The 54,402-nt window shown below is 62.7% G+C and carries 62 protein-coding genes and 1 pseudogene (2 of these 63 running past the window's edge); 28 read left to right on the forward strand and 35 right to left on the reverse strand.

Annotation, left to right across the window (positions count from 1 at the left end; all coding sequences use genetic code 11):
- Together ilvD and JQ631_RS20800 are read right to left on the reverse strand one after the other, a co-directional pair.
- A protein-coding gene (ilvD, locus tag JQ631_RS20795; protein ID WP_212328762.1) for a dihydroxy-acid dehydratase crosses the window boundary here: on the reverse strand, positions 1-575 show its 5' portion. The gene continues 1,120 nt to the left of window position 1, outside the view; the window shows 575 of its 1,695 coding nt (coding positions 1-575); it begins with the start codon at positions 573-575; its stop codon lies off the left edge, out of view.
- Positions 576-653: 78 nt separating this feature from the next.
- A complete protein-coding gene (locus JQ631_RS20800; RefSeq protein ID WP_212328764.1) occupies positions 654-1,637 on the reverse strand; it encodes an ABC transporter substrate-binding protein in 984 nt (327 codons plus the stop codon).
- 176 nt (positions 1,638-1,813) lie between these two features.
- Between JQ631_RS20800 and JQ631_RS20805 the strand changes: the two genes are divergently transcribed.
- Positions 1,814-2,722, forward strand: a complete 909-nt coding sequence (locus tag JQ631_RS20805) for an NAD(P)-dependent oxidoreductase (protein WP_212328766.1) — start codon at positions 1,814-1,816, stop codon at positions 2,720-2,722.
- Between the two features lie 6 nt (positions 2,723-2,728).
- Here the strand turns inward: JQ631_RS20805 and JQ631_RS20810 are convergent, their stop codons facing one another.
- The 7 genes and pseudogenes from JQ631_RS20810 to JQ631_RS20840 all read right to left on the reverse strand — a co-directional run bounded on the left by JQ631_RS20810 (position 2,729) and on the right by JQ631_RS20840 (position 8,884).
- Positions 2,729-3,292 carry a flavin reductase family protein gene (locus tag JQ631_RS20810; RefSeq protein ID WP_212328767.1) on the reverse strand — a complete coding sequence of 188 codons (564 nt, stop codon included), beginning with the start codon at positions 3,290-3,292 and terminating at the stop codon, positions 2,729-2,731.
- Between the two features lie 9 nt (positions 3,293-3,301).
- Positions 3,302-4,531, reverse strand: coding sequence for an acyl-CoA dehydrogenase family protein (locus tag JQ631_RS20815; RefSeq protein WP_212328769.1), 1,230 nt, complete (start codon positions 4,529-4,531; stop codon positions 3,302-3,304).
- Positions 4,532-4,595: 64 nt separating this feature from the next.
- Positions 4,596-5,864, reverse strand: a complete 1,269-nt coding sequence (locus JQ631_RS20820; protein ID WP_212331465.1) for a CaiB/BaiF CoA transferase family protein — start codon at positions 5,862-5,864, stop codon at positions 4,596-4,598.
- A gap of 231 nt (positions 5,865-6,095) precedes the next feature.
- Positions 6,096-6,524 (reverse strand): GNAT family N-acetyltransferase, encoded by a 429-nt coding sequence (locus JQ631_RS20825; RefSeq protein ID WP_212328771.1) that lies wholly within the window; start codon positions 6,522-6,524, stop codon positions 6,096-6,098.
- Positions 6,525-6,935: 411 nt separating this feature from the next.
- Positions 6,936-7,544: pseudogene (locus JQ631_RS32585) on the reverse strand (phage terminase large subunit); the annotation flags it as partial.
- Between the two features lie 28 nt (positions 7,545-7,572).
- Positions 7,573-7,869, reverse strand: coding sequence for a hypothetical protein (locus JQ631_RS20835; protein ID WP_212331468.1), 297 nt, complete (start codon positions 7,867-7,869; stop codon positions 7,573-7,575).
- A 637-nt stretch (positions 7,870-8,506) separates the two neighbouring features.
- Complete coding sequence (locus tag JQ631_RS20840) at positions 8,507-8,884, reverse strand: VOC family protein (protein ID WP_212328775.1); 378 nt, start codon at positions 8,882-8,884, stop codon at positions 8,507-8,509.
- A 158-nt stretch (positions 8,885-9,042) separates the two neighbouring features.
- Between JQ631_RS20840 and JQ631_RS20845 the strand changes: the two genes are divergently transcribed.
- Both JQ631_RS20845 and JQ631_RS20850 read left to right on the forward strand, forming a co-directional pair.
- Positions 9,043-9,240, forward strand: a complete 198-nt coding sequence (locus JQ631_RS20845; RefSeq protein ID WP_212328777.1) for a hypothetical protein — start codon at positions 9,043-9,045, stop codon at positions 9,238-9,240.
- Between the two features lie 168 nt (positions 9,241-9,408).
- Positions 9,409-10,941 (forward strand): FAD-dependent monooxygenase, encoded by a 1,533-nt coding sequence (locus JQ631_RS20850; RefSeq protein WP_212328779.1) that lies wholly within the window; start codon positions 9,409-9,411, stop codon positions 10,939-10,941.
- A gap of 210 nt (positions 10,942-11,151) precedes the next feature.
- On the opposite strand, the gene JQ631_RS20855 is transcribed toward JQ631_RS20850, so the two are convergent.
- Positions 11,152-11,334, reverse strand: coding sequence for a hypothetical protein (locus tag JQ631_RS20855; RefSeq protein WP_212331622.1), 183 nt, complete (start codon positions 11,332-11,334; stop codon positions 11,152-11,154).
- Between the two features lie 332 nt (positions 11,335-11,666).
- Here JQ631_RS20855 and JQ631_RS20860 point away from each other — a divergent pair, with 332 nt between their 5' ends.
- Both JQ631_RS20860 and JQ631_RS20865 read left to right on the forward strand, forming a co-directional pair.
- Positions 11,667-11,867 (forward strand): hypothetical protein, encoded by a 201-nt coding sequence (locus JQ631_RS20860; protein ID WP_212328780.1) that lies wholly within the window; start codon positions 11,667-11,669, stop codon positions 11,865-11,867.
- The gene (locus tag JQ631_RS20865) at positions 11,864-12,076 is read left to right on the forward strand and encodes a hypothetical protein (protein ID WP_212328782.1); all 213 of its coding nucleotides are present in this window, start codon (positions 11,864-11,866) and stop codon (positions 12,074-12,076) included. Before JQ631_RS20860 ends, JQ631_RS20865 begins: the two co-directional genes overlap by 4 nt.
- Here JQ631_RS20865 and JQ631_RS20870 read toward each other — a convergent pair.
- The 9 genes from JQ631_RS20870 to JQ631_RS20910 form a co-directional block, all read right to left on the reverse strand.
- Positions 12,073-12,321, reverse strand: a complete 249-nt coding sequence (locus JQ631_RS20870) for a DUF6894 family protein (RefSeq protein WP_212328783.1) — start codon at positions 12,319-12,321, stop codon at positions 12,073-12,075. The two genes, JQ631_RS20865 and JQ631_RS20870, sit on opposite strands and share 4 nt — an antisense overlap.
- A gap of 130 nt (positions 12,322-12,451) precedes the next feature.
- Positions 12,452-12,709 carry a hypothetical protein gene (locus tag JQ631_RS20875; protein WP_212328784.1) on the reverse strand — a complete coding sequence of 86 codons (258 nt, stop codon included), beginning with the start codon at positions 12,707-12,709 and terminating at the stop codon, positions 12,452-12,454.
- A gap of 110 nt (positions 12,710-12,819) precedes the next feature.
- Complete coding sequence (locus tag JQ631_RS20880; RefSeq protein WP_212328785.1) at positions 12,820-13,068, reverse strand: hypothetical protein; 249 nt, start codon at positions 13,066-13,068, stop codon at positions 12,820-12,822.
- A gap of 237 nt (positions 13,069-13,305) precedes the next feature.
- Positions 13,306-13,566 carry a hypothetical protein gene (locus JQ631_RS20885; protein ID WP_212328786.1) on the reverse strand — a complete coding sequence of 87 codons (261 nt, stop codon included), beginning with the start codon at positions 13,564-13,566 and terminating at the stop codon, positions 13,306-13,308.
- A 161-nt stretch (positions 13,567-13,727) separates the two neighbouring features.
- Positions 13,728-14,957 (reverse strand): Gfo/Idh/MocA family protein, encoded by a 1,230-nt coding sequence (locus JQ631_RS20890; protein ID WP_212328787.1) that lies wholly within the window; start codon positions 14,955-14,957, stop codon positions 13,728-13,730.
- Between the two features lie 35 nt (positions 14,958-14,992).
- Positions 14,993-16,603 carry an ABC transporter ATP-binding protein gene (locus JQ631_RS20895; RefSeq protein WP_212331471.1) on the reverse strand — a complete coding sequence of 537 codons (1,611 nt, stop codon included), beginning with the start codon at positions 16,601-16,603 and terminating at the stop codon, positions 14,993-14,995.
- Between the two features lie 47 nt (positions 16,604-16,650).
- The gene (gene ggt, locus JQ631_RS20900; RefSeq protein WP_212328788.1) at positions 16,651-18,246 is read right to left on the reverse strand and encodes a gamma-glutamyltransferase; all 1,596 of its coding nucleotides are present in this window, start codon (positions 18,244-18,246) and stop codon (positions 16,651-16,653) included.
- Positions 18,243-19,019, reverse strand: a complete 777-nt coding sequence (gene nagB, locus JQ631_RS20905; protein WP_212328789.1) for a glucosamine-6-phosphate deaminase — start codon at positions 19,017-19,019, stop codon at positions 18,243-18,245. Before nagB ends, ggt begins: the two co-directional genes overlap by 4 nt.
- Positions 19,016-20,182 carry an ROK family transcriptional regulator gene (locus JQ631_RS20910; protein ID WP_349645010.1) on the reverse strand — a complete coding sequence of 389 codons (1,167 nt, stop codon included), beginning with the start codon at positions 20,180-20,182 and terminating at the stop codon, positions 19,016-19,018. The genes nagB and JQ631_RS20910 overlap by 4 nt, the downstream gene beginning before the upstream one ends.
- A 268-nt stretch (positions 20,183-20,450) precedes the next feature.
- On the opposite strand from JQ631_RS20910, the gene JQ631_RS20915 reads away from it, so the two are divergent.
- From JQ631_RS20915 to JQ631_RS20925, 3 genes are read left to right on the forward strand one after another with little or no spacing between them, the layout of a single operon-like run.
- Positions 20,451-21,962 (forward strand): ABC transporter substrate-binding protein, encoded by a 1,512-nt coding sequence (locus JQ631_RS20915; protein ID WP_212328791.1) that lies wholly within the window; start codon positions 20,451-20,453, stop codon positions 21,960-21,962.
- 47 nt (positions 21,963-22,009) lie between these two features.
- On the forward strand, positions 22,010-22,951 hold the full coding sequence (locus tag JQ631_RS20920) for an ABC transporter permease (protein ID WP_212328792.1): 942 nt from the start codon (positions 22,010-22,012) through the stop codon (positions 22,949-22,951).
- A complete protein-coding gene (locus JQ631_RS20925) occupies positions 22,948-23,820 on the forward strand; it encodes an ABC transporter permease (protein ID WP_212328793.1) in 873 nt (290 codons plus the stop codon). Before JQ631_RS20920 ends, JQ631_RS20925 begins: the two co-directional genes overlap by 4 nt.
- A gap of 668 nt (positions 23,821-24,488) precedes the next feature.
- On the opposite strand, the gene JQ631_RS20930 is transcribed toward JQ631_RS20925, so the two are convergent.
- Positions 24,489-24,665, reverse strand: a complete 177-nt coding sequence (locus tag JQ631_RS20930; RefSeq protein WP_212328795.1) for a hypothetical protein — start codon at positions 24,663-24,665, stop codon at positions 24,489-24,491.
- A gap of 71 nt (positions 24,666-24,736) precedes the next feature.
- The gene (locus JQ631_RS20935) at positions 24,737-24,952 is read right to left on the reverse strand and encodes a hypothetical protein (protein ID WP_249160854.1); all 216 of its coding nucleotides are present in this window, start codon (positions 24,950-24,952) and stop codon (positions 24,737-24,739) included.
- Positions 24,953-25,121: 169 nt separating this feature from the next.
- Here JQ631_RS20935 and JQ631_RS20940 point away from each other — a divergent pair, with 169 nt between their 5' ends.
- Positions 25,122-25,307, forward strand: coding sequence for a hypothetical protein (locus tag JQ631_RS20940; RefSeq protein WP_212328797.1), 186 nt, complete (start codon positions 25,122-25,124; stop codon positions 25,305-25,307).
- 42 nt (positions 25,308-25,349) lie between these two features.
- Here the strand turns inward: JQ631_RS20940 and JQ631_RS20945 are convergent, their stop codons facing one another.
- On the reverse strand, positions 25,350-25,523 hold the full coding sequence (locus tag JQ631_RS20945; RefSeq protein WP_194481433.1) for a DUF3606 domain-containing protein: 174 nt from the start codon (positions 25,521-25,523) through the stop codon (positions 25,350-25,352).
- Between the two features lie 343 nt (positions 25,524-25,866).
- Between JQ631_RS20945 and JQ631_RS20950 the strand changes: the two genes are divergently transcribed.
- From JQ631_RS20950 to JQ631_RS20960, 3 genes are all read left to right on the forward strand, one after another.
- Positions 25,867-26,598: a Crp/Fnr family transcriptional regulator gene (locus tag JQ631_RS20950; RefSeq protein ID WP_212328799.1), complete on the forward strand. Its 732-nt coding sequence runs from the start codon at positions 25,867-25,869 to the stop codon at positions 26,596-26,598.
- A gap of 140 nt (positions 26,599-26,738) precedes the next feature.
- Complete coding sequence (locus JQ631_RS20955) at positions 26,739-28,031, forward strand: NRAMP family divalent metal transporter (RefSeq protein WP_249160856.1); 1,293 nt, start codon at positions 26,739-26,741, stop codon at positions 28,029-28,031.
- Between the two features lie 500 nt (positions 28,032-28,531).
- Positions 28,532-29,746, forward strand: coding sequence for a mandelate racemase/muconate lactonizing enzyme family protein (locus JQ631_RS20960; protein ID WP_212328801.1), 1,215 nt, complete (start codon positions 28,532-28,534; stop codon positions 29,744-29,746).
- Between the two features lie 17 nt (positions 29,747-29,763).
- Here JQ631_RS20960 and JQ631_RS20965 read toward each other — a convergent pair whose 3' ends face one another.
- The 4 genes from JQ631_RS20965 to rocF all read right to left on the reverse strand — a co-directional run bounded on the left by JQ631_RS20965 (position 29,764) and on the right by rocF (position 33,096).
- Entirely contained in the window at positions 29,764-30,048 is a 285-nt protein-coding gene (locus JQ631_RS20965; protein WP_433995521.1) for a hypothetical protein, read from the reverse strand.
- 114 nt (positions 30,049-30,162) lie between these two features.
- Entirely contained in the window at positions 30,163-30,702 is a 540-nt protein-coding gene (locus tag JQ631_RS20970; protein ID WP_212328805.1) for a c-type cytochrome, read from the reverse strand.
- Complete coding sequence (gene soxC, locus JQ631_RS20975; RefSeq protein WP_212328807.1) at positions 30,689-31,957, reverse strand: sulfite dehydrogenase; 1,269 nt, start codon at positions 31,955-31,957, stop codon at positions 30,689-30,691. The genes JQ631_RS20970 and soxC overlap by 14 nt, the downstream gene beginning before the upstream one ends.
- Positions 31,958-32,118: 161 nt before the next feature.
- Positions 32,119-33,096: an arginase gene (gene rocF / locus JQ631_RS20980; RefSeq protein WP_212328808.1), complete on the reverse strand. Its 978-nt coding sequence runs from the start codon at positions 33,094-33,096 to the stop codon at positions 32,119-32,121.
- Positions 33,097-33,340: 244 nt separating this feature from the next.
- Here rocF and JQ631_RS20985 point away from each other — a divergent pair, with 244 nt between their 5' ends.
- Together JQ631_RS20985 and JQ631_RS20990 are read left to right on the forward strand one after the other, a co-directional pair.
- Positions 33,341-33,601, forward strand: coding sequence for a hypothetical protein (locus tag JQ631_RS20985; protein ID WP_212328809.1), 261 nt, complete (start codon positions 33,341-33,343; stop codon positions 33,599-33,601).
- Positions 33,602-33,937: 336 nt separating this feature from the next.
- Entirely contained in the window at positions 33,938-34,768 is an 831-nt protein-coding gene (locus JQ631_RS20990) for an alpha/beta fold hydrolase (RefSeq protein WP_212328810.1), read from the forward strand.
- A gap of 334 nt (positions 34,769-35,102) precedes the next feature.
- On the opposite strand, the gene JQ631_RS20995 is transcribed toward JQ631_RS20990, so the two are convergent.
- The 3 genes from JQ631_RS20995 to JQ631_RS21005 form a co-directional block, all read right to left on the reverse strand.
- A complete protein-coding gene (locus JQ631_RS20995) occupies positions 35,103-35,444 on the reverse strand; it encodes a phasin (RefSeq protein ID WP_212328811.1) in 342 nt (113 codons plus the stop codon).
- 144 nt (positions 35,445-35,588) lie between these two features.
- Positions 35,589-35,774, reverse strand: coding sequence for a hypothetical protein (locus JQ631_RS21000; protein ID WP_212328812.1), 186 nt, complete (start codon positions 35,772-35,774; stop codon positions 35,589-35,591).
- 382 nt (positions 35,775-36,156) lie between these two features.
- On the reverse strand, positions 36,157-36,528 hold the full coding sequence (locus tag JQ631_RS21005) for a hypothetical protein (protein ID WP_249160857.1): 372 nt from the start codon (positions 36,526-36,528) through the stop codon (positions 36,157-36,159).
- A 288-nt stretch (positions 36,529-36,816) separates the two neighbouring features.
- On the opposite strand from JQ631_RS21005, the gene JQ631_RS21010 reads away from it, so the two are divergent.
- Positions 36,817-37,173, forward strand: a complete 357-nt coding sequence (locus JQ631_RS21010; protein WP_212328815.1) for a hypothetical protein — start codon at positions 36,817-36,819, stop codon at positions 37,171-37,173.
- A gap of 46 nt (positions 37,174-37,219) precedes the next feature.
- Here JQ631_RS21010 and JQ631_RS21015 read toward each other — a convergent pair whose 3' ends face one another.
- Entirely contained in the window at positions 37,220-37,783 is a 564-nt protein-coding gene (locus tag JQ631_RS21015) for a hypothetical protein (protein ID WP_212328817.1), read from the reverse strand.
- 49 nt (positions 37,784-37,832) lie between these two features.
- On the reverse strand, positions 37,833-38,366 hold the full coding sequence (locus tag JQ631_RS21020) for a GcrA family cell cycle regulator (RefSeq protein WP_212328819.1): 534 nt from the start codon (positions 38,364-38,366) through the stop codon (positions 37,833-37,835).
- 162 nt (positions 38,367-38,528) lie between these two features.
- Between JQ631_RS21020 and JQ631_RS21025 the strand changes: the two genes are divergently transcribed.
- Together JQ631_RS21025 and JQ631_RS21030 are read left to right on the forward strand one after the other, a co-directional pair.
- Positions 38,529-39,137, forward strand: coding sequence for a S24 family peptidase (locus JQ631_RS21025; protein ID WP_212301392.1), 609 nt, complete (start codon positions 38,529-38,531; stop codon positions 39,135-39,137).
- Positions 39,138-39,238: 101 nt separating this feature from the next.
- Positions 39,239-39,514, forward strand: a complete 276-nt coding sequence (locus JQ631_RS21030; RefSeq protein WP_212328821.1) for a hypothetical protein — start codon at positions 39,239-39,241, stop codon at positions 39,512-39,514.
- A 39-nt stretch (positions 39,515-39,553) separates the two neighbouring features.
- Here JQ631_RS21030 and JQ631_RS21035 read toward each other — a convergent pair whose 3' ends face one another.
- Positions 39,554-40,528 (reverse strand): quinone oxidoreductase family protein, encoded by a 975-nt coding sequence (locus JQ631_RS21035; protein WP_212328823.1) that lies wholly within the window; start codon positions 40,526-40,528, stop codon positions 39,554-39,556.
- A gap of 227 nt (positions 40,529-40,755) precedes the next feature.
- On the opposite strand from JQ631_RS21035, the gene JQ631_RS21040 reads away from it, so the two are divergent.
- From JQ631_RS21040 to JQ631_RS21050, 3 genes are all read left to right on the forward strand, one after another.
- Positions 40,756-40,956 (forward strand): hypothetical protein, encoded by a 201-nt coding sequence (locus JQ631_RS21040; RefSeq protein ID WP_212328824.1) that lies wholly within the window; start codon positions 40,756-40,758, stop codon positions 40,954-40,956.
- Positions 40,957-41,103: 147 nt separating this feature from the next.
- Entirely contained in the window at positions 41,104-42,051 is a 948-nt protein-coding gene (locus tag JQ631_RS21045; protein ID WP_212328825.1) for an AAA family ATPase, read from the forward strand.
- A gap of 5 nt (positions 42,052-42,056) precedes the next feature.
- Positions 42,057-43,442 (forward strand): vWA domain-containing protein, encoded by a 1,386-nt coding sequence (locus JQ631_RS21050; RefSeq protein WP_212328826.1) that lies wholly within the window; start codon positions 42,057-42,059, stop codon positions 43,440-43,442.
- 21 nt (positions 43,443-43,463) lie between these two features.
- On the opposite strand, the gene JQ631_RS21055 is transcribed toward JQ631_RS21050, so the two are convergent.
- Entirely contained in the window at positions 43,464-43,646 is a 183-nt protein-coding gene (locus tag JQ631_RS21055; RefSeq protein WP_212328828.1) for a hypothetical protein, read from the reverse strand.
- A 340-nt stretch (positions 43,647-43,986) separates the two neighbouring features.
- Here JQ631_RS21055 and JQ631_RS21060 point away from each other — a divergent pair, with 340 nt between their 5' ends.
- Positions 43,987-44,208: a hypothetical protein gene (locus tag JQ631_RS21060; RefSeq protein WP_212328830.1), complete on the forward strand. Its 222-nt coding sequence runs from the start codon at positions 43,987-43,989 to the stop codon at positions 44,206-44,208.
- Between the two features lie 33 nt (positions 44,209-44,241).
- On the opposite strand, the gene JQ631_RS21065 is transcribed toward JQ631_RS21060, so the two are convergent.
- Complete coding sequence (locus JQ631_RS21065) at positions 44,242-45,615, reverse strand: hypothetical protein (protein ID WP_212328832.1); 1,374 nt, start codon at positions 45,613-45,615, stop codon at positions 44,242-44,244.
- Positions 45,616-45,709: 94 nt separating this feature from the next.
- Positions 45,710-46,984 carry an allantoate amidohydrolase gene (locus JQ631_RS21070; RefSeq protein WP_212331478.1) on the reverse strand — a complete coding sequence of 425 codons (1,275 nt, stop codon included), beginning with the start codon at positions 46,982-46,984 and terminating at the stop codon, positions 45,710-45,712.
- Between the two features lie 365 nt (positions 46,985-47,349).
- Here JQ631_RS21070 and JQ631_RS21075 point away from each other — a divergent pair, with 365 nt between their 5' ends.
- The 7 genes from JQ631_RS21075 to JQ631_RS21105 form a co-directional block, all read left to right on the forward strand.
- Complete coding sequence (locus tag JQ631_RS21075) at positions 47,350-48,462, forward strand: BMP family ABC transporter substrate-binding protein (RefSeq protein ID WP_212328834.1); 1,113 nt, start codon at positions 47,350-47,352, stop codon at positions 48,460-48,462.
- Positions 48,459-49,571, forward strand: coding sequence for an ABC transporter permease (locus JQ631_RS21080; protein ID WP_212328836.1), 1,113 nt, complete (start codon positions 48,459-48,461; stop codon positions 49,569-49,571). Before JQ631_RS21075 ends, JQ631_RS21080 begins: the two co-directional genes overlap by 4 nt.
- 1 nt (position 49,572) lies before the next feature.
- Positions 49,573-50,499: an ABC transporter permease gene (locus JQ631_RS21085; protein ID WP_212328838.1), complete on the forward strand. Its 927-nt coding sequence runs from the start codon at positions 49,573-49,575 to the stop codon at positions 50,497-50,499.
- An 11-nt stretch (positions 50,500-50,510) separates the two neighbouring features.
- Positions 50,511-51,194: a biuret amidohydrolase gene (gene biuH, locus JQ631_RS21090; RefSeq protein WP_212328840.1), complete on the forward strand. Its 684-nt coding sequence runs from the start codon at positions 50,511-50,513 to the stop codon at positions 51,192-51,194.
- Positions 51,191-52,723: an ABC transporter ATP-binding protein gene (locus tag JQ631_RS21095; protein ID WP_212328842.1), complete on the forward strand. Its 1,533-nt coding sequence runs from the start codon at positions 51,191-51,193 to the stop codon at positions 52,721-52,723. The genes biuH and JQ631_RS21095 overlap by 4 nt, the downstream gene beginning before the upstream one ends.
- Before the next feature lie 13 nt (positions 52,724-52,736).
- The gene (locus JQ631_RS21100; protein ID WP_212328844.1) at positions 52,737-53,222 is read left to right on the forward strand and encodes a nucleoside deaminase; all 486 of its coding nucleotides are present in this window, start codon (positions 52,737-52,739) and stop codon (positions 53,220-53,222) included.
- Positions 53,223-53,353: 131 nt separating this feature from the next.
- Positions 53,354-54,402: the 5' portion of an ABC transporter ATP-binding protein gene (locus JQ631_RS21105; protein WP_212328846.1), read on the forward strand. The gene runs 523 nt beyond the window's last position; the window shows 1,049 of its 1,572 coding nt (coding positions 1-1,049); its start codon is at positions 53,354-53,356; its stop codon lies beyond the right edge, outside the window.

Here is a 54,402-nt window from a genome sequence, read left to right on the forward strand (position 1 = left end):
CCGATGGTCGGCAGGCAGGCGCGCTCGATCCGTTCGAGTGTCGCAGCGTCGATCTCTCCGGTCATGAAGCTGCCGACTGCCTCGTAGGAGTCGAGGACGGTCAGCGTCCGTCCATCCACGCGGCCCGGCAGCGAGCTTCCGCCATAGATGAAGATCGAAGGCACGTTGCAACGAACCATACCCATCATCACGCCCGGAAGCGTCTTGTCGCACCCGCCGTATCCGATCAACGCATCGTAGGCGAGGCCATGGACGACAGCCTCGATGGAGTCGGCGATCAACTCCCGCGAAAACAGGGAGAACTTCATCCCCTCGTGATTCATGCTGATGCCGTCGGACACCGAGATGGTCGAAAATTCGCGCGGCGTCCCGCCGGCATCCTCAATCCCGGTCTTGGCCGCAGCCACCTGGAAATCGTGGGTCATATTGCAGGGCGTCTGCTCGCCCTTCATGCTGACAATGCCCACCATCGGCTTGGCAATAGCCGCGTCGTCCAGCCCCATGGCACGCATGAAGGCACGATGCGGAGCCCGGTCGAGGCCGTCAGTGGTTATCCGTGATCGCAACTTCTTCATACTTGCATCATCTTCATGCAATGTCCCGCACATGGCGGGACACTGCGACGTCGTTGATTCTGCGAACCGCTCTATCGCCTATTGTAACGGCGCGACGATGGTCGGGTGCTTGAACTGCGCGACATCCAGTTTCGGCAGCATTCCCGTGTCCGCGTAAATGTCCAGCATCTTCTGGATTGCAGGGAAGTTCGGTGCCGCACCGGGATCGCGACCGAAATCGTTGTCCTTGAGCAGGTAAGTATCAAGTACCGGAACGGGAGCCTTCAGCACCTCCGACACGACCTTCAAGGTCTCTTCCCGGTTCGCGAGCGCCTTCTTCATGCCCGACGTGATGTCGCGGACATAGGCCTTGACCAGATCAGGATTCTTGTCGACGAAATCGGCACGGCAGGCTTCCAGAATGTGCACGATGTTCGGCATGGCCTGCGACAGCGAGAACAGTTTTCTGATTCCGCCCTTCGCCTCCGCGCGTGCCGCAAACGGCTGGTTCATATTGACTGCATCGACCCGGCCCTGGCGCAACGCATCCTCAGAGACTGCAAAGCCGACCTCAACCAGCTTGATGTCCTTGGCGGGATCGATGCCGTTCTGCTTCAAAAGCAGGTTGAACGGGCCTTGCGTCCCGCCGCCGATCACGGAAATCCCGACCGTCTTGCCCTTGAGATCTGCAATCGTCTTGATTGGCGAGTCATCCTTGACTGCCCAGTAGACCGAGAAGCCGCCGGGTTTCTCGAAGACGTGTTGCGCCACGATGTAGGCCTTGAGATTGCCGCCGACCACACCGTTGGCGAGCGAGAGCGGTGCCTGCGTCGCGCAATCCAGAGCACCGGCCGCCAGTGCCTGCGTCATTGGCGCGGTGCCCTGAAACTGGGTCCATTCGATGTTGTAGGTCTTGCCGATATCGGGGAATTCGGCCGGTCTGCGCATCATCCAGTATTTGGATTCTTCGGCCGGGATGGTCCAGCCCACGCGGATCGTCTGCTGCGCCCGTGAGGGGCTCGCGCCTGCGACCAGGGCCGTCACGGCCCCTATTGCCAGCATCCAAGTCGAAACTGCCCGCATCGTGCCCACTCCGTTGCTCCGGCGCCGACCGACGCCACCCAACCCGACCTGCCCGAATGTTTCATGGTTCAAACAATCAGGCAAGCCATGCAAGCCGGCCGGTTTCGTTGCGGGATACGTTCTGTATGGTGCGCAGCGGTCGCACCGCGTTGCGCCGCGATAGAAGGAGGCAACCTATGGCTGATGCGAGCAAGGCAAACCCGCAAGGCGTCGAGAGGCTCGGTTATCTCGGTCTCGGACTGATGGGCACGCCGATGACCCGGCGCCTGCTCAAGGCCGGCCACCACGTCAGTGTCTGGAACCGCTCCGAGGGCAAGGTCGCTCCGCTCGTCGAGGCCGGCGCCAAGCGCGCGGGCACGCCTCGTGACCTGCTGACGAGTTCCGACATCGTCTTCATGTGCGTGACGGATGCCGGTGCCGTCGAAGAAGTGATCTTCGGGGCGCAGGGTCTTGCAGCCGCTCCAGGCGCGGGCAAGCTCGTTGTCGATTTCTCGTCGATTCATCCCGACGCTGCACGCGAATTGGCGGCGCGATTGAACGCTGCAAATGGCGCAAGCTGGATCGATGCCCCGGTGTCTGGCGGGACCAAGGGCGCCGAAGAAGGTACGCTCGCCATCATGGCCGGCGGAGAGACGGCCGACATTGAGCGCGCTCGGCCCTATGTGCTGAGCATGGCCCGCAGGTTCACCCACATGGGCCCGACCGGCGCTGGCCAGACCACGAAGCTCTGCAACCAGGTGATCGTCGGATGCGCAATGGCCGTGCTTGCGGAAGCCACGCGCCTTGCTGCGAATGCGGGAATTGACGCGAGCCGGCTGCCTGAAGCGCTTGCCGGCGGCTTTGCGGACTCGATCCCGCTCCAGCTCTTCGTGCCCCGCATGGTCCAAGGAATCCACTCGCCGCCGCTCGGCCACATCGCGACGATGCTGAAGGATCTCGACACGGTCGCCGATGTCGCCCAAGCGACGTCAACGCCGGTGCCGATGGCAACCCTCGCCGGACAGATCTTCAGGCTGGCCAAGGCTGCACGGGGCGCAGACGCGGACGCCCTCGAAATCTACAAGCTTTCGGCCACAAACCGCTGAACCGGCCTAACGAGATTTCTTGCTCTCGTCGTCGACCACAAACCGGCCATACGTCCCCAGCGCAAACAGCAGCGGCTCTCTGGCGTTGTAGGCATAGGCCTCGACTGCGCCGAGAAAGATCACGTGATCGCCGCCATAGTACCGATTGACCGAGCGGCACTGAAAATTCGCCACACTCTCGGCAAGCACCGGCGCGTTGCCGAGGCCCGGCGTCCAATCCACGCCGGCAAACTTGTCTTCGGACGATTTCGCGAATTTGTTTGCAAGCGCCTGCTGCGAGGTTCCCAACACGTGCACCGTGAAATGGGTGGCGTTCTGAAACACGGTCAGGCTCGATGAGTAGGCTCCGAGGCTCCAGAGAACCAGAGGAGGATTCAGGGAGACCGACGCAAACGAGTTGCAGGTGATACCATACGGCTTTCCATCAGCGCCTGCGGCTGTAATGATCGTGACGCCCGTTCCGTAGGTGCCCAGCGCCTTGCGAAAGTCACGCGGGTCAATCTGCGAGCTGTCGCTCGCGAGTTCATTGGCTGGATCAGGAGCAGGCGGCTGCTTTGGCAGATCATTCATCGGCCGGCCTCACAAGGTGAGATTCTCGGACGGCAGGCCGAGAGCCACGCGTCCATAGTTGGTTCCGGCCGCATCGAAATTGAATGCGAGGTGCGAATTGATCGCGTGCGCATCGCGGAACTGCCGCTGCAACACGCCCGTCGTGAACAGGCCGCGTGCACCACTCGCCGCGAACAGCATCGAGACGGCATCCGTGCATAGATTGACGGCGAATGCCCCATCACGTCGGTATTTGGTCTTGGTGATCATATCGGGTGTGTGGCTGCGCCGAGCGTCCTCCATCGCCTCGGTGCAGGCGGAGCGCATGATGAGGCGCGCAGCATCGATCTTGGCGGAAGCTTCCGCGATCTTGATTTGCGTGCTCTGGAAGTCGCTCAACTTGGCACGGTTGTATGTCGAGATGCGGTGACGTGCGACTTCTGCATAGTCGTCCAGGCATGCCTGTGCATTCCCGAGCGCGACACCGGAAAGAACATAGGGAAACAGCGAAAACACCGGCAGCGCGTACAGCGGGTTGGGGTTTACTTTGCTGCCGGGCGTCGCGCCGCCCGCAAGATCCCCCACCGCGACCGTCATATGATCGGGCACGAACGCATCCCTGACTTCGACATCCGACGACCCGGTGCCGCGCAGCCCCGCGACGTTCCAGGTGTCGAGGATATTGTAGTCAGTCTTCGGCAACAGAAAGATACGGTATTCGATGCCGTCGGCTTCATCGTCGGACGAGACGACGCTTGCGAGCATGTTCCACGCGCACGAGCCGACGCCCGATGAGAACGGCCAGCTTCCGCGCAGCCGGTATCCGCCCTCAATCTTACTGGCGCGACCGGCGGGGAAGATGAAGGACGATGCGATCAGCACGTCCGGGTCCTTGCCCCAAACGAGATCCTGTGCGCGCTGCTCGAACATGCCGAGCATCCAGTGATGGCTCGCCAGATTGGTAAGATTCCAGGCCACCGATGCGTCGGCTCGTCCCAGCAGCTCGGCGCAGTCGATCAGGGCGACGTATTCGAGTTCGGCGCCGCCGACGCGCTTCGGCTGGAGCATCCGGAATAGGCCGGCATCGTGCAGGTCCCGCTCGGTCTCCGGCGGCAGGCGCCGCAGCTCCTCAGTGCGGGCAGCGCGCTCCCGCAATTGGGGCACGAGGGACCGGGCCTTGGCGATCATCGTCTCATAGGCTCGTTCGCCGGAGACTGTCGCTTCCGGCCGACCCATGCTCGGCTCCTGACCAGGCACCATTCGTGTTCCTCACTCTCACATATTTATGCGGCGGGAACCTTGCCAAATCAAGCTGGTGCCGCGCTCAATCCGATGCTGCGGTCTTGCGCAGCCCGAACACCCCTTTTTGGGCCAAGGCCGCAATCCGCTTCTCGTCGTAACCGAGCGTCTCGCGCAAGACGCCTTCGGTGTGCTCGCCCAGCAGCGGCGCCGCCACGGGGTCAATTGCCGCCGTCAGGCTCATGCTGATCGCCGGCTCGATGTTCGGCACCCACTGCGCCGTGCGATGCGGGATCCGGCTCAGGCGCGCGCGTTCCCGTGCTTCGGGTGCATTGAAACCTTCTTCGACCGTGCGGAGATAGCCGACCGGAATATTGGCGAGCTTCATCTTCGCCATCCAGTTCTCGAGCGTGTCGCCGGCGAAGACCTCCGCAATGGCCGCACGGAGGAGCTCCTTGTTCTCGGAGCGCGCCTTGCGCGTCGCGAATTGTGCGTCGTTAATGAGATCCGGACGATTCAGCACCTCGATAACCAACCGTCGATATAGCCGGTCATTGGCGCAGGCCATGTAAAGCGGACCATCCGATGCCTCATAGACGCCGACGGTCGGCGACCCGCTCGGCGAATTGCCGAACCGTCCGGGGTTCTCGCCGTTGATCAGATAGGCCATCCCGTAAAAGCCGGTCATTCCCATGGCAACGTCGAAGAGCGCGACCTCGACATGCTGGCCGCGGCCGAGTCGGTCCCGCGCCAACAGCGCCAGCAGAATGGCATTGCAGGCCGACATCCCCGTTGCCATGTCGACGATTGGTGGTCCGGTCCGAACCGCAGGACCATCCGCAAATCCGTTCAGCGACATGAATCCGCTCTCGGCTTGCGTGATGGGATCAAAGCCCGGACGTGAGGCGAACGGCCCGGTTCGCCCGTAGGCCGAAATCGAGCAATAGATCAGCCGCGGGTTGAGTGGCGCGACGGACTCATAGTCGAGGCCGAACTTCTTCATGACCCCACTGGAGAAATTCTCAACGACGACGTCCGCCTTGCGGATCAGATCCAGCGCGACCTCACGCGCCTCAGGCACGGCGAGATCGAGCGCGATACCGGCTTTGTTGCGGTTAAGGCTGAGATAGGCCGCGCTTTCCCCGCCGATCTCGGCATGCTCATAGGCGCGCGTGTCGTCGCCACCATCAGGGTTTTCGATCTTGACGACGCGCGCACCGAAATCGGCGAGCGTTTGGGTGCAGGCGGGACCTGCGACCACGCGCGTGAAATCGACAACCAGCAGACCATCGAGCGCGGTCGGTCTTTCGGCCGCTCGCGACGGCCGCTCCGGCAATTGAGGCTTGGTGGACATCCCTGGCGCTCCCTTACATCGGCTTGTGCTCGCCGAATTTTCTGCAAGCAAACTTAAAGCCCGGCGGAGCCGGCTTCGCAAGTGCTTCAATAAACGCCCTCCAATACGCAAAAAGGACCCGGCAGCGGTCAAGCTGCCGGGTCCTTGTGCATGCCAGGTCAGCAATGCCGCACCCGCGTCGGCGCGCCATATCTGACGATACCAAAAGCACCTTCCGCACCACGGGAGTACTTAGCGAAGCTGCCTTCGCCAGTAGAGGGTGTGCGACCAGGCCCACGGCACCTCGGGCTCGTAGAGCTGATAGCCCGCCTTGATGAAATTATTCGCAGAGGCGAGATTGTCGGTCGTATCGGATACAATGCCGTCCCACCCGACACGCCGTCCTCGCGCCTCGATCGCTCGCATCAGCCTGAGCTGAAGTCCCCCGCCCCAGTGACGCTCCAAGACGCCGACCCTGGAAAAGTAGCCGCTATTTCGCGCATAGGTGGACGGCACGACGCCCGCAAAAGCGACCGCATCGTCTCCTTGATAAGCAAGCCACCACGTTCCGAAATCGAACTCCGGCATCGGCGCAGCGTCGAAGAATGTCAACCGATGCAATTCAGCCAATGTGTCGGCAACATCCTCATCTGACGCATCGGCCATACGAATGGTGTACATGGCATTGACTCATCGAACGGAGATCGGCCGTCTCCCGGCGTCGCGGCCACGAGATGTTCACTTGCTCAGCACGACCTTCACGCCGAGCCAGACGGCACCCATCAGGCCGGTGGCAATCACCGTGATTACAGCTTTGAACGTATAGCTCTGCGCCTGTTCTACACTCTTGCGCCACTTCCTGAGATGGATGAAGTCGGCGCGAATTTCGTTGCCCACCCACTGCACCACCCAGATCGTGAAGGCATCCGCGGCCGCGCCCGCGCCGCCGATATCGATGAAGGCACGCAGCGGCAACAGTGGATCGGCCGACACTTTGCCGATTCGCCCCTGGACGCGCGCCTCCGACAACAGCGAAGCGAAATACGCCCCCTCGAAGGCACGCGCATAGTCGCCTTCCCAGATGTGGTCGTAGCGCTCCGGATAGAGCTTCTGGTCGAGCCGACGCTCCTCATCCAGCACGTCCGGAAACCACGGATTGTCGCGCCAGTTGGCTTTCACCAGCACCGCGCCTTCCGGCTTTCGCCCACGCAGAAAATCGTCGATCGCATCGCTCTTGCGGCGCGGATTCCAGCTTGCCCATAGCTCGGAATCCCTGGCGCGGATGGTCGGCCGCAGCAGCGCCAGGCTGCGCGCGCTCAGCGACTGCGCCTCGTCGATCCAGGCGATGCGGAATCCCTCCAGGGATTTGATCGAATCCGCCGTGTGATCCTGAAGTCCGCGGAAGATGATCAGCCCGTCGCCGGGCGTCTCGATCTTGTCGCTGAAAAGCTTGAAACCGTGACCGAGCCCGAGGCTCGCGATCTTGCCCTCGATCAGCCGCTTCGACGATTGCGCCAGCGTCCGCTGCGCCTCGCGGATGCAGACCGCGAGCGTGCCGCGCTCGGCCTGGCAGGTCTCAACGAGCAGTTCGCCGAAGAAATGTGATTTCCCCGAGCCGCGCCCGCCGTAACCGCCCTTGTAGCGCGCGGGTTTCAGCAGCGGCGCGAAGATCTTGGCTGTTGGGATTTTCAGGGTCGACATGGCGAGCGCCTCTTCTCCAGCGACGGCGCTAGGACTCCTCGCCGCCGGAATTCTCCGGATGCACGATGATGCGCTCGATCCGATGGATCAATTCCAGCACGCCGTCTTCGCCGTTCTCGATCGGCTGCGTCGCCCGCCCCCAGCCGCGATCGAGGATCGCGTTGGCCGCGGAGACGCGGGCGGCCGGCGTCGCATCGGCGTTGCGCATGATGCCGACGAGCACATTGACCGCCGTCCTGGTATGACTGCGCGCGAGCGATCGGATCTCGGTCAGCGTACGCGCCTTCGATGGCTTCTTCGCGACAGGCCGGTAAACGTTCGCGATCTTTGGCTCGTATAATAGACCGTCACTCAAGCAAACATCTCCCACATCACAATTGCGATCAGGCCCGCGAGCGCGAGCGATATCAGATAGGCCGTCATCGTTCCTCCAGGAGAAAACAAGGCGAACAACAGTGCGGCAGATCGCGGCACGACGCGCGATCGTTTCGGCGCGAACCTTATCCCCTCCGGGGACCGCGGCGGCGCAAACACAGGCTCGCGCCGCAGGCCGGCACGTTCGCGCGTGCACGGCCAATAAACTGGTTCGGACGGCGGCGCGCTGATCGGCGCTCCCTCAACGCGTATCAAGCAAGTGCGAGGCCGCGATGCGCGGGACGCCGTCCGATTGCTGAGATCGAAACGAAAAAGCCCGCAGCGGATGCTCCCGCGCGGGCCTGACAAACTCGTTTCGATGATGCCACTATGCCGGTGTTTTGCCCGACGTGTCAAACCTCGACTGAGATCGAGCCGCGCGTCGTCACAATCGCGACGATACGATTGTCCGGGCGCACCGCGCCGGCATAAAAAATCCCGCAACGGATTATTCCGCGCGGGCTGAACCAAACTCTTTCGATGATGCCATCATGCCAGTGTTTTGCCCGACGTGTCAAACGACCGACTTTGACCCGGTCGCCGACGATTTATCGTCCCCCACCGCGCAGCCGTGTCGGCCACCCCACCCGCACCAACGTCTCATCCGGATCAGAGATCGCAAATTCGTACATCCCCCACGGCTTGTCTTCCGCCGATTGCTGAAACTCGCGCGCGGCAGTGTCGACGTCCTCGAGATAAAGATAGAGCCCGAAGGGGTTACGACCCGGCGTCAGCCATCCCTCGACCGCGTCGGTCAGATGCAGATATCCGCCGTGCCCGTTCGACAGCATGCGATAGGTGTCCGCCTCGCCTCGCGCCGGCCTTTCGCTGTCCGGGCGCGCAAAGCCCAGCCTGGCGTAGAACCGCTCCGACGCATCGAGGTCGTTGCACGGCAGGATCGCGATCAGGGCTCCGGACGGGCTCATGCATGCACTCCGATTGAGCGGCATCAAAAAGCCCGCGGCGAATTTCTCCGCGCGGGCTGAACCAACTTTTTCGATGATGCCATTGTGCCAGTGTTTTGCCCGACGTGTCAAACGAACGATCTGACGGCCTCGCGCGTTGGTCGACGGGAGGACCGGCCATGACATCGAGGATTGCACCCAAAACGTCACGAGATCTGCCGGGGCAGAGGCCCCGCATCGACAGGGAGCGGGAGACGCAAGAGGCTGTCATCGAAGACGCCGGCGAGACTGAAGACAACAACCGCGATCTCGTTCACGGCGACGGCGGAACCATCGACCTGCCCACCAAGCCAGGCGATCTGTCGAAGGATGATTAGGCCGCAAAGGCAGCGCGCATCGCGGGTGTATGCCCGATGCCGCGGAGACCCCGGCCGAAGGGGACAACGCTCGTCCTCCCAGCTCTATATGTGGTGCGCAAGGGGCTTGCTTCAAGCTCCCGCCCCCGGTGTACACCCCCGCGCCTCACAGCAACGAGAGGGGTCACCATGCCGGTCCTGCTTCCGACGTCACGCCCGCGCGCCCGCACCTCGCCGACCCGCGCCGAGAAGCCGGCCGACCATGCCGTGTTGATCGCCGGCGGCGGGCCGACCGGATTGATGCTGGCGGCGGAGCTGGCGCTCGCAAAAGCCGATGTCGCCATCGTCGAGCGCCGCGCCAGCCAGGATCTCACCGGCACGCGCGCCGGAGGCCTGCACGCGCGCAGCATCGAGATCCTCGATCAGCGCGGCGTTGCGGATCGCTTCCTGCGCGAAGGGACAATCACCCAGCTCGCGGGCTTTGCCTGGACGCGGCTCGACATCCGCGACCTGCCCACGCGGCACCCTTACGGGCTTGCGCTGCGGCAGGGCCACATCGAACGCATTTTGGCCGATTGGGTCGCCGAGCTCGGCGTCCCCTTCTATCGCAACAGCGAGGTGAGCGATGTCGTGCAGGGCGACACTTGCGTCGACGTGACGCTCGCGGGCGGCAAGAGGTTGCGCGCAGATTATCTGGTCGGCTGTGACGGCGGGCGCAGCCTGGTGCGCAAGATGGCCGGCATCGATTTTGCCGGCTCCGAGCCGACGCTGAGCAACCTCATGGCAGACGTCGAGATGCGCGAGGCGCCGGAATGGGGCCTGCGTCACGACGCACTCGGCTTTCACGGCCTCAGCAAGACCGAGAGCGGGCGCGTGCTGGTGGTGATGACGGAAGCGACGCTGGGACGGCGCGGCGAAGCGACCCTGCGCGATCTCAGCGCGGCGCTGATCGCCGTGTACGGCACCGATTTCGCCGTCCACAGCCCATCCTGGATCTCCCGCTTCACCGATGCGGCACGGCAGGCGGTGGCGTATCGCCGGGGACGCGTGCTGCTCGCCGGCGACGCCGCGCATATCCATCACTCCGTCGGCGGACAGGGCCTCAACACCGGCCTGCAGGATGCCGTCAATCTCGGCTGGAAGCTGGCGCAGGCGGTCCATCGCCAGTCGCCCGACAGCCTGCTCGACACCTACCATGCCGAACGCCACCCTGTGGCCGCGCGCGTGTTGCGCAACACCAGGGCGCAGATCGCCCTGCTCCGCCGCAATGACGACGGCCGCAAGGCCGCGCGCGAGGTCGTGTCCGAGCTGCTGGCGATGGACGAGCCGCGCAAGCGCTATGGCGCGATGATGAGCGGGCTCGACATCCACTATGATCTCGGCCAAGGGCATCCGCTGCTCGGCCGCCGCATGCCGGATCTCGCCTTGACCGTCGAGGGCCGCCCCATGCAGCTGTTCACGCTGCTGCACGATGCGCGCGGCGTGCTGCTCGATTTCGGCGGGCTCGACGTGCCGGACATCCCGGACACCGCGCTTTGGGCCGGTCGCGTCACGCGCGTCGATGCCCGCTATGGGGGCGCATGGGCGCTTCCGGCCATCGGCGCGATCGACGCGCCCGCGGCCGTGCTGGTGAGGCCCGACGGGCACGTGGCGTGGGTGAGTGATGGGAGCGAAGGCGGACTTGCGGAGGCTCTGACGAGATGGTTCGGCGCGGCGCGCTGAGCTCTGGCGATCAGCGGAGGCATGGCCGGTGTTTTTGCGACTTGGTAGATCCCGAAGACTTGGCAAATCCCGAAAACGGCCCCGGCGCTGACGGGGGGCTTGGGCGCCGGAGCCGCCATTCCAGGCCGGTCAATCGGCGGTAGGCCGGCCAGCTGACAAAGTCGAATCCGGAACTTAAGTTCCTAACGGCGCAAGCGGCTGCGCCTGCAGTCAGAAATCTTCCTCTTCGCTCGGAAACGGATCCTGCGTCCTGCGGCCAAGAAAGGTGTCCGGCCTTGGGGTCTTCAAGACCTCGAGCGCCCTTGCGATCTCGCTGCGCACCCGCTCATTCTGGGTCGCGATTGCGGCTGTCTCGTTGTGGACGTGATGGATCGGCGCGCGCTTGTCCGGCATGACCATGCTCCTCGCGATGCAGGCGGGAGCGCAATCGGTCTCTCAGCCACCGACGCCTACGGCAGAACCTTGGCCGGTGATGCCGGGTAAACTACCTCAGGCTGACTTGGTTCAACAGTGAACTTTGGCCGCAGTGCAAAATGAGTAAGTATCTCAAAAGGCCCAAACGTTGCACTCGAATCATCACAGAGTTTTTTCCGCGGACCTATCAAATGATGAGGACGCTCCCGGTACGAGACGTACAATCAATTATCACCGCAAGACCCGTGGTATCCATCGGTGATGAGAACGCCCGATCGCGCTCCCGCCTTCTCGAACATGGGAGCAGCGCCATGTTGAAGCGGCGTCGTTTCAAGCAGACCAGGACACTCCACCAGAGGCTCGCAGAGGAAGCCGTGCAATTGCGCGAGCAGGCGCGCGGGCTTGCGCCGGGACATCGCCGCGAGACGCTGCTGCGCCGCGCGCGGCAGGACGAGATGGCGATGCAGATCGACGCCTGGCTGCATTCGCCGGGCCTGAGGGCGCCGACATGACCCAGCAATACCGTGCCTATCTCGTCGGTGAAGACGGCGTCTTTCGCGCCGCCGAGGCGTTCGAGGCTTCCAGCGACACGTCCGCCCTTGCCTTTGCGCGGCGGTTTGCACGCCGCGGCGACGTCGAGGTCTGGCAGCTCGGCCGCAAGATCGGTTTGCTGAAGGGGGCGTGGCCGCCCGAGGCGCAGGACTCGCGGGCTGAGCGCTAGGACCTGAGGTTTTCGACCTCGAAGGTGAACTTGACCTGCATCACGGGCCCCGCTGCGTCGCGGACCTCGATCGCCATGTTCTGGCGGCCCGTCGCGGGCGGAAAGCTGTGCACCGCATCCCGTGCCATGTCGGCGAGCGACTTGGCAGCCTCGGCCTGCACCGCGCGGAGGCTGGAAAGCTCCAGGCCCTCCTCGTCGACGGCGAGGAGATCGCCCTCGAGCAGATCGAAGAAATAGCGTGCCATGGCGAGCATCCCTTTGCCTTGGGATGAAAGAGCAGCGGGAGGCATCCGTTCCTTAAATTCAGGACAGGAGACCACAGCCTCTGCGGCATGGCACTTCGGGTCGATTGCGGTCCGTCATGTTCCGGGACGGCTACGCTGCTCGCTGCAACTCCGCCGGCCGCTCCACCCGCGCCTCCAGCAGGGCAACCGAGGTCCGCAGATTGTCCCGGCGCGCACGCAATGCCTGGGCCAGCGTGGAATACATGGGGCTGCCGGGGTCGGCATTGCCGGAATTGCGCTCTTCCTCGGCAATGTCGCTCTCGAGCATCTGGATCCGCCAGTGCAGGTCGGAGATCAGAGCGTGGAGCTGCAAGGACGCTGTCGCTTCGAAACGGGACGTGGACTGCATGGGATCGCCTCAATCTGAAACGGCACGATCGGCCGGGTTGGAATTAAGACCTCATGCAGCAAGAGCGATGCCAACTCTTTCCGGGACAATCAGTAAGAGCCCTGAGCGCCCTACTCCTCCGCCAGCTTGCGCTGGATATAGGCGTCAACCGTCTCGGCGAACGAGCGCTGCACGCCGACCGAGGTCACATGCAGCTCGAGCGCGTCCTGCTGCAGCGCGCGCAAGCCGCGACTTCGCGCGCTGACCGGGGCCATCGCCAGATAGTCGTCGATCGCGCCCGTCGCCAGCGGGATGCCTTTCGGATCTCCCCTCGCGATCAGCAAACGCAGAAAGCTCAGGCAATCGGCCAACCCCGCCATGGATTTGGCCTTAGCTGCGCGGGGATTTCGGCTTCGGCTTCCTGATGGGCTGGGAATGCGTCCCGAACAGCGCCAGCAGCAACGCAACTTCTTCCTTCGAACCGACCTGGATCATGATGATCTCCTTTTCGCTCCGTTGGTCGGGCCCTGCAGCGAAGGAGTTCAGAACGATCTGGTTTCAGCTATGTTTCAATTGTTTCGTCGAAGGCAAGGTCGCGTCGCGCGAGCCCGGGACGCTCAGCTATTGGGCGCCCATCCGATGATCGCGCCGACCAGGCACAGCAGCGAGCCGAAGGCCGTGCCGCCCATCTGCATCCAGTACCGGATCGGCATGGTGTCCCGGTAAAATTCCTGCCGCGACCATCTCGACCAGTCCAGCCAGTCGTCATTGACGAACAGGATCTTGCGCTCGACGTAGCCATACCAGGCCTTGCGGGCCCAGTAGATGCTGAACCCGATCGTGACAAACCGATAGAGCAGATCCAGCGCGGGGTTCATGCAAGCATCCGTTCTCCAGCCCGGGCTCCGGCCAGGGCAACAGCTCTGCCTGTCTTGGTGTCGCCGGAGAGGATGCAGGTTCAATCGACCGGGCAAGAAAGTCCGCCCGACCGCTCGCTGATGATCGCACCTCGCTCAAGTATCAAGGTGATGCCCTGCTATCATCGCGCCACCAGCGGGACGTATTGTTCGAGCTCAGGATCCGGGAAGTGCACGGTTTGGCCGAGCTCCGCAGAGCGATAGAGTCCCATGAGCATTTCCATGACCCCTACTCCATCATCAAAGGTCTCACTGGGGCTCGTACCAAGCCTGAACGCTTCGACCATATGACGGTTTTCGTCCGTGTAACCGTAGATGCCGGCTTCATCCTCGATCACGGGCATCAGGCCCTGTTCGGCGTTCTGCTTCTCGACCAGATCCTCGCCCTCCGAGCCGGTGAGCGTGCGTGACAGGAAGACCTTGAGCCCGGTCGAAAGCGACGAGAACTCCATCGAATATTCGGGACCAAGCAATTCGAGCTGGATACGCAGCCCCGCCCCAACGTAAGCCCACGATGTCGTCGCCTCGATCATCAGTTGATGCCCCTCGACATCTTCCATCGTGAGGATGCCGCGCGCGAAGTCCTCGACGGGACGCTTGGCAAAGTCGACGCCCATTCGCGCCTTGAGGTCGGCGGCATAACGAGGCCGCGTCCATTTGAGATTGGCCGTCGTGGCACTGGCGCTGACCAGCCGCAACGAATCGCGCTTTGCACCAGGCGCGGTCAGCATGAAGCGTGCGACCTCGACCGAATGGCACATCATGTCGGACAGCACGCCGCCTCCCTGCTTTTCGCCCTCCCAGAACCACGGCTCGTGGGGTCCGGAATGCTCCTCCGCCGCGCGAGCAAGATAGGGGCGACCGCTCCCGGGCACGGCCCGCCGCCAGATGATGTCCTTGCCGCGCATCACCGCAGTCGAAAATATCTGGTTCTCCAGATAGCCGTGGAGCAGGCCCGCATCCTCGGCAAGCCTGCGCATTTCCCGCGCTTCGGCAAGGGTCCGAGCCAACGGCTTTTCGCAAGCAACGGCACGCAGGGGAGCTCCAGCCTTGGTCACGCGGTGAATCTCGCGCATGATGTCGAGACGCGTGTCGTTCGGCGTCAGCAGCCAGAGCGCATCGACCTCGCCGGACATGGCCATGGCCTCGATGCTGTCGAACTCGCGCGCCTGTCCAAGGCCGAGACTGCGCGCCTTGTCCCCGATCCGCGCACGACGCTCAGCAGAGCGGCTGTACACGCCGCCGACGCTGACATTGCGTACGCCGAGCATGGACTGCAGATGGAACGCGGCGATAAAGCCGCTGCCGATGAGCCCGACACGCAGTATCGGAAGTTCGGTGAGCTTCTGCATATCAGGCCTCCTTTGGATGATGGCATGGGCTTGGATCAGTTCGGCGCTTTCCGTTGCCGCCCCGGAATCGCGGCCAGCAAGGCCTGCGTATAGGGATGCTCAGGCCGATTGAGCAGGTCTGCGGTCGGCCTGATCTCGACGATCTCACCAAGACGCATGACGGCAATTCGATCGCAGACCTGCGCCGCAACGTTGAGATCGTGGGTGATGAACAGCACCGCGAGCCGCAGCTTCTGCTTCAGCGTCTCGAGCAGCGCGAGCACCTGCGCCTGGACCGAGACGTCGAGCGCCGACACAGGTTCGTCCGCGACCAGGACCTCCGGGTCGAGCGCCAGCGCGCGCGCAATGCCGATCCGCTGGCGCTGCCCACCGGAAAACTCATGCGGAAAGCGTCGCACAGCGGCCGGATCGAGACCAACGAGTGTCAAAAGCTCCTCGGCGCGCGCGAAGGCCTGTGCCGCCGGAACTCCGTGCGCGATTGGACCGTCGGCGATGATCCGTCCGACGCGGCGGCGCGGATTGAGCGAGGCAAACGGATCCTGGAAAACCATCTGCATATGTTTGCGGGCGGCCCGTAGACGCGCTCCGCGAGCCTCGGAGAAATCAAGTTCGCCGATGCGGACCACGCCGGCATCTGCGTCGGTGAGACGCATCACCAATCGTCCGATCGTGCTCTTGCCCGAGCCCGACTCGCCGACCAGGCCGAGCGTCTCGCCGCGCCGGATCTCGAAGCTTACGTCCTTGACCGCCGCGACCTCGGTCTGCGCTCCAAACCATCCGCTTCCCCGATAAGTCTTTGCAAGCCCGGTCGCCGCACAGGCAATCGGCTCGTCCTTGACTTGCGCCCGATCCGGCGGGGTTCCCCCCGGTACGGCAGCGAGCAGCCGGCGTGTATAGGGATCTTGTGGGCGCCTAAGAACATCTTCGACCGGCCCCTGTTCAACCACCCGCCCCTTCTCCATGACCGCGACGCGGTCCGCGATGTCGGCGACGACGCCGAAATCATGTGTGATGAAAAGCACCGCCATGCCGCGCCGCTGCTGGATGTCGCGGATGAGCCGAAGGATTTGCGCTTGCGTGGTGACGTCAAGCGCCGTGGTTGGTTCGTCCGCCACCAGGACCGACGGCTCGAGCGCCAGCGCCATGGCGATCATGGCGCGCTGACGCTGGCCGCCCGACAACTGATGCGGATAGCTGCGGACAATCCGCTCCAGGTCGCGCAGGCCCACTTCCTCGAGGAGTGCGCGCATGCGCAGCTTCCGCTCGGGCGGGGTGAGCTGCTCGTGCGCCTCGAATGCCTCCATGATCTGATCACCGATCCTGATCACAGGATTGAGTGCCGTCATCGGCTCCTGGAAGATCATCGCGATGCGCCGCCCACGCAATCCTCGCCATTCTGCGGGCGCCAGTCTCAGCAAATCGCGCCCTTCGAAGCGGATTGCTCCTGCAACCGGACGAATGGCTTTCGGAAGCAACCCCATAGCGGCCGAGGCGCAGACCGATTTGCCGGAGCCGGACTCGCCGACCACGCAGAGGATCTCCCGCGCGTGCAGGGCAAGGGAGACGCCTTCCACGGCGAAGGCACGATCAGCACCGCCGGGCAGCGCCAGCGTCAGCAGCTCAATTGACAGGATCGGTTCGGCCATGTCGTTCATTTGACCCGATCCAACATCGCGCTTCTCCCTCGTCCCGATCACGCCGCCAATGCGATGCCGTCCTTGCGATGATCCGACGCGCCAAACATGACGCCCCTGCGAACATCGATGTGCACGGCCTGGCAACCTCCCAGCGGTTCGTCGGCCCAGATCACACGATGGCCGCGACCGATCAAATCATCAGCCACCGAGGAGGAAATCGTAGGTTCGAGCGTCAGCACGCCGTCGAATGCAAAGCTGCGTGGCGCGTCCGAGGACTGCTGAACATCCCAACCGCGATCAAGCATGCCGCTCAGGATCTGCACATGCCCTGTCGCCTGATATTGACCGCCCATCACGCCAAAAGCCATGACCGGCTTGCCATGCCTGGCCAACAGACCTGGAATAATGGTGTGGAACGGACGTTTTCGTGGCGCGATGGCATTGGGGTGCCCGTCGACGAGTGAGAACCCCGAACCTCTGTTCTGCAGCAACACGCCAGAGCGAGGAGCGTAGATGCCGCTCCCGAAAGCGAAGAACAGCGAATTGATGAGAGACACCATGTTGCCGTCGCGATCGACGACCGCGACGTAGGCGGTATCACGATGCACAGGCATGTCGAAGTCCGTTGGTGCGCTCGCGCGCCCGCGGCTGATGCGGGAGCGCAGGGCCCCGACTGATGCCTCCGAGAGCAGCGCGTCGATATCGAACGGACGGAACAAGGGATCCGCGATGAGCGCATCGCGCTGCCGGTAGGCCGCCTTGGTCGCCTCGGCCAAAAGATGGATGCGGTCTGCCTCGCCGAGCGCCGGATCGGCCATATCGAAGCCGGCAAGGATTCGGGCGATCAACAGTGCCGCGACGCCCTGGCCGTTCGGCGGGCATTGCCAGATCTGATGATCACGATAGTCGGCACTGATCGGCTCCACGTATTCAGGCCGGGCACTCGCCAGATCCTCGAGCGTCATCAGTCCGCCCATCGCCTGCAGAACTGCGACGATTTCTTCGGCAACAGCGCCTTCGTAGAACGCGGCCCGTCCTTCACGCGCGATCCGGCGCAACGTTGCGCCGAGGGCAGGATGGCCGAGCCTGCCGCCGACGTCGGGCGCAGCTCCACCGGGCAGATACACCGGCACACCGGTCCGATGCCGTTCGATGCGATTGGCGTAGCGTGCCCAGTCCAGGGCGGCACGTGGAGTCACCACGAAACCATTCTCGGCCGCCTGGATCGCAGGCGCCAAAACCTCGTCCAGCGCTTTTGAACCATAATCGGCAGAGAGCCGGCACCAGGCATCGACAGCGCCTGGAATTGTCACCGCATGGGGCGAGTCGTCCGGGATCGACGTCAATCCCGACTGCCGGAACCAGCCAAGCTCTGCCTTCGCCGGCGCTCGACCCGAACCGTTGATGGCGACGGGTTTGCCTGAGGCGGGCGCATAAATCGCAAAGCAATCGCCACCGATGCCGGTCATGTGCGGATCGATGACGCCCTGAAGAGCAATGGCACCGATCGCGGCGTCGACGGCGTTACCGCCGCTCCGCAGGATTTCGACCGCAGCCAGCGTGACAGCGGGGTGAGAGGCCGCGACCATACCCCGATCGCCGACCGCCAGGGACCGTCCCGGCACCATGAAATCGCGCTGTCGCCAGCTCATGCCCTTCTCCGATCGTTGGTGTAAGGCCGATTGACAAGCGCAGCGGCCGCCGATTCATCGCAGAGAACGTCGACGTTGCCATGCAGCCGAAGGGCTGACGCAGGGCAAGCCGTCCCAACAGGGCCCTCGATTGCTGCCGCGACCGCGGCTGCCTTCTCCGGTCCTGTTGCAACAAGAAGAATCCGTTTCGCGTCCAGGATTGTCGCGACACCCATCGTAATGGCACGTCGAGGAACTGATGCGCGATCAGGAAAACTCCCGGCATTGGCAGTGCGGGTCGCTTCGTCAAGCCTGATCTCGCGGGTGCGCGAGGCGAAATCCGACCCCGGCTCATTGAAGCCGATATGGCCGTTGGTGCCGATACCGAGCAACAGCAGATCGATACCACCGGCTGCCGCGATCTGCGCCTCGTAGCGTGCCGCCTCGGCGGCGACGTCGGCGGCCATGCCGTCAGGGATTCTGGCTCGCTCCGCCGGCATGTCCACGTGCCGAAACAAATGCTCCTGCATGTAGGCCCGGAAACTCCCCGGCGATTGCGGCGCAACCCCGACATATTCGTCGAGGTTGAAGCTCGATGCAGCGCGGAAGGAGATCAGGCCGGCGCGTGTTGCCGTGACAAGACGGGCATAGAGCGGCGTCATTGTTGCGCCGGTGGCAAGACCGAGGGTAACCGGCTGTCGATCGCGCAACTGGCCGATGATCGTTGCGGCCGCGCGCTCCGCGACTGCATCCGCGTTGCCGACAACCTCAATTCTCGGCGGATATTGTTTCATGCGGCGACATCTGCCGCCATGGCGGGAAGGGCAAGAGGGCCCGCGTCCCTGCCGATGCCAAACAGCGAGCGATGCACGAGGTCTATCGCGCTGCCGATCGCGCCGATCAGCGTGGCACGATTGCCGAGCGCGCTCAGCTCGATACGAACGGGCTGGCGCATGCAGCGCCCGAGATGCTCATCGACCCGCAGCTTCAACTCGGGCCGCGCGCCGATGCTGCCACCCATGATGATGATCTCTGAATCGAGGATGCTGTGCACGGCCAGGATCGCGCTCGCGAGGATCCGGCTGACTTCGTCGATTGTGATTCGTGCCGCCTCATCGGTCTCGAGCCGGTCGAAGACATCGCGCACCGTGCCGCCCGGGACGCCACCAAGGCCGAGATAGCGCTCGACAATCCCGACGCTGCCGACGGCGGTTTCCAGCGTACCCAGCCGAAGACCGCGCGTATCGTAGGGATCGCCTCCAAGTGGCAGGTAGGCGATCTCGCCGGCCGCACCACGCGCGCCGCGCACAAGATAGCCGTCCGAAAAGATGCCCATGCCGATACCGGTGCCCAGGGCGATGAAAGCGAAGCTGCGGGCCTTGCGGCTGTTGCCGCGCCAGTGTTCGCCGATCGCCGCGAGATTGACGTCGTTCTCGATCGCGACGTCGATACCGAGGCGCTCGCGCAATGCAGCCCGCACATCCAGACTATCGAGCCCGGGAATATTCGGGGCGAAGACGATCGCGCCTGACGCCGGATCGATGATCCCCGGACTTCCCATCACGCCGCCGCGCAGGCGTTGCGCAGGTACGGATGCTCGCTGGAGCAGAGACTCTTGCATGCGCCCGATCTGAGCGACCACAGCAGCACCACCGTCGACGGACGTCGCTTCGATGCTCTCGGCGACGATCTCTCCGTGCAGGTCGGCAAGCGCAACGTGCAATTTTGTGCCGCCAAGGTCGATGCCCAGCACGAAAGCGGCGTCCGGCCGCAAGGCATAGGTGACTGCACTTCTACCCACGCTGCCCTGGATTTGCCCGTCCTCGCGCACCCAGCCGTCGCGTTCGAGGTCGCGCATGACTTCGGAGATGGTCTGCTTCGACAAGCCGGTGCTGCGAGAGAGCTCCGCCCGCGATACCGCGCGATCGCGCAACAGGCACTCGACGACGAGGCGCACGGATTGTTGTCGCGCAATTGGCGACGAGGGGGCATCTGGCATGGAGGCTCAATCCAATTCGTCAATATACCGAACTAATGCTGACCGGGCGCCGCCGTCAAGGGGGATACGAGAACGCATTTCTTCTCGTAAGAGGTGTTATAATACGCCATCATTCTACGCCCTAAGTCGATTTGTTCTAGACATTTACAAATTGAAGTCGGCGTGCTTGTCTTGACCTTCGACAGCAGAGCCTTGGCAAAGAATCCTTGGATGAAAGGAATTCCGTATGAAGCGGATCGGCACAGCGTTGGCGACAATCTTGATGATCGGGTCGGGCCTCATCTCGGCGCATGCTGCGACGCTGCGGGTCGGCATTCAGGACGATCCCGATGCGCTCGACCCGGCACTCAGCGGCACTTATTCCGGCCGGTTCGTGTTTGCTGCGCTGTGCGACAAGCTTGTCGATATCTCCCCTGACCTCAAGATCTTGCCACAGCTGGCAGAGTCCTGGGAGTGGGCCGCGGATGGCAAGTCGATCACCTTCACCCTGCGCAAGAATGTCACGTTCCATGATGGCACCGCGTTCGATGGCGCTGCGGTCAAGTTCAATATCGAGCGCATGAAGACGATGCCGGATTCGAAGCGCAAAGCCGAGCTTGCGCCGATCATGAGCGTCGAGGCCCTTGCGGCGGACAAGGTCAAGTTCAACCTGTCGGAACCGTTCGTGCCGCTGCTTGCCAATCTCAGCGATCGCGCCGGCATGATGGTATCGCCGAAGGCGGCAACGGAGAAAGCCGGCGAATTTGCAGCTGCGCCGGTCTGTGCGGGTCCGTACCAATTCGTCGAGCGCAAGTCGCGTGACCTCATTCGCCTCAAGAAGTATCCCGGCTACTGGAACGCTGGCGCCGTCGGCTACGACGAGGTCGTCTATTACTACGTCCCCGACTCGACCGTGCGGTTGTCGCGGGTACGAGCGGGCGATCTCGAGCTCGCGGAACGCGTGGCACCCACCGATCTCAAGACCGTTCGCGACGACCCCAATCTCACGCTTCATTCCGGCAAGGGACTCGCGGTTTCGCATCTGATGTTCAATGTCGGCGCAGGCGCGAAGGCCGATACGCCACTCGGCAAGAACGCGACGCTGCGGCAGGCCTTTGAGCTTGCGATCGATCGCAACGTCATCAACCGCGTCGCCTTCAACGGCGAGTTTCTGGCGGACAACCAGATGATTCCGCCGTCGTCTCCATTCTACGATAGCGCACACAAGGCGCCGGCTCGCGACGTTGCCAAAGCCAAGGCATTGATTGCAGCGGCCGGAATGACCCGAGTCCCGGTCGAAATTTCGTACGAGAATACGGCCGGTGACTCCCGCGTCGCACAGATCATGCAGTCAATGGCGGCCGAGGCCGGCTTTGACGTGAAACTGTTGCCCATGGAAACGACCACCGCCATCGAGCGCTACCTGAACGGCAATTTCGAAGCCTATATCGGCAACTGGAGCGGCCGCCCTGATCCGGATCCGACACTGGTCGCATTCTTCAGTTGCGCAGGCTCCCAGAACGTCAACAAATATTGCAACAAGGATCTCGATGCGATCCTGACTCAAGCACGAGGCGAAGCCGACGAGGCCAAGCGCAAGGCCCTCTACGCGAAGGCGACTGACATTTACCTGACGGCGCTCTCGTCGATTCCTCTCTATCACCCCAACTGGTTCTTCGCCGCTCGCAAATCGGTCGGCGGCATCGTCATGGTGCCAGACGGGCTCTTGCGATTGGTGGGTGTCAAGCCAGTGAATTGACGCGCAACGTCGCGCGTTTTCCCTGGGATGAGGACTAGTCTGCTCCAATGAAGACCCTGCTTCTGCGCCGCCTTGCCGTCTTGCTGCCGACCTTGTTGCTCGTGTCGATGATGGTGTTCGGTCTGCAGAAGCTGCTACCCGGCGACCCGGCGCTGGCGCTCGCCGGAGAAGAGCGCAATCCCGAGGTCATCGAATATCTTCGGCAGAAATATCGCTTCAACGATCCGATTCCGGTGCAATACGGCATCTGGCTAAAGGCCGTGGCGCACGGCGATTTCGGCACATCGGTCCGCACCCGACTGCCGATCGGCACCATGCTTGTCGAGAAGCTGCCGGTGACCATCGAGCTCGCGATCCTGTCGATGCTGGTCGCGCTGCTCGTCGGGCTGCCGATCGGGATCTTCGCGGCGTTGCGACGCGGAACGCCGCTGGACTACGGTGCCAGTCTTTTCGGGCTCGCCGGACTTTCGATTCCGCATTTTTGGCTGGGGATCATGTTGATCCTCCTGTTCTCGGTGAACCTCGGCTGGCTGCCGGCGGGAGGCTTTGTTCCGCCATCCGAAAGTATCGGCCGCAACCTGATCTCGATGCTCATGCCTGCGCTGGTGCTCGGCACGGGGACAGCCGCGATCATGATGCGCCATGTCCGCAGCGCGATGATCGAGGCGATGAAGCAGGACTATGTGCGTACCGCCCGTGCCAAGGGCGTCCGCGAACGTACCATCGTGCTGCGCCATGCCCTGCCGAATGCGCTGATCCCGGTTGTCACCCTGGGCACGCTGCAATTTGGCGAGTTGCTGGCTGGAGCGGTGTTGACCGAGCAGGTCTTTTCGATCCCCGGTTTCGGCAAGATGGTCGTCGATGGCGTATTCAGTCGCGATTACGCGGTGGTTCAGGCCGTCGTGCTCTGTACGGCGGCGGTCTTTCTGCTGATGAGCCTGATTGCCGATGTGGCCTATGTGCTCCTCAATCCGAGGCTCAGGGCATGAGCGCGATCGAGGCGGCGCCGGTCTCCGCTCAGATGCGCGCAGGCGGGCGCTCTGAAATTCGTCGCCTGCTGCGCGAGCCGTCCGCAATGATCGGCGGCACCGTCATCTTGTTCTTCGTCGTGCTGGCGGTGTTCGCGACATGGATCTCACCCTACGATCCGAATACGCCGGATTGGATGGCGATTCGTGCTGCGCCCAATGCCGCGCATTGGTTCGGCACGGACGATCTCGGCCGCGATGTTCTGTCCCGGGTGATCTTCGGAACGCAGGCATCTCTCGCGGCCGGTTTGATTTCCGTGACTGTCGCGGTGCTGATTGGCCTTCCGTTCGGTCTCGTTGCCGGCTATTTCGGCGGTGTCACCGACATGGCGATCTCGCGCATTGCAGATGCCCTTCTCGCCTGCCCGTTTCTCGTCCTTGCGATTGCGCTGGCCGCATTCCTGGGTCCGAGCCTGCAGAATGCGATGATTGCAATCGGCATTTCCGCGGTTCCAGTCTTCGTCCGCGTTGCACGCGCCGAGACACTGGTTGTCCGCACCGAGGACTATATCGCGGCAGCGCGCGCTCAGGGGCTTGGCCATTTCGCTATCCTGACCGGGCAGGTCTTGCCGAATGTGCTCGCGCCGACGATCGTCCAGGCGACCCTCACGATGGCGATCGCCGTTCTGGCCGAGGCGAGTCTCGCCTTTCTCGGTCTTGGTCAATTGCCGCCGGCTCCCTCCTGGGGATCCATGCTGGATGTCGCCAGGCAATTCCTCGGCGAAGCACCATGGATGGCATTCTGGCCGGGCCTCGCGATCATCGCCCTTGTCATCGGCTTCAACCTCATTGGCGATGGGTTGAACAGCGCGCTGAATCCCCGGCATTAGATGTCGGAAGCGAGCAAACCGCCGAGTTTCCGCTTGTGGACTAAATCCAGGCGATCATTGGCTTTGCCTTGATGGCTCGTTCTAATCCGAAGCCGACACCGGGGCCGTTCTGAAATCGCGGTCAGGCCATGCTGCGACACGGCCATTTCGACATGTCTTCACGGTGTGTGCTTTGGATCACAGCAGAATCAAGCAGCATTGCCTAGAAAGGTCGCGCATGGCCGCAAACAAGGTAACGGCGGTACGCACCAGGCTGGGAGGCGATCAACAGCTACGGACTTTCGAAGCCGCCAGGGTGAAGAACCCGGCGGCTTTCTTCTATTCGGAAGCCTGATTTCCCGATGAGATGGCGCGATAGACGCCGTTACGACTTCAGACAAGGAAGAAGTCCACAACGGATCAGCACGCAGGAGCGAGGGAGAAATTGTCAAGTTTTCCCGATACGTCCGGTCATCATCCAACGGGCGCATGGGAAGTGACTTGTGCCCCAGTTCACCCCTCCTCTAAAGAGCTGGGGCCTTTTTCGCTGCGCCGACAGTCCGGCAACGAAAAAGCCGCCGACCCTGTGGCCGGCGGGAAGTCGAAACTGAGATCGTTGACGATCAGCGGGCACCGATCGTGCGGTCAAACTAGCACTGATTCCCGTCTTGGCCGTTTCAGCCCTCCCGCTAGCCAGCCTCCCGCTCATGCATGGCCGCTTCCACCTGATCGGCCAGGACGGTCAGATGCGCGGCAAGGCGCGCGAACAATTCCTGCTTTGCCGTGTCGGTCGCAAGGTCGCGGATGAGGGCGCACTCGGCGGCGTCCTTACGCAGCTTTTCGAGTTGAGTCTGGTAGTCCTGCATGCCGCGTCACATTGCCTGTTTTTCCCGATTTTAGGGCATGCCTGGCAAATTCGAACACAACAAATGTTAGCTCAAGCGGCTCTCGCCTGCTTTCGTGCCCGATATTGATCGATGGCGCGATTGATGACCATCAGCCGGCGGTGCTCGCCTTTCGCGACGATCTTGGTCACCACTTCCACAAGAATACGACCGGCTTCATCGGGATCGTGGATTTCGCCCGCGCGTTCGAGAACATCCCAGATGATCTGAATGCAATCTTCGATGAAGGCAGGGATCTGTTCGGTCATTCAGGGAAATACGCAACGCGAGAGGTCGTTCCGGATGGCGGCGCCGTTCAGTCCACCTTCGTCCGGGCAGATGGCGCAAACTTTAATAGAATGCGATGAGCCGGATTCGGCAGACTGCAATCGGTTCGCGCCATGTTGGCACATGTCCGTTCTCGCGCGTGAGGGAGCCATGTACTACGTCGCCGCTGGACTGCTCGGACTTTCGGGACTGTTCTATTCAGCGGGCCGTCACGAGCTCGGCTCGTTCGGCGCGGACGTGTGCAGCTATGGCGGCACCTTCTGCGACAGCCCGGTGATCGTCTTCACCGGCGCGGCGCTCGCCGCGGCGTGGGGCATGTTCGTCAGCATCAAGTAAGGCAACCCGCGTCGATCGGACGCTGGATCTGAACGTCGCGCCTTAGAGCGCGAGCTCCTTGCGAACAGCGGCCGCCGAATTGCCGACCTTGTCGACGGCCTGCTGCAACTCCTCCCTGGAGATGCCGAGCGCATGGGTCCAGTACTTGACCTCCCACGCCTCGTGCATGTTGATCTTGCTGCGATCCGGCTGTTCGCGCTTCGTCAGATGGTCCATCGCTACGTCCTCCCTCGACAGAAGAACGCCACCGTGCCTTCGCCGTTCCGAGGCGGATCATGGTGAATCTCCTCGCAGGAATTGCGATTCGGAAAATCGGTGCGACAGCAAGACCCGTCGCGAGGCAGGGAACGAACGACACGCCGACTTGACAAATGTTAAGTTTCGTTCGCTTTGCCGTGCGCGCGACACCTAACATTTGTTGTGTTCCTCCATTTCACTAACGCATCGTCCACAGTGTTAAGAAGCCGGGGCGGCGTTATCTAACCTTTGTTGTCAACAGCAAGCCGGGGTCTGTGCTTTTTGGCCCACACGTGCCCAGGCGCGTGGGGGATGGGAAGACGTGGCAAGCGACATGATCTGGGCGCCGCTGTTTCAGCGCCTGAAAACGACGACCGGCGCGGATGACCGGGATCTGCAAGCCCTCGCGGCACTGCCGTTCACGCTCCGCGACTTTCGCGAGAACGAGTCCGTGCTGCGCGACGGCGAACAGCCGGGCGAATGTTGCCTGATCGCCGACGGATTCTGCGTCCGCTCCAAGACCATCCCGGACGGCCGGCGCCAGATCCTGTCGATCCACATTCCCGGCGACCTGCCCAACCTGCAAAACCTCCACTTCCCGACCGCGGATCATGACCTGATCGCGCTGTCCGATTGCACGCTGGCCTTCATCGCCCACAAGGCGTTGAACGATCTCATCCGCCAGCGCCCCGGTGTCGGCGACGTGTTCTGGCGCGACACGCTGGTGGACGCCGCGGTCTCCCGGGAATGGATCGTCAATGTCGGCCAGCGCTCGACTTACAACCGGCTTGCGCATCTGATCGTCGAGTTGCGCGAGCGGCTGCGCCTGATCGGCCGCGTGATCGACAACACGTTCGCGATCCCGCTGACGCAGGAGCAATTCGGCGAAGCCATGGGCGTGACCAGCGTTCACACCAACCGCATCCTGCGTGAACTCCGCATCGACGGCGTTCTGGAGCTTCAGCGCGGCACCGTGAAAATCCTCAACGAGCACAAGCTCCAGGAGCTTGCCCAGTTCGACGGCCGCTATCTGCATTTGTCGCCGCTGTCCTAGACAGACCGGCTGCGCCAGTAGGCGTTCACGGACATCGCATACCGCCGGCCAATCCTGGAACTTTCCGGCCAGGATCGCGCTTAGGCTCTGACTTCGTAATTTCCGGAAGGTCAGCCCTGTCGAACCGATCCAACCATCGCATGTCCAACCACGGCGGCGGCTCCGCGCCGACGAAGTCCACACCGATGCTGCTGCGACGGCTGGGTCCGGGCCTCATTACCGGCGCGGCCGACGACGATCCGTCCGGCATCGCAACCTATTCGCAGGCCGGCGCGCAATTCGGTTACGGATTGCTCTGGACGATCTTTCTCACCCTGCCGTTCATGATCGCGATCCAGCTCGTCAGCGCGCAGATCGGCCGGGTGACTGGCAAGGGGCTCGCGGCCAACGTCATGCAGCTCGCACCGCGCTGGATCGTGATGGGGCTGGTGGCACTGCTTGTCATCGCCAACACCTTCAACATCGCCGCCGACATCGCCGCGATGGCGGAGGCGCTCTCGCTGGTCATCGGCGGGCTCAATCACGAGCACGCGCTGATCTTCGCCGCAGGCTCGACACTGCTCCAGGTGTTCGTGCCCTATCGCCGCTATTCGCCGGTGCTGAAATTCCTGACGCTGACGCTGTTTGCCTATGTCGCCACCGCCTTCACGGTGAAGATCCCGTGGAGCACCGCGCTGCTTGCCGCGGTATGGCCGAAGACTAATATCAGCGCCGACTATTTCATGATGGTGGTCGCCGTCCTCGGCACCACCATCAGCCCCTACCTCTTCTTCTGGCAGGCCTCGCAAGAGGTCGAGGAGATGAACCAGGGCAAGCGCGACAAGCCGCTGCGCGATCTGCCCAGCGGGGGCGACCCTGAAATCGCGCGCATCAGGGCCGACACCGCCGTCGGCATGCTGCTGTCGAACAGCATCGCCTTCTTCATCATCCTGACCACGGCTTCGGTGCTGAACGCCAACGGCGTCACCAACATCAACTCGGCGACGGAGGCGGCCGAGGCGCTGCGGCCGCTTGCGGGCGACTTTACCTTTGCGCTGTTCGCGATCGGGATCATCGGCACGGGCCTTCTGGCCATTCCAGTGCTGGCAGGCTCGGCGGCTTATGGTGTTGCGGAGATTTTCGGCTGGCGCGCCACGCTGGAGGCGAAGCCGGAGAAGGCGGTCGGCTTCTACACCATCATCGCCGCCGCAACCATCATCGGCTTCGGTCTCGGCTTCACCGGGATCGACTCCATCCACATGCTGGTGTGGAGCGCTGTGCTCAACGGCATCGTCGCGGTGCCGATCATGGCGATGATGATGCTGATCGTCTCGAACGGGACCATCATGGGGCGCTTCAGGGCCCGGTCATGGCTGGTCGCGCTGGGCTGGCTCGGCACCGCGCTGATGGCACTCGCCGTCCTCGCCCTGCTCGGCTCGTCGGTGATCGGCTAGAGCGGCGACAGCGCCGCGGAAATCTGCGAGGCGATGATGAAGGTTGCAATCACCGCAGGCACGCTGATGAACCGCAAGAACTGGTCGACCGAACGCATTGTTGTCCCCCCAAACACAAAGCGCCCCGCGCGCGCACTACTCCACCCCTTGCGCGACGTGCTGATCGGCCGTCAGAAACCGATCGGAAATGGCGGCCCCGCTCATCGTGAGGAGCGCCAGAACGGAAATCATGGCTAAAAACTGCATGCGTCCTTGATCGATTCCGATTGTGGCCAAAAAGCTCGGGACTTGGCGCAATTTCGGGACGATCCCGGGAAAACTCGTGGCTATCCCCACCGGAATCTACGGGCCCTCCCTCAAAACGGCGCGGAAGGCGCCTCAGGCCGCGATCTTGGCAGGCTTCACGACGGCCGGTCGTTAGCCTAACAATTGGGGCTTGAGCCGGGCTTGTGACCGGGCTGATAAGAAAAATAACGCCCGGCCGGGCGACAGGGAGCGACATGACACAATCATCAAAAGCAACAAGTCTCGAGATCCTTGCCTGCGATGCCGGCTGGAGAAACTACCACTTCGTCAAGGTGACAACGGAGGACGGCGTCGTCGGCTGGAGCGAGTTTGACGAAGGATTCGGCTCGCCCGGCGTCGGTGCTGCGATCCAGCGTCTCTCCGCCCGCGTGATCGGCCAGAACGTCTTCCAGCACGAACGCATCCACGCCGAGCTGTTCGCCGCCACCCGCCCGGCCGCCGGCGGCGTCGTCGCGCAGGCGCTCGGCGCGATCGAAAATGCGTTACTCGATGCCAAGGCAAAGTGCCTCGGCGTTCCCTGCTACGAGCTTCTCGGCGGCAAGATCCGCGACCAAGTCAGGGTCTACTGGTCGCATTGTGCGACGTGGCGGATCAATCATCCCTCCTGGTACAAGCCGCCGATCGAGAACTTCGACGGCGTCAAGGCGATGGGCCGCGAAGTCCGTGAGAAGAAATTCACTGCACTCAAGACCAACATCTTCTCTTACGACGACGGCAAACCGACCGGCTGGCGGCCCGGCTTCGGCTCGCCCTTCTCGCCCGAGATCAATGTCGACCGCAAGATCCTGCGGGACCTGCGCACGCATCTGGAAGCGATCCGCGACGGCGCGGGTCCTGATGTCGATATCTTGCTCGATTGCAACTTCAACGCCAAGACCGAGGGCTATTTGAAGATCCTGCGCGAGATCGCCGATCTCGACATGTTCTGGATCGAGATCGACAGCTTCAATCCGCAAGCCCTCGGCTATATCCGGAGGCAGAGCCCGCACCCGATCTCGTCCTGCGAGACGCTGCTCGGCCTGCGCGAATTCCTGCCCTATTTCCATGAGCAGGCCATGGACGTCGCGATCATCGACACGCCCTGGAATGGCGTGTGGCAGTCGATGAAGGTCGCCTCAGCCGCGGAAGCCTTCGAGGTCAACGTCGCGCCGCATAATTTCTACGGCCATCTCTGCTCGATGATGAACGCTCATTTCTGCGCAGCGGTACCGAACCTGCGGATCATGGAGATCGACATCGATCGCCTCGCCTGGGACCGCGAACTCTTCACGCATGAGCCGGAAATCCAGAACGGCCATCTGATCATCCCTGACCGTCCAGGCTGGGGTACGGAGCCGAACGAAGAAGCTCTCCGCGCCCATCCGCCGAAGACGACGGGCGGCTTGCTCAGCTACGGCCGTAAGAATTGACGCTCAAAAACTGACTCTTACGGCTGCACCGGATTGACGGTCGGAGACGTCTTGGGCCCCGGGGGCACCGGCTCGACCAGCGACTTTGGTTCGGTCGGAAGCACCTTGGCGCCTACCGCGCGGGCGGCTTCGCCTGTGGTTGCAAACATCGCGACATGAGCCGGCTGGGTCTTGGCGCGGCTCCAAGGACCATGATCGACGACCAACATCGCAGCAATCGTCAAGGCGGCTACAATCATCGCGATCACGCCGGGATGGCGAAGCGCTGAGGACATGGAGTTTGCGAAGCGGCCGGTTGTCATCGAAAGACCCATACAATTTCCTCTCACAGGTTAATTCGAATCCAGCCTGCGAGTTCCGGGCCTGAGCGAGGCGAGTTCCAAGCCAATGCCCGGAACCTGGCGATTCCGCCTCGTTCACTTCACGTCGGGTCGCGCATCGCCGACGAATTTGTCGCGATTCGGCATCTTGATCTCCGCAAGCGATTTGGCATCGAGCGTCGCATCCGCTCCGACCAGCCCATTCAGGTTCAAGACATAGGCAGAAACCGCGTAAACATCGTCATCGCTCAGCGACTGTGGCGCGTTCTGCGGCATGGCACGACGGATGTAGTCGAACAAGGTTGGTGCATACGGCCAGTAGCTTCCGACGGTGCGGATCGGCTTGGCCGTCCCGATCGTGCCTTGCCCGCCAACAAGGCGATCGCCGATACCGCCCTCGCCCTTGTCCCCGTGGCACGACGCACATTGCTGGGCGAATACCTCGCGTCCGTGACTGACCGAACCGCTTCCCTTCGGCAGATTGCTGCCATCGCGCCCGATATCGATATTCCAGCCCGCAATCTCGGCCGCCGTCGCGGGCCGCCCGATGCCATAGAGGCTTTGCGCCTGCGCGCCATTCGCTGAAGCGCAGAGCAAAGCAATGATGGTGCGGCCAAAAATCTCACGCCAGCGCATTGGTCACCTCCCCGCCGCTCGCGATGCGCCAGGGCCAGATCGCATTGTTGTGGTAGAAATAATTCTCGCCGCGTATTGCGAGCAGCTCAGCGAACGTCGGCTGCACATAGCCGGTTTCGTCGATCGCGCGGCTCTGGATCACTGCAGGCTTGCCGTCCCATTGCCAGGGCAAGCGGAAGCGCGTCAGGGCACGCGTCAGCACCGGCTCCTGCAATCGCGCGTCCTGCCAGCTCTTGCCATCATCGACGGATACTTCGACGCGCCTGATCTTGCCGTGGCCACTCCAGGCGATGCCGGTGATTTCGTGGAAGCCGGGTCCGCTCAAATGCTGTCCGCCCGAGGGGCGCGTGATGATCGACTTCGCTTCCATGTAGAAGGAGAATTCACGCGCGGTGCCATCAGGCAGAAGATCGGTGTATTTCGAGGTCTCCTCACGCGAATAAGCAGGCTCCGCCGTCGCGTGCAGGCGTCGCAGCCACTTCACGTTCATGTTGCCTTCGAAGCCCGGCAGAAGCAGCCGCAACGGGTAACCCTGCTGCGGACGAAGCCGCTCGCCGTTCTGGCTATAGACGAGCATGGCATCCTCGAGGCACTTCTCGATGGGGATACTTCGGGTCAACGCGGCGGCGTCGGCGCCTTCAGCGATGATCCATTTGGCTTCCGGCTTCAGTCCGGCCTCCTGAAGCACCAGCTTCAGGCTGACGCCTGTCCATTCAGCACAGCTCAACAGGCCGACGAGGTCGGACGCGGTCTTGCCATAAGGCTTGGTGTAACCGGGGTTGCCGGAACATTCGAGAAAGTGGATGCGCGACTCCGACGGGAAGCGCCTGATATCGTCAACGGTGAAGATCAGGGGCCGTTCGACGAGGCCGTGAAGCATCAGCCTATGCTGCGCCGGATCGATGGTCGGAACGCCGCCGTGATGGCGCTCGTAGAACAGCCCATTTGGGGTGATGATGCCGTCGAGCTCCTGCAATGGCGTACGGCCGGATGCGGAGATGTACTGTTTGAGGGTCTTCGAAACATTCTTGACGACGCCCTTCTCGAACGGCGACGGTGCACCGTAGGGCTGGCTTCCCATGGGATCGCCGGGCGCCTTCATCCAATCCGGAATGTTGGGTGGAAGGTTTTCCGTCTCTGCCGCTGTCGACGCACCGGCCCCGAGGACGACGCCTGCCACGGCGCCGCCACCTTGCAGGAAGCGACGGCGTGTGGCTCTCGCGGATTTATCGCGGCTTTCGATCGTGCTGCTCATGGCGGGGACCTCGGCTGAAGCGTGGTCCGCATGAAACCTTTTGCGAAGCGCTTTTGCAATTCGCGCGCATTTCAAAAGCCGGCGATCTCGATCAGGACTGACCTAAATCCGCCGGCTGCGGCAGCAGTTCCATTCTTCGCAATGCACAATCGGCCCGCGCGTCACTCACCCGGCGCGATCGCGTTGCTGGGCGTCGGCCGATCGGTGATCTGCTGGCCGAACAAACTGCCGATCAGTTCGACCGCGGTGCGCGCTGTGCGGCCACGCTCATCCAGGAACGGATTGAGCTCAACGATGTCGACCGATCCGACCACACCGGAATCGTGGAGCAACTCCATGATCAGATGCGCTTCACGATAGGTTGCGCCGCCCGGCACCGTGGTACCGACGCCCGGCGCTACGCAAGGGTCGAGAAAATCGACGTCGAAGCTGACGTGCAGCACGCCGTTGCTCGCCTTGACTCGCTCGATGACGCGCCGGATCAACACGGCAACACCGAACTCGTCGATCTGACGCATATCGACGACCCTGATCCGTCGCGCGCGCATCAGTTCCTTTTCGAGCTTGTCGATCGAACGCGCACCGAACAGGTCGAGCTTGTCAGGATCAATAGAGGCGCGCGGATCGTCGCCCAAGAGCCCATCAAGGCCCGCCTCACCGCAGAGGAACGCGGCTGACATCCCATGCATGTTGGCGGTGATGGTCGTCTGCGGTGTGTTGTAGTCGGCGTGGGCATCAAGCCAGAGCACGAACAGTTCGCGTCCGCGCTCCCGCCAATGCCGCGCCATCGCATTGACCGAGCCCATTGACAGCGTGTGGTCACCGCCGAGGAAGATCGGTAGCGCACCGGTTTGCGCGATCTCATAACCGCGAGAGCTGAGCAGGCGCGTCCAGCGCTGGATTTCGCGGTAATGATTGGCCTTCTCGGGCGGCCTATCGGCGAGATCCGCAATTTCGGTCGTAGAAAGATCGCCGTAGTCAACGACTTCAAAATCCAGGCTTTCGAGCAGCGTTGCGAGGCCGGCCGTTCGCAGCGCCGCAGGACCCATCAGGGTGCCCCGCTGTGAAGCGCCCATGTCGATGGGCGCGCCCAGCAATGCGATGCGCCGGGCTCGATCCGCGATGGTTCGATCGGTCACGGCAATCTCCTGAGATCCGCAAGGATGCACCAGCGTAACAGAGATTCGCACCCGTCGTTTCACGGGGAAACCGGAACAAATTCCAGCGCGCCGCATTTTCCCAGCAAGGCCGGCACCCGCCGTTCTAAACGGCGCCTGTCGCGGATAGCCAAAGGCCTTCGGGCCCGCTGTTCAAAACGAGCGCACGCGCGGATAGCCAAAGGTGCCGGCCTCAGTTGCGTCCTCAGATCCGGAGATCGCGAGCTTGAGCACGGACATCCCGCAGCACAATCCCCAGCCAGGCATGGCCGAGCGCGCCATCGACGCGGCGACTGATGTCTCACACACCATCGGCGAAGTTGCCGGAGGTTTGCGCGCGGCTGTCGACCGCCTCACCTATACGATCAACGAAGCGAGAAAGCCGGGTCGACCGCTCTCCACGGTCGCGGCGATTACGCGCGAGGCTCCCTTGGCCAGCCTGTTCATCGCGTTTCTCTTTGGTGTTGCCGTCGCGCGTCGACACTAGCCTCGGACCAAGGCAATCGGATTCAAGCATTGCTGACGTCGGCTGGCGCCGGAGTTCGGTTTTTCCTGCCGCATGATTTTCAGGCCGATTTCGGCGTGGCCGTGCCATTGAGCTACCAGCCTGCGCGTCCTCCTCACCCTGTCGAGCGTCTTCAGGCTTTGCCCCGAACGCGGCCAAGGGCGGCTGCCGCTAGGTGGGTGCACCTTTACCCCGATACGGCCCTTTTGGGACCATCCTCACAGACTTGCCTAAATTTAATCCCGTAACGTGCTCACGATCGCTCGATCCGGGGGTTTTCTATAGCCATGTTCAGTCAAAAGTGATTGAGACGGAACCATGAAGAAGGTTTTTGGAATTCTGGCCTTTCTTTGCGTCCTGGCGGCGGGCCAATATATCCTCGTCAGCAAATTCGCTATCCGGCACGAGATGCTGTCCTTGTTCGACGCTTCGCGTCAGCGGCCGATCTCGGTCGAGATCGCCGTGCGGCGCGACTACGAGACCAAGGCCAATCTCGGCCTCTGGAAGCTTCCGGTCGCCGTCATCAGCAACGGCAACACCGTCAAGGCCACCGAATATTCATTCCTCGCCAACGTGCTCGCGGCGCGCGGCTATCTGGTTGCCAGCGTCCAGCAGGACCTGCCGAGCGATCCTCCGCTGATGACCCATGTCGGCCAGCAATATGTCGGCCGGCGCGAGGTCTATATGCGTTGCGAGGCCAACATCCTCTACGTGCTGAACACGTTGAAGGGGCGACAGCAGAATGCCGACTACGACCACATCACGCTGGTCGGCCATTCCAACGGCGGCGATGTCTCGATGTATGTCGCCCAGCAGCATCCCGAACTCGTGTCGAAGGTGATCACGCTCGACAATCTCAGGGTCCCCTTCGTCATCAACGACCGCATGAAGATCCTTTCGTTCCGTTCCAAGGACCCGCATTTCCAGACCGATCCCGGCGTGCTACCGACGCCGGAAGAGGCCAAGGCGCGCGGCATCGACATCATCCATACAGGCGCGCAGCACACCGAGATGAGCGATCGCGGTCCCGATGCCGTCAAGGAAAAAATCCAGGCGACGCTCGACCACTTCCTGCGCGACAGCGCCAGCAGCACGCTTGCGCCGGCCGACACAACCACCCCGATGATCATGAACCCCGGCGATTTTTAGCCGGAAGCTTCGCGGCAGATCAACGCAACTCCATGCCGGCCACGATAGAGAGGCCGCACGGCATCGGAGAGGCACGTGTCGCACCATATCGATATCGAGAAGCTTGGTACGGAGAGCCTTGGTCTGGCCCCTGCAAGGCGGCGCGGGCTCTTACGCCACGTCTATCGTTCGGTCCGCACGCTGTTGCGGTCGATCGTCGCGCGCATCGACCTCTTGCAATTTCCGGGATCGTGCTGCGGCTCACCACTGAGCTTTGCGCCAATCCCTCTAACTGCAAATCCCTGCCGGGTGAACCGCCAGGGACCAGCAGAAAGGATGATGGACTGCTCCCGCGTCAGGATTTGCCCTTGCCCGGCTGCATGAAATTGCCGGTCATCTGGCGCATGTGGTCACCGGCATTGGTGAACTGGCTTCGCAGGAACTCGGACTGGATTCGCATCGCCTCCTGAACGTCGGTTGCGTGAACCAGTTTGCGGGCATGCTCGAACGCCGCCTTCATGTTCTGCTCGGTGAAGGCGAGCGCCTGCTTGGAGACGTCCGCGCCCGCACCGGGAACAGACGACATCGACTTGGTGGCGGCATCGAAAAACATGCCGAACGCCTTCTCCGCCTGGTCGATCGTTTTCTCGGCTAGGTCACGCAGTTCAGCCGGAACTTCGAGCTTCGGTTCGATCATGGTCGCACTCCTCCCTCTTTTTACCCACTGATTATCACATCTGCCGCACCACCTTCCAGCGGCGTGCAGCCGCAACGGCCGCAACTTTGCGGTCCGTTTCGGCCGGGAAGATGGACAAAACGTAATCTCGGCCCGCCGCGGAGCCTAGGACAGGGGATGTTCGGGGAGTGTTTCGTCGGTGGCGAGGTCTTCGACGAGCCTGATGACCTCAAAGCGCTGTCGGGGAGCGAGCTTGAGAAAGGCGCGCAGCAGGCGGAGACTCTCTACCGTGCCGGTCGCGGGTGCGCCGAGCTTGAGATGCAGTTCAGCCGCGAAATTGAGGTTTTTCATCTCGCACCTATGACAGGATCGGCCCTTCGGGTCGGAGGCGGGAGCCCGATCAAGGACCAGATGCCGACACCGAACGCCATGGCGACGACAAACTCGAGGTCGGAGCACCCAGCAGGCTAGTACGCTGAGCTACAGATCTGAACAGGCTCGGCCCGAGAAGTTGCAATTATGACAAGGAACAACCCGTCGGGCAAGCCAAACCGTGCAACTTAGCGATGCTTCGCCGGCATCGCGCCACGGCAATTCCGGATAACAGGAATTCGAGCCATCGTCACCCACCTGCGTCAAGAAGCAGCATCAGTCATCACGCCGTTCTAATAGTTGTCAATTCGACCAACGTTTCGGGCTGTTTCCGGCATGCTCGGAAACTGGCAACCGCGGACTAGCGCTTCTTCAGCGTATACACGTAATCGTTGAGCCCGATTTCGGCGGTTGTATCGTCGACGAAATGAATGTCGATCTCGCAGCCGGTCTCCAGCGTCCTGATGTGCGATCCTGTGAGGCCGAGCGAAGCGGCAAGCGCCTTGGGATCGGCCCTCTTGTCGGCACGCTGCATCTCGTCGAATGCTCCCTGGAAGATCATGTCGGGACCATAGTCGGTCACTTTGTATTGCGGCTTCGCGCAGGCAAACGGGCGCGGACCGGAGATTTCCCTGGTCTTCAGGACGACCGTCTTGCCGATCAGCCGCGCGCGCTCCGCATCGTCAGGTTTGCGATGCCGATCAGCCCATGGCGCCAGTGCAGCCGTCGTCAATGTCCAGCCTCCGACATAAAACGGATCGGCGGCCGTGGCGGGGCCGGCGAGGCAAAGAGATGCGAACAAACAAACAGCGCGCGTCCATTTCATCTAACGAGTCCCCTTGATCTCGCCTTTGGACTCGCCGCTCCGCGTCACGGTTCACGATTGCCCGATATTTCTCGCGCCATGAACCGTCGTTCAAGATGATGCGACCAAGCAATTGCGAAAACGGCCACGCAGATCACGGGCGCCATGGCTGATGGACTGTTTTGATTCGGGCGCACGTCAGCAAAGGACGACGGCATGCTTTCTCGCTGCGATCTCATCAAGGGCGCCGCGGTCGCGCTTCTCACGCTCTCGACGCAGGGCGCATGGGCGCAGGAAACCAAAATGAACCTGTTCAAGATCGTAACCATCAGGGACGAGATCATCATCGGGCTGTCGCCCGAGGAGCTCAAAGCCCTCGGCGGCAACGACGCCAGCGCGGTCGCGCATGCACTGGCGCAGAAGGGCGATCTGACCGTCTGGCAATACAACGTACATCGCGGACAGAATGGCGAAATGCAGCATGCGCCAACGGCCAAGATCGGCCTGCTCGCCAACGCCTCGCTCCGCGTCGAGCCCTACACCACGCCCTACCAGATCATGCCGCATCCGTAAGACGCAACGGAGAACTGCCGGCGGCGAACACCGCCGGCAGCTACATTCAGCGGCGTCGCGTCGATGCATCAGTCGCAAAGCCGTAGACCAGCGCCAGTCGGTCGAGGCATTCGCGAAATCGCCGGGCAAAATAGTCGTTCCAGCGCTGCGTGCGTACGGCACGTCGCTGCCCGATCTGATCCATGGTCAGGCCGAGCACCAGCACGTCATGCACCAGTGCCGCACCGTCGGTGCCAAGCTCGCGCTCGACCCGGTTCAGCCGCAGCACCGCCTGGCGCTGGCTCTCGATCACGGGCTCGCGGGAGCGCGCCCCGTCGACATGCTCCCGGGTTGGATCCATGGCCTGGGGTCCCCGCTCCGCCCTCTCCCAGTCATTCTGATAGGCGCGGCCGCCCCGATACTGCGCCTCGTCGATCTGATGATGCGCGTGCAGCCGACCGAGCGGATCATGGCGGATCGATCGCATGGCGACGATCTTCTCGTCCAGATCGAGCGCGAGCGGATTATCGACCTCGACTTCGGCCAATTCCGCGTTGAGCGGCTGGTCACGCGATCGCCGGTCGTGAGGGCCGGTCAATTTGTAGGACATGTTGCGTCTGGCACGTGCCACTCGAAAACTCCTTGCGAATTGACGTAAGAAGGGCTGCTGCTCCCACCGGTCAGGCAGCGAAGACCAGCCTCAATACGACGGCACCGGCCGTGCGATCGGACGCGGTGCCGGGACCGCGGGTCAGCTTCGCATGCGGCGCGCAATAGCTTGACCCGTGCAGACGCGGATGACCGCAAAAGCTGATCGCCTCTCCTTCCTTGTCGCCGCCATAGGGATAGCGACAATCGCCTCGCTCGAGCTCGATCAGCGGGACCAGGCGCGGCCGGACGCCCACGCAACGCAGTTTGAGCAGACGGGCCGGTTTCAGTGCCGATGGCGGCGGCAGGTTCAGGCCGGGGATTGCCACACGAGGCGGCGAGAGCGTACTGGGTTCGCCCGGCAAGGACGGCACGATCGATGGACTCGCCAGACGTTCAAGCGCGCCGAGCCGGAGCCGCTTGGCGCGACCGGCCACTGCATTGCGTGTGTAAACCGTTCCAAACCTTGCGTTAATCCGTTTTCCGATCTCCGCATATGACAGTCCTTTGAAAAAATAGTCGCGAAGCGCGTCGGAATGCTCCGACGGCCAGTGGCCCGGTTCCATGCTGCTGTCCTGTGGTGCGCCCCGATTCCACGATCCGGAGGCGAGACACACATTCCGTTATTCCGAACACTAAGTCAAGCCAAAATTCTGATATTCATAATTGCATTAATTCCGAATTTCGGATTACAACGGACGAAGCCGGGGGCAATCGAGGGAATCACCATGTTGGACGTTGCGATGATCGAGCGGGGCCTGGAAAAGACAGGCAAGAGCAAGGGCGGACTGGCCGCTGCGATGGGCGTACGCCCGGGCGCGGTTTCGGAAATCCTCGGTGGCGAACGGCTGGTCAAGGCCTCGGAAATCATTCCGATCATGGAATATCTTGAGCTCAATCTCGCGCCGATCATGGGCCGCGTCGGCGCCGGCGCGGTGATCGAGCCGGATTTCGAGCAAGTTCCGCCGGAGGGGCTCGGCGACATCGCGCTGCCCTTCCCGATCATGGAAGAAACCGTCGCCTTCGAGATCGTCGGCGATTCGATGCTGCCCAAATATGAAAGCGGGGACGTGATTGTGGTCTACAAGGACCAGCGTCACCCGCTGTCCAGTTTCTACGGCGAAGAGGCCGTGGTCCGGCTCAAGACCGGCGAACGCTATCTGAAGACCATCGAGCGAGGCAAATCTCCCTCCGTCGTCAACCTCAACAGCTTCAACGCGAAGCCGATCGTCGGCGTCAAGCTCGACTGGGTCGGAGAGATCTGCCTCTCCATGCCGAAGGGTCAGCTCGAGCGGCTGCGCGCCAAGTCGGCCCGGCCCCGCAAGAAAGGGCGATAGGCGCCGATTTCCGATTTTTGGAAATCCACCTTGACTTGATTCCGTTTTTCGGAAATAATCTGCCGCGCGTCGGGTTACCGGGCGCGCGGCAGGATCGTTTGATGCAGTATTTCGTCGTGATGATCGACTATGGGCGACGCGGTCGCGAGGCCATCGTCGACCCCGAGATCACAAGGCGCGAAGTTATCTCCCGCGTCAGTTCCGGCGAATACCAGAACATCTCGTTCATCCATGAAATCGCGGAGAACTCCGTCGAGGACGTGACCGAAGCCATTTTGGCTGAGGCCGTCCTCCCCGAAATCCCGCCTGAGGACGTTGACCTTCAGGCGATCCGACATGATCACGCTCGCGACATGCGCAAGCACGAGAAAGCGTGACGCAGGCTGGAGCAGCCTGCGTCATTGTCCAATCCAGACTCACACCGTGAGGACGGTCGATCCCGTGGTCTTGCGCGCAGCGAGATCGGCATGCGCCTTGGCGGCGTCCTTCAGCGCGTAGGTCTGATGCACCTCGATCTTGACCGCGCCTGACTTGACGACGTCGAACAGTTCGTTCGCCATCGCGACCAGGTTTTCGCGCTTGGCCGCGTAGGTGAACAATGTCGGCCGGGTCACGTAGAGCGAGCCCTTCTGCGCGAGCAGACCGAGATTGAGCGGCTCGACCGCACCGGAGGACGCGCCGAACAGCGCAGCGACGCCAAGCGGCGCAAGGCAATCGAGCGACTTCAGGAACGTGTCCCTGCCGACGGAATCATAGACCACCGGCACCTTCTTGCCGCCGGTGATCTCGTCGACGCGCTTCACGAAATCCTCGCGGCTGTAGATGATGACATGGTCGCAACCATGGGCCTTGGCGAGTTTTGCCTTCTCGTCGCTGCTGACCGTGCCGATCACGGTCGCACCGAGATGCTTCGCCCACTGGCTCAGGATCAGGCCGACGCCGCCGGCAGCCGCATGCAGCAGGATGGTGTCGCCGGCCTTCACGCGATAGGTTTGCCGGATCAGGTACTGCGTGGTCAGCCCCTTCAGCATCATGGCTGCCGCGGTCTTGTCGTCGACGCCGTCAGGCAGCTTCAACAGCCGATCTGCCGGGATCAGCCGCGCCTCGGAATAGGCGCCGAGAGGCGATGCACCATAGGCGACGCGATCGCCCGGCTTTAGATCGGTGACGCCCGGCCCGACCTCCTCGACAACGCCAGCAGCCTCGCTGCCAAGCCCGCTCGGCAATTGCGCGGGATACACACCCGAGCGATTGTAGATGTCGACGAAGTTGAGACCGACGGCCGTGTGGCGAATGCGTGCTTCACCCGGTCCAGGCTTGCCGACACTGACTTCCTCCCAGACCAGAACTTCCGGACCGCCGGTCTTGTGAAAACGAATGGCGTGGGTCATGGGCGTTGCTCCCTTATCGTTGCGTTGACGGTCCGAGAAAAAGCGGATCGGCCGGAGAAATAGGCATTTTGTCGGCCCGTTACAGTACAGAGACGTAACAAGAATGTCACAGCGAACGACAAACCCTCGCCGTTCCGTCTCTGTTCGAAAGAGTTGATGACGGCATCCTCGCGACCGGCAGTAGCCTTTGCGCGGGGTTTGGTGGTCGCCTGCGAAGGAGAGCCGAGATGCCAGCTTATGTACTGCATCATCAGGATATCGAAATCGCGCCTGTGATTTGCCCGACATGCATGGGGTTCCTGCCGATGTACGTGCGTGAGGTCGAGCCGCACTGGAGCCTTGCCAAGATCGACTTCGTCTATGAATGCGCCGATTGCGGCGCGGAAGTCAGGCAAACCATCCGCAAGCCGGAGCTGCTGCGGCACTGATCGCACGATCGGCCCGCTTGTTAAGTATTTGCGCTGAACGGAAAAAGCGGCCGTCAGCGCGGATCAGGCCCGTCCCAAACGAGGCTTGTTCTTTGCCGGGAACGCAGGCAGAACAAGCCCAAGCAAGACCTTTGGGAGCGCCCTTTCGTGGCTGAACAGAAGGCCTCGACCGCGATCGAGGCAGTGGAGAGCGGCCTCGCCGCACAGGGCTACATCGCGAGCCGGCAGATCGCGACCGCCGTCTATTTGTCGCAACAGATCGAGAAGCCGATCCTGGTCGAGGGACCCGCGGGCGTTGGCAAGACCGAGCTTGCCAAGGCGATCGCCGCCTGGCGCGGCAAGAAGATGATCCGCCTGCAATGCTACGAAGGCCTCGACGAGGCCAAGGCACTCTACGAGTGGAAGTACGCGAAACAGCTGCTGTACACCCAGATCCTCAAGGACAAGCTCGGCGAAGTCCTTGGCGGAGCGCAGACGCTGCACGCTGCGCTCGATCAGCTTCACGATTTCGGTGACGTGTTCTTCTCGAAGGAATTCGTCGAGCCGCGCCCTCTGCTCCAGGCGCTGGAGCAGCCGGGCGGGTGCGTGCTGCTGATCGACGAGATCGACAAATCGGATGCGGAATTCGAATCGCTGCTGCTGGAAATTCTCTCCGACTTCCAGGTGACCATCCCTGAGCTCGGCACCGTTTCGGCGATCACGCCGCCGACGGTGATCCTCACCTCCAACAGCGAGCGCGACCTTGGCGACGCCTTGAAGCGACGCTGCCTGCATCTCCATATCGGCTTCCCCGAGCAGCGGCTCGAGGAACGCATCGTCGAGAGCCGCGTGCCCGGCATCTCGCAGACGCTGCGCCGGCAGATGGTCGGTTTCATCCACGAGATCCGTTCGCTCGATTTGAAGAAGCTGCCCTCTGTCAGCGAAACCATCGACTGGGCGCGGGTTCTGGTGCTGCTTCAGGCCTCTGAGCTCGATACCGAGATCGTCAAGGACACGCTCAACGTTCTCCTGAAATACGAAGCGGACATCGAGGCTGCGTCGCCGCAGATCACGACCTTCATTGCCAAGGCGACCCGGTCCAACGTCTTCGGTTGATCCCGATGCGCGAGAACCTTCATCGTTTCTTTCGGGCGGCGCGGGGCGCGGGCGTCCATGTCTCGCCCGCCGAAAGCATTGATGCGATGCGCGCGGTCGGACAGGTCGGCCTCACCGACCGCGCCATCCTGCGCGACACGCTGCTCCTGACGCTCGCCAAGTCGCAGGACGAGAAGCTCGCGCTCGGCGATTGCTTTGACCTGTTCTTCAGCCCGCCGGAGCCACCGCAGGATCAAGCCGAGGCCAATGACAATGACAATGACGAGGCCTCGCAAAACTCCGATCAATCGCCTTCCGCGAGCTCGGCCAGCGAAGCGGGCGGAGGTCAGCCTCAGGAAGGATTGGGTCCGCTCGCGCAGATGCTGCTGTCGCAGGACCGCAACGCGATCCAGGCCGCCATCGCCAGCGCATCCGGTGCGGCTTCGCTCTCCGACATCCGCTATTCGACCCAGCGCGGCATCTTCTCCAGCCGTATCCTCGACGCGATGGGCCTTCAGCGCCTGCGCGATGACCTCGACGAGCTGACTGCGACGAACCCGGCGCTGGCTGAGCGCCTCCGCGGTGCGCTTGACGCCCTGCGTGAAGCGGTGCGTGACACCGTCTCGCAGGGACTTGCGCTCTATGCACGCGAAGAGGCCGAAAACCTCCGCAACGAGATCCTGCGCAATGCACCGCTCGCGCGCATCGAGCGGCGCCAGGTGGCGGAGATGCGCGCCCTCATCCGCCAGATCGCGCGCCGCCTACGCGAACGCTATTCGAAGCCGCGTAAGCGCCAGCGCCGCGGCCATCTCGACGTCCGCCGGACGCTCCGCCGTAACGCCGCCTGGGGCGGCGTGCCATTCCTCACCGCTTGGAAGCGCAAGCACCGCGACCGGCCGAAGATCGTGGCGCTGTGCGACGTCTCCGGCTCGGTCGCACAGGTCTCGGATTTCTTCCTGCTCCTGATCCACTCGCTGCATGAAGTGGTGGACGACGTCCGCTCCTTCGCATTCTCGTCACATCTGATCGAGGTCAGCGAGATCCTGGAGAAGAAGTCGCCCGAGGAAGCGATGGCCGAGATCATGTCCAAGGTCGGCTTCGGCTCGTCGGACTACGGTTCCTCCCTGGTCGATTTCGAGCACGATTTCATGAGCGCGCTGACGCCGCAGACCACAGTGATCGTGCTCGGCGATGCCCGCAGCAACAATCTCGATCCGCGCGCCGATATCCTGCGTCGGGTCTCCGAGCGCTCAAAGCGGCTGGTCTGGCTCAATCCCGAGGGACGGCTCGCCTGGGGTTTTGGCGATTCCGAGATGCCGCGCTATGCGACCTTTTGCAGCGTCGTGCGGCAATGCGCTACCGCGCAGCAGCTCGAGCGCGCGGTCTCGGATATCGTTGCGACTTATCAGTAAGTCTCAGGTGCGCGACAGACGTCAGCTCGGCGCAAGCTCTGCGTGAGCGACATTGCACTCGCGAAAGTGATAGGCGATTTCATCAAGCGCGCGCTGTTCCCATTCCTGGGCTTGCGCGAGCCAGAAAACACGACGCTCGAAATCGAGTGCGGCGCGCTCCCGGCACAGGGATTCCTGACTGCGAATTTCCACCAGCCTGTTCATGCACTCACACTCCTTGTCGTGTGAAGCCATTCCCCACGAAACAGCTTAGCAGAGTCGCGAACGCAGCGTCTCACCGTTTCCGTGCATATCGCGACGCAGAATGAGACAGCAGCGCTTCCTGTGCAGTGCGGCCGTCGCAGCGCAACATCATCAATTAGTGATCAATGATCGGGACGATTATCGCGTCCGAACGATCTTAACCATTGTGGCACGACGGACTGCGGCAATTCGTGAAGAGAAGTTCTAAACAGCTCACCGAATTCCCGACTCATTGTCGTCGCATGGTTTTCATGCAGCGCCGCTAACAGGGGCGCGCGAACGTGACATCGATCGAGGCAACATGAACGACGATTTCGACTTCGAACTTTCGCCGGATCAATGGGCAGCGCTGCGCACACTTCGTAACCCTGTAGCAAACGATCGTCTCTCGAAGGCCTATCTCGTCGAAAGCCTCGTCAAGCTTGGTCTCGTCGTCATCACTGACGGCGTCCCGGCGATAACCCTGATCGGGCGCAAAGCGCTGGTGCGCGGATCGTGCCGATTGCTGGACTTGGTGGCGTAACGCCCGCGTCAAAATATCGGCGCGGGTCGCGGATCAGTCGTTCCACCGCAGGAGCGGCGTTCCGTATGCTCTCTTCCAGACCGACAGGAAGCGCGGAAACCAGGAATGGGCAACCGCGCCCTTATAGGCCCAGGTGCGATATTTCAGACCCTGCTCCGAGATCAGTTCCTGATACCCGCCGTGGATCTCGGTCGCCGTGCGAATGTCCTTCAAGATCGCTTGCGCGCAGGTCCGGTAGGTCTCGCTCCCCGCGAGCTCGTCGAAGTCCAGCATGCGATCCGCGAACTCGACGTTGAACGTCGGCCAGGACGTCCGCCCCTGGTAGGCTGGCGCCGCAATCTTGTGGATCGTCTTGTTGCGCGGATTATCCATCGAGACGAGGAAGTGGAACGTGTTGGGGATGCGAAAACGAGGTTCGGCGATGATCAGATCCGTCGTGGCCGCAAACAGCGCGCGCTCGCTCGCATCGTTCATGTCCCAGAAGCCGCGATGCACGCCGACGAAATCCAGCGCGACCATGGAGACCGGCGTGCCCGCCGGGCCGTCCAGCGAATGCCTGACATAACCGTCCTTGCCAAACAGGCTGAGCAGTCCGGTCTTATACTCTGCAAGGTCGCGCCCAAGCAGCCGCTTCAGTTCATTCTCTTCGACGAAGCCGAGCTGCACGCCCCACGCGAAGGTCGTGTAGACACAGGCATTGGTGACAAAACGCCGGCGCTCGGCGCGGGTGTCCGTCGCTGCAGAGCGAGGCCCGCTGGCGTCACAGAGCAGATATCTGGTGCCGTCAGCGTCGAACGGCTCCAGCTCGCTTGCAAGCTTCAGGGTCGCGCGCTTCAGATCGTCGCCATACTCCGCCAGCAACATGCGGCCGGCGTCGGCGCATTGTGACATCGCCACGTAGGACGACGCCCGCTCCTCTGCGGAGAGCATCTGCTGGAGCCCGGCGAGGATGCCGAGCAACGTGTCCGAGGGCCGCGAGAAATAGTTCACGCCGAGATACCGGCCGGCTCCTGCCGGGACAATGGTCGTGGTGACGACGTCGGCGCGGACTGCCTCCAGCAGCAGGCGCACGCTCTTTTCGAGCAGCCGCGCTCGCCGCACCGCATCCTGCGCATCGATGATGGTCTCGGGGTCGAGTACATCAGGATAGAACCAGGCGAAGTCACGCGGATAATAGGCCGAGGCATGCGGTGCGCCCGTGACGAGGAAAGCCTCGGTCACCGAAAAGGCCTTATCCATCGAGTGCCGGTAGAGATCCTCGATGGCCGACAGCGAATGTGGCGATTGTCTCAGGAACCGATCGCCGAGAAAGTTGACCGTCTGGAGAGCGTTGGCGACGAAGGTCGCAGCCGCGCCTTGGTAAAATCGGTTTCCACGACGTGACGGCAAGAAAATATCGCTGCTCATATGCGCCTGGTATCTGGCGATCCCCGGCGATGGCCGGTCACCATTCCAACCATGACTGATTCGTGTCTCGCCCTGATGACGCAGGGGCCTTCGGTCAGCGCGCGCCGGCGCGGTCTTCCCGGGGCCTGAAATTCTCGATCACCCGCAGCAGCACCCGTGCGCCGGCGTCGGCATCTGCCAGCTCCACATGCTCGTCCGGATGATGGCTGATGCCGCCACGGCAGCGGACGAAGATCATGCCGACATCGGCAATGTCGATCATCGCCATACCGTCGTGCCCCGCTCCGCTCGGCAATTCGAAGACGGGAAAACCCTCCGCTGCGATCGCCTGCGCGATCTGATCCGTCAGCCACGGTGCGCAAGGCGCGGTGCGGTTTTCATGGGTGACATCGAGTTGAAGCGCCAAATGCCGGCGCCTTGCGATCGCCTCGATCTGGCGGACGACGTCGGCCACTGCACATTTGCGATGCATGTCGGTCGGCGCGCGGATGTCGATGGTGAACGATACCTCGCCCGGAATGACGTTGGTCGCGCCGGGCCTCGCCTGGATGTCGCCGACGGTGCCGACGAGACTGCTCTCGTCAGCACGGCAAAACTGTTCGATCGCGCCGATGCATTCGGCCGCACCCGTGAGCGCGTCGCGGCGCAACGCCATCGGCACGGTGCCGGCGTGACCAGCCATGCCGGTCAGCCGCGCTGCCAGCCGGGTCGCCCCCGCAATCGCGGTCACGACGCCGACGGGCAGATTCCGGTTTTCCAGCACCGGCCCCTGCTCGATGTGCAGTTCGAGATAGGCCAGCAACTCCTGTCGGAGCCGCGCCGCCGTGCCGATACGATCCGGGTCGAGCCCAAAGGTGACGAGCGCATCGCGCATCGACACGCCGTCGCGGTCGCGTGTGCCCAGGACGCTCTCATCGAACGTGCCGGCCAACGCCCGGCTTCCCAGCAAGGTCGAGGCGAAGCGCACGCCCTCCTCGTCGGCAAAGGCGACCACCTCGATCGCAAACTGCAGGCGCTTGCCGCGGCGGTTGAGCTCGGCAACGCAAGCGATCGCCGTGATCACGCCCAGCGGCCCATCCCATTTGCCGGCGTCGCGCACCGTGTCGTAATGCGAGCCGAGCATCAGGCAGGGCGCACCCGGCTGCTCACCTTCGTAGCGGCCGCACACATTGCCGATCGGATCGAGATGCGCGTTCATGCCGGCCTCCCGCATCCACCCGAGGAGGACGTCCGATGCCGCGCGCAGCTCCTTCGTCAGATAGATGCGGGTGAGCTTGTCGCCCTCTTCCGAGATCGTCGCGAGTTGATGCACGCGACGCGCGATCGCCTCCCCGAGCGATGCATGTTGAAAGGCCGTACCAGCACCCATGTCGGTCAAGCTTGCCCTCCTGGAGACCCTTCAACAGTCGCGACCAACAAAATCAGCCGGCCAACGCCATCTTAAGCCGGCATCTGGTTAGCACGACTGGGGGCGGCCGGCCCTCACGGGCCCATGAGAACCGGTTAAGACTGCTTAACGACATTGCATACAATCAGGAGATATTGCCCAAAAATTCATCTGATCATTTCTTGGCCAAAATTTCTTTGACCCGCATACATTATATTTTTCAATCCGTTATCTGAATATGCCCTCTCACTAATCTCTGGCACGAAGCTTGCCACTCTCTGTTCCAGGTTCCGCCAGACCGGCGCGGCCTCGAGATTAAGGCGGTGCATCCGCCAAGGGAGCAACCAATGGATTTTGGCAGGATTTCACGACGGCATTTGTTGCAGGGCGGTGCTGCCCTCACCCTCGGCGCTGCGGCCGGCGCGCGCCCGGTTTTCGCGGCCGAGACCACCATCGGCTTCATCTATGTCGGCTCGCGGGACGACTACGGTTACAACCAGGCCCATGCCCTTGGCGCCGCGGCGTTGAAGAAGATTCCCGGCCTCAAAGTGGTCGAGGAAGAGAAGGTGCCGGAGACTGACGCGGTCGAGAAAACGGTCGAGTCCATGATCAACCTCGACGGCGCCACCCTGCTCTTCCCGACCTCGTTCGGTTACTACAATCCGCACGTGATCAAGATGGCCACCAAGTACCCGAAGCTGCGCTTCGAGCATTGCGGCGGTCTCTGGACCGACAAGGACCCAAAGAACGCCGGCAGCTATTTCGGCTATATCGACGAGGCGCAGTACATCTCCGGCATCGTCGCGGGCCTGACGTCGAAGAGCGGCAAGCTCGGCTTCGTCGCAGCCAAGCCCATTCCCCAAGTGCTGCGCAACATCAACGCCTTCACGCTTGGTGCCAAGTCCGTCAATCCGAAGGCCACCACGCAAGTGATCTTCACCGGGGACTGGTCGATGCCGGTCAAGGAGGCTGAAGCTACCAACAGCCTGATCGACCAGGGTGTGGACGTGCTGACCTGTCACGTCGACGGCCCTAAGACCATAGTCGAGAACGCTGCGCGGCGTGGTGCCTTCGTCTGCGGCTATCACACCAACCAGTCCGCGCTGGCGCCCAAGGCATATCTCACCGGCGCGGAATGGAACTGGGAAGCGCTCTATCCGAAGTTCGTCAAGATGATCGCGGCCGGCGAAGGCGTCCCGAATTTCTACCGCGGCGGTCTGAAGGAAGAGATCGTCAAGGTTTCGGCCTATGGCGAAGCCGTCTCGACCGAGGCACGAAAGGCCGCCGACGAGGCCAAGGCCAGATTCATGTCGGCGGACGGGTTTGCGATCTTCAAGGGCGGCCTGGTCGACAACAGGGGCAAGACGGTGATCGCGGCCGGCACTGATCGCGGCCAGAAGGATCCCGAACTCGAGAAGATGGACTACCTCGTCGAGGGCGTGATCGGAGCCACTTCGTGACAGCGGAAACGGCGGATTCCGCCGGGGCGGTCGGGACAGTTGCCCCGGCCGCCAAACCGGGGTTCCTCCAACGCTACGGCGGCACGTTCGAATATGTGCTGATTCCGAGCGCGGCGCTGGCCGGCGCGCTCGTGGTGTTCGGCATATTCGTCGCGATGTTCGGCAAGAACCCGCTCGATCTCTATTTCTACATGTATTACGGCGCCTTCGGCACCTGGTTCTCCTGGCAGAATACGCTGACGCGTGCAGCGCCGCTCATTCTCACCGCCCTTTGCACGGCGCTGCCGGCGCAGCTCGGCATGGTCATCATCGGTGGCGAAGGCGCGCTGCTGATCGGCGCATTGTCGGCGACCAGCGCTGCATTGTTGCTTCAGGGCATGCCACCACTCGTCGTGCAGATCGCCATGGTGATCGCTGGCGTGATCGGCGGTGGGCTGTGGATCATGCTGGCGGGCGCGCTACGGCAATATCGCGGTGTCAACGAGACGATATCGAGCCTGTTGCTCGTCTACATCGCGATCGCGATTCTCAATCACCTCGTCGAAGGCATGATGCGGGATCCCGCGAGTCTCAACAAGCCGTCGACGCGTGAGATCGGCGCCGCGAACATGATCGGCTCGATCCCCGGCACCGACGTGCATTGGGGCCTCGTCTTCGGCCTGATCGCCGCGGTCGCCGCCTACATCCTGATCTATCACACCGTGTTCGGCTTTGCCGCGCGCGTTGCCGGTGGCAATGTCCGCGCCGCCAAGATCGTCGGCCTCGGTGTCAGCAAACTGATCCTCACCATCTGCTTCCTTGCCGGTGGCGCCGCGGGTCTTGCCGGTATGGTCGAAGTCGCGGCCGTGCAGGGCCGCACCAATGCCAATCTCGCGGCGGGCTACGGCTTCACCGGCATTCTCGTCGCCTTCCTCGCGCGACAAAATCCGCTCGCGATCATTCCCGTCGCGATCCTGCTTGGCGGCATCAGCGCGAGCGGCGGCCTGTTGCAGCGTCGCCTGGGACTGCCCGATGCATCTGTGCTGGTGCTTCAGGGCATCATCTTCGTCTTCGTGCTGGCCAGCGACGCGCTCTACGGCCGCATCGGTTTCCTGAAGGGAAAATCCTGAGATGGCAGACGGATCGATCGGACTCTGGACCGTCCCGCTCGCCGTGCTCGGTGGCGCCATTCGAGTCTCCACGCCTTTCCTGTTCGTGAGCCTGGGCGAATGCATCACCGAGCGTTCGGGCCGTATCAATCTCGGCCTCGAAGGCACGCTGGTGATGGGCGCGATGAGCGCCTATGGCATTTCCTATCTGTCCGGCTCGCCTTGGCTCGGCGTGTTTGCCGCCGGCATCACCGGCGCGCTGCTGGGCGCGCTGCATGCCGGTATCTGCTCGTTGCCCCGCGTCAACGACGTCGCGGTCGGCATTGCCTTGATGCTGTTCGGTACCGGCCTTGCCTTCTATCTCGGCAAGCCGCTGATTGAGCCCACCGCGCCGCGGCTGCCGGCAATCGATTTCGGCTGGTGGAGCGACATCCCACAGGTGCGAGCCGCGTTACGCGTCAACGTACTCTTCCTGATCGGCGTCGCACTTGCGCCCATTCTTTACTGGGCTTTCCGCACCACGCGCTGGGGCTTGCTCATCCGCACCGCGGGCGAGAGCTCCGATGCCGCACGCGCGATGGGCCACTCCGTGCTGCTGATCCGCCTGCGCGCGACGATGGTCGGCGGCTTCCTCGCCGGCATCGGCGGCTCGTTCCTCTCGCTGTTCTATCCCGGAAGCTGGAACGAGGGTCTGTCCTCCGGCCAGGGCATCACCGCCGTGGCGCTCGTGATCTTCGCACGCTGGGACCCCCTCCTTTGCCTGTGGGCCTCGCTCGCCTTTGGCGGCGCCGCGGCGCTTGGACCGGCGCTGCAATCGGTCGGCGTCACCTCCGGCTATCACCTCTTCAACGCCGCGCCTTACATCCTGACGCTGGCGATCATGATCATCACCTGCTCGCCGAAACGCACGCTGACCGGAGCCCCGGCCGAATTGTCGATCACCCGCTAGAGAACGAAGTCATGCCCGAGCGTCATATCCAGTCCGAACCATACGCGTGGCCCTACAACGGCGATCTGCGCCCCCAAAACACTGCGCTCATCGTCATCGACATGCAAACCGACTTCTGCGGCATCGGTGGTTATGTCGACAAGATGGGCTACGATCTCTCGCTGACGCGGGCACCGATCGAGCCGATCAGGAAGCTGCTTGCGGTCATGCGCAAGCAGGGGTTTCACGTCATCCATACCCGCGAAGGCCATCGCCCGGATCTCTCGGACCTGCCCGCCAACAAGCGCTGGCGCTCGCGGCAGATCGGCGCCGGGATCGGCGATCCCGGCCCGTGCGGCCGCATCCTTGTGCGCGGCGAGCCCGGCTGGGACATCATCGAAGAGCTCGCGCCACTGCCGGGCGAGCCCATCATCGACAAACCCGGCAAGGGCTCGTTCTGCGCCACCGATCTCGAACTGATCCTGCGCGTGCGCGGCATAGAGAACATCGTTCTGACCGGAATCACCACCGACGTCTGCGTTCACACCACGATGCGCGAAGCCAACGATCGAGGCTTCGAATGCGTCCTGCTAAGCGATTGCTGCGGCGCGACCGACAAGGGCAACCACGATCACGCGCTCAAGATGATCAAGATGCAGGGCGGCGTGTTCGGCGCGGTCGCTACGTCGGACGCTTTCATCGGAGCGATTTCGTGATCATTGGCGAACCGCCTCGACCGTCAGGCGCCTTCGGCGTCGACGCCATCGCCATGACCATGCGCTTCGGCGACTTCCTGGCATTGGATAATGTCGAGCTGAAAGTGCGGCCCGGGTCGTTCCACGCGCTGCTCGGCGAGAACGGCGCCGGCAAGTCGACCCTCGTCAAATGTATCATGGGTTATTACCACGCCACCGAAGGCGACATCCTCGTCGGCGGCCGCGAGCAGGCGATCGCCAACCCGCAGGATGCCCATGCGCTCGGCCTCGGCATGGTCTACCAGCACTTTACGCTGGTGCCGGCCATGACGGTTGCCGAAAATCTGGTGCTGGCCCGCCAGGACGTGCCGGCGGTGGTGAACTGGACGAAGGAGATAAAGGAGCTCGAAACGTTCCTTGCCCGGATGCCCTTCAAGGTACCGCTCTCCGCAAAGGTCTCCGACATCTCGGCTGGCGAGCGGCAGAAATGCGAGATCCTGAAGCAGCTCTATCTGAAGCGCCGCTTCCTGATCCTGGATGAGCCGACCTCGGTGCTGACGCCGGCCGAAGCCGACGAGGTGCTCGGCATGCTTCGCGACATGGTCGAGAAGGGCGAACTGACCATCCTCATGATCACCCACAAGTTCCGCGAAGTCATGGCGTTCGCCGACGAGGTCACCATCCTGCGCCGCGGCAAGCTCGCCGGTGCCGGCAAAGTCGCCGAGCTGACGCCGGATGCGATGGCGCGCACCATGATCGGCGCCGAGGAGCTGACCGTTCAGCCACCGCGCACCGGCGAAGCCGGCAAGGCGCGGCTCAAGCTGGAGAAGCTCCGCGCGCTCGACGATGCCGGCGCCATGGCCGTGCATGACGTTTCCCTCACCGTGCGCGCCGGCGAGATCGTCGGCATCGCCGGTGTCTCCGGCAACGGCCAGCGCCAGCTTGTCGAGGTCCTGGCCGGCCAGCGCGAGGCGGAGGGCGGTGAAATCCGCGTCGCAGGCGATCCCTATCACGCCAGCCGCGAGGAGATGCGGCGCCACAAGATGTCGCTTCTGCCCGAGGAGCCTCTGAAAAACGCCTGTGTCGGCAGCATGAGCGTTGCCGACAACATCGCCTTCCGCGAGTTCGATCGCGCCCCATTCGCCAGCGGCGGCTGGTGGCTCAACCGCGGTGCCTTCCGCGACGACGCAACGAGGAAGATCGGGCAATACAAGATCAAGACCCGCACGCCTGACACGCCGATTTCGGCGCTATCAGGCGGCAACGTGCAGCGCGCCGTGCTCGCCCGCGAGCTTGCCGGCGATGTCGAGGTGCTGATCGCGGCCAATCCCTGCTTCGGCCTCGACTTCGCGGCAGTGGCACAGATCCACGCCGAGATCATGGCCGCCCGCAACCGCGGCGCCGCGGTGCTGCTGGTCAGCGAGGACCTCGACGAATTGCTCGAACTGTCCGACCGGCTCGTGGTGATGTTCCATGGCGAATTCGTGTATGAAGCACGGACCAGCGAAGCCGATCTCACCGAGGTTGGCCGGCACATGGCGGGGCACTGACCGCGGAGGCGCGATGAACGGCCTGAGCGAACGTGACGACCACTTTTTGCGTTTGTCCTTCGCGGTCGCCCGCCGCTCACTCGCCCATGGCAACCATCCGTTCGGCTGCATCGTCGTCGATGCCGACGGCGACGTGTTGATCGAGACCGAGAACGGCTACATGCCGGATCACGACGGCACCGCGCATGCGGAGCGTCTGGCGGCGACGCAAGCCTGCCGGACGTTCAGCCGCGCGGTGCTGGCGCGCTCAACGCTCTATTCCTCCGCCGAACCCTGCGCGATGTGTTCGGGTGCGATCTACTGGGCCGGCATCGGCCGCGTGGTCTACGGCCTTAGCGAGCACCGCCTGCGCGGCATCACCGGCAATCACCCCGAGAACCCGACCCTCGACCTGCCGTGCCGCGAGGTCTTCGCCCATGGCCAACGGCCGACCGAAGTCGTCGGCCCCGTCCTGGAAAACGAAGCCGAGGCCCTGCACGAGGGGGTATGGACGAAATAGCGATCGGGGAACCAAAGTGGTGGGTTACACTACGCTTATCCACCTTATGGTCTTTTTCACGACTTACGCCACGGTCTAAATTGGCCCACAATTGAGGCACTTCAGCTGATCACAGGCGTGCGTGACACCGAATGCTAGATTCGACTCCCAACGGCCTGCATACCGGCGGGCCTCCGCTGCTCCAGACCATCGGGCTTACAAAGCGCTATGGCGACCTCCTCGCCAATGACGCGATCGACATCGATATCCGGCCGAAGGAAATCCATGCCCTGCTCGGCGAGAATGGCGCCGGCAAGTCGACGCTGGTGAAGGCAATCTATGGGCTGATCCAGCCCTCTGCCGGCGAAATCCGCTGGCAGGGGAAACCAATCGTGCTGTCAGGTCCCTCTGAGGCCCGCAGCCGCGGCATCGGCATGGTGTTCCAGCACTTCTCGCTGTTCGACAACCTCACCGTCGCCGAGAATGTCGCGCTCGGTCTCGACGGCAGGGAATCCTTCAAGGATATGTCGGCGCGGCTGGAGCAGGTGTCGCAAACCTATGGTCTGCCGCTCGATCCCAAGCGCGAGGTCTGGCAATTGTCGGTCGGCGAACGCCAGCGCATCGAGATCGTCCGCGCACTGATGCAGGATCCGAAGTTCCTGATCCTCGACGAGCCGACCGCGGTGCTGACGCCGCAGGAAGCCGACCAGCTCTTCGTCGTGCTGGAGCGGCTCAAGGCCGAAGGCCGCGCCATCCTCTACATCAGCCACAAGCTCGAGGAGGTGAAGCGGCTCTGCGACACAGCGACGATCCTGCGCGGCGGCAAAAAAATCCAGACCTGCAGTCCCCGGCTCGAGACTGCCGCCTCGCTCGCACGCATGATGGTGGGCGGCGAGATCAAGGAGGTGAAGGCACCCGCCGGCCGGCAGACCACGATCCCGCGGCTGGTCGTCAACGATCTCTCGCTTGCGCCGGCCGAGGCGCATGGTGTGCGGCTCGAGCACATCTCGTTCGAGCTGAAGGGCGGCGAAATCCTTGGCATCGCCGGCGTTGCCGGCAACGGCCAGGACGAACTGTTCGCCGCACTCTCGGGCGAGCGGCTCTCGAAGGATCCCGGAACGGTGGTGATCGAGGGCATCGCCGCCGGCCACCTCTCGATCACCAGGCGGCGCAAGCTCGGTGCCGCCTTCGTGCCCGAAGA

This window comes from Bradyrhizobium manausense, assembly GCF_018131105.1.
Taxonomy (GTDB): Bacteria; Pseudomonadota; Alphaproteobacteria; order Rhizobiales; family Xanthobacteraceae; genus Bradyrhizobium; species Bradyrhizobium manausense_B.

Excerpts from the sequence above, each read along its gene's own strand:
- JQ631_RS20810 (WP_212328767.1), bottom strand. The coding sequence starts at position 3,292 with ATGAATGATCTGCCAAAGCAGCCGCCTGCTCCTGATCCAGCCAATGAA.
- JQ631_RS20960 (WP_212328801.1), top strand. The coding sequence starts at position 28,532 with ATGACACAATCATCAAAAGCAACAAGTCTCGAGATCCTTGCCTGCGAT.
- JQ631_RS20995 (WP_212328811.1), bottom strand. The coding sequence starts at position 35,444 with ATGATCGAACCGAAGCTCGAAGTTCCGGCTGAACTGCGTGACCTAGCC.
- JQ631_RS20940 (WP_212328797.1), top strand. The coding sequence starts at position 25,122 with ATGTACTACGTCGCCGCTGGACTGCTCGGACTTTCGGGACTGTTCTAT.
- JQ631_RS20860 (WP_212328780.1), top strand. The coding sequence starts at position 11,667 with ATGTTGAAGCGGCGTCGTTTCAAGCAGACCAGGACACTCCACCAGAGG.
- JQ631_RS20965 (WP_433995521.1), bottom strand. The coding sequence starts at position 30,048 with ATGACAACCGGCCGCTTCGCAAACTCCATGTCCTCAGCGCTTCGCCAT.
- JQ631_RS20920 (WP_212328792.1), top strand. The coding sequence starts at position 22,010 with ATGAAGACCCTGCTTCTGCGCCGCCTTGCCGTCTTGCTGCCGACCTTG.
- JQ631_RS20935 (WP_249160854.1), bottom strand. The coding sequence starts at position 24,952 with ATGACCGAACAGATCCCTGCCTTCATCGAAGATTGCATTCAGATCATC.
- JQ631_RS20890 (WP_212328787.1), bottom strand. The coding sequence starts at position 14,957 with ATGCAGAAGCTCACCGAACTTCCGATACTGCGTGTCGGGCTCATCGGC.
- JQ631_RS20850 (WP_212328779.1), top strand. The coding sequence starts at position 9,409 with ATGCCGGTCCTGCTTCCGACGTCACGCCCGCGCGCCCGCACCTCGCCG.
- JQ631_RS21070 (WP_212331478.1), bottom strand. The coding sequence starts at position 46,984 with ATGGGTGCTGGTACGGCCTTTCAACATGCATCGCTCGGGGAGGCGATC.
- JQ631_RS20885 (WP_212328786.1), bottom strand. The coding sequence starts at position 13,566 with ATGAACCCCGCGCTGGATCTGCTCTATCGGTTTGTCACGATCGGGTTC.
- JQ631_RS20925 (WP_212328793.1), top strand. The coding sequence starts at position 22,948 with ATGAGCGCGATCGAGGCGGCGCCGGTCTCCGCTCAGATGCGCGCAGGC.
- JQ631_RS21025 (WP_212301392.1), top strand. The coding sequence starts at position 38,529 with ATGTTGGACGTTGCGATGATCGAGCGGGGCCTGGAAAAGACAGGCAAG.
- JQ631_RS20955 (WP_249160856.1), top strand. The coding sequence starts at position 26,739 with ATGTCCAACCACGGCGGCGGCTCCGCGCCGACGAAGTCCACACCGATG.
- JQ631_RS21065 (WP_212328832.1), bottom strand. The coding sequence starts at position 45,615 with ATGAGCAGCGATATTTTCTTGCCGTCACGTCGTGGAAACCGATTTTAC.
- JQ631_RS20970 (WP_212328805.1), bottom strand. The coding sequence starts at position 30,702 with ATGCGCTGGCGTGAGATTTTTGGCCGCACCATCATTGCTTTGCTCTGC.
- JQ631_RS20945 (WP_194481433.1), bottom strand. The coding sequence starts at position 25,523 with ATGGACCATCTGACGAAGCGCGAACAGCCGGATCGCAGCAAGATCAAC.
- JQ631_RS20815 (WP_212328769.1), bottom strand. The coding sequence starts at position 4,531 with ATGGTGCCTGGTCAGGAGCCGAGCATGGGTCGGCCGGAAGCGACAGTC.
- JQ631_RS20915 (WP_212328791.1), top strand. The coding sequence starts at position 20,451 with ATGAAGCGGATCGGCACAGCGTTGGCGACAATCTTGATGATCGGGTCG.
- JQ631_RS21075 (WP_212328834.1), top strand. The coding sequence starts at position 47,350 with ATGGATTTTGGCAGGATTTCACGACGGCATTTGTTGCAGGGCGGTGCT.
- JQ631_RS20800 (WP_212328764.1), bottom strand. The coding sequence starts at position 1,637 with ATGCGGGCAGTTTCGACTTGGATGCTGGCAATAGGGGCCGTGACGGCC.
- JQ631_RS20845 (WP_212328777.1), top strand. The coding sequence starts at position 9,043 with ATGACATCGAGGATTGCACCCAAAACGTCACGAGATCTGCCGGGGCAG.
- JQ631_RS20820 (WP_212331465.1), bottom strand. The coding sequence starts at position 5,864 with ATGTCCACCAAGCCTCAATTGCCGGAGCGGCCGTCGCGAGCGGCCGAA.
- ggt (WP_212328788.1), bottom strand. The coding sequence starts at position 18,246 with ATGAGCTGGCGACAGCGCGATTTCATGGTGCCGGGACGGTCCCTGGCG.
- JQ631_RS21085 (WP_212328838.1), top strand. The coding sequence starts at position 49,573 with ATGGCAGACGGATCGATCGGACTCTGGACCGTCCCGCTCGCCGTGCTC.
- JQ631_RS20930 (WP_212328795.1), bottom strand. The coding sequence starts at position 24,665 with ATGCAGGACTACCAGACTCAACTCGAAAAGCTGCGTAAGGACGCCGCC.
- JQ631_RS21040 (WP_212328824.1), top strand. The coding sequence starts at position 40,756 with ATGCCAGCTTATGTACTGCATCATCAGGATATCGAAATCGCGCCTGTG.
- JQ631_RS21020 (WP_212328819.1), bottom strand. The coding sequence starts at position 38,366 with ATGGAACCGGGCCACTGGCCGTCGGAGCATTCCGACGCGCTTCGCGAC.
- JQ631_RS20840 (WP_212328775.1), bottom strand. The coding sequence starts at position 8,884 with ATGAGCCCGTCCGGAGCCCTGATCGCGATCCTGCCGTGCAACGACCTC.
- JQ631_RS20870 (WP_212328783.1), bottom strand. The coding sequence starts at position 12,321 with ATGGCACGCTATTTCTTCGATCTGCTCGAGGGCGATCTCCTCGCCGTC.
- JQ631_RS21060 (WP_212328830.1), top strand. The coding sequence starts at position 43,987 with ATGAACGACGATTTCGACTTCGAACTTTCGCCGGATCAATGGGCAGCG.
- JQ631_RS20855 (WP_212331622.1), bottom strand. The coding sequence starts at position 11,334 with ATGCCGGACAAGCGCGCGCCGATCCATCACGTCCACAACGAGACAGCC.
- JQ631_RS21050 (WP_212328826.1), top strand. The coding sequence starts at position 42,057 with ATGCGCGAGAACCTTCATCGTTTCTTTCGGGCGGCGCGGGGCGCGGGC.
- JQ631_RS21035 (WP_212328823.1), bottom strand. The coding sequence starts at position 40,528 with ATGACCCACGCCATTCGTTTTCACAAGACCGGCGGTCCGGAAGTTCTG.
- soxC (WP_212328807.1), bottom strand. The coding sequence starts at position 31,957 with ATGAGCAGCACGATCGAAAGCCGCGATAAATCCGCGAGAGCCACACGC.
- nagB (WP_212328789.1), bottom strand. The coding sequence starts at position 19,019 with ATGAAACAATATCCGCCGAGAATTGAGGTTGTCGGCAACGCGGATGCA.
- JQ631_RS21055 (WP_212328828.1), bottom strand. The coding sequence starts at position 43,646 with ATGAACAGGCTGGTGGAAATTCGCAGTCAGGAATCCCTGTGCCGGGAG.
- JQ631_RS20805 (WP_212328766.1), top strand. The coding sequence starts at position 1,814 with ATGGCTGATGCGAGCAAGGCAAACCCGCAAGGCGTCGAGAGGCTCGGT.
- JQ631_RS21100 (WP_212328844.1), top strand. The coding sequence starts at position 52,737 with ATGAACGGCCTGAGCGAACGTGACGACCACTTTTTGCGTTTGTCCTTC.
- JQ631_RS20895 (WP_212331471.1), bottom strand. The coding sequence starts at position 16,603 with ATGGCCGAACCGATCCTGTCAATTGAGCTGCTGACGCTGGCGCTGCCC.
- JQ631_RS20825 (WP_212328771.1), bottom strand. The coding sequence starts at position 6,524 with ATGTACACCATTCGTATGGCCGATGCGTCAGATGAGGATGTTGCCGAC.
- JQ631_RS20865 (WP_212328782.1), top strand. The coding sequence starts at position 11,864 with ATGACCCAGCAATACCGTGCCTATCTCGTCGGTGAAGACGGCGTCTTT.
- JQ631_RS21000 (WP_212328812.1), bottom strand. The coding sequence starts at position 35,774 with ATGAAAAACCTCAATTTCGCGGCTGAACTGCATCTCAAGCTCGGCGCA.
- JQ631_RS20880 (WP_212328785.1), bottom strand. The coding sequence starts at position 13,068 with ATGGCGGGGTTGGCCGATTGCCTGAGCTTTCTGCGTTTGCTGATCGCG.
- JQ631_RS21010 (WP_212328815.1), top strand. The coding sequence starts at position 36,817 with ATGCTTTCTCGCTGCGATCTCATCAAGGGCGCCGCGGTCGCGCTTCTC.
- biuH (WP_212328840.1), top strand. The coding sequence starts at position 50,511 with ATGCCCGAGCGTCATATCCAGTCCGAACCATACGCGTGGCCCTACAAC.
- JQ631_RS20875 (WP_212328784.1), bottom strand. The coding sequence starts at position 12,709 with ATGCAGTCCACGTCCCGTTTCGAAGCGACAGCGTCCTTGCAGCTCCAC.
- JQ631_RS20990 (WP_212328810.1), top strand. The coding sequence starts at position 33,938 with ATGAAGAAGGTTTTTGGAATTCTGGCCTTTCTTTGCGTCCTGGCGGCG.
- JQ631_RS21030 (WP_212328821.1), top strand. The coding sequence starts at position 39,239 with ATGCAGTATTTCGTCGTGATGATCGACTATGGGCGACGCGGTCGCGAG.